General features: G+C 72.2%; 49 protein-coding genes and 1 tRNA gene (2 of these 50 running past the window's edge). 17 read left to right on the top strand and 33 right to left on the bottom strand.

The features are described 5' to 3' along the window. From ABD241_RS02330 to ABD241_RS02290, 9 genes are all read right to left on the bottom strand, one after another. On the bottom strand, window positions 1–484 hold the beginning of the coding sequence (locus ABD241_RS02330) for a glycosyltransferase family 2 protein (protein ID WP_344058041.1). 965 nt of this gene lie to the left of the window's left edge; only the first 484 of its 1,449 coding nucleotides appear in the window; it begins with the start codon at window positions 482–484; the stop codon falls past the left edge of the window. Beyond that, complete coding sequence (locus ABD241_RS02325; protein WP_344058039.1) at window positions 481–1,539, bottom strand: HEAT repeat domain-containing protein; 1,059 nt, start codon at window positions 1,537–1,539, stop codon at window positions 481–483. The genes ABD241_RS02330 and ABD241_RS02325 overlap by 4 nt, the downstream gene beginning before the upstream one ends. 13 nt (window positions 1,540–1,552) lie before the next feature. After that, window positions 1,553–1,954: a response regulator transcription factor gene (locus ABD241_RS02320; RefSeq protein WP_344058036.1), complete on the bottom strand. Its 402-nt coding sequence runs from the start codon at window positions 1,952–1,954 to the stop codon at window positions 1,553–1,555. A gap of 164 nt (window positions 1,955–2,118) precedes the next feature. Further along, on the bottom strand, window positions 2,119–4,356 hold the full coding sequence (gene rho / locus ABD241_RS02315) for a transcription termination factor Rho (RefSeq protein ID WP_344058034.1): 2,238 nt from the start codon (window positions 4,354–4,356) through the stop codon (window positions 2,119–2,121). A 317-nt stretch (window positions 4,357–4,673) separates the two neighbouring features. Next, window positions 4,674–5,663, bottom strand: a complete 990-nt coding sequence (locus tag ABD241_RS02310) for a homoserine kinase (protein WP_344058032.1) — start codon at window positions 5,661–5,663, stop codon at window positions 4,674–4,676. A 4-nt stretch (window positions 5,664–5,667) separates the two neighbouring features. Next, window positions 5,668–6,762 carry a threonine synthase gene (gene thrC / locus ABD241_RS02305; protein WP_344058030.1) on the bottom strand — a complete coding sequence of 365 codons (1,095 nt, stop codon included), beginning with the start codon at window positions 6,760–6,762 and terminating at the stop codon, window positions 5,668–5,670. Further along, entirely contained in the window at window positions 6,762–8,066 is a 1,305-nt protein-coding gene (locus ABD241_RS02300; RefSeq protein WP_344058028.1) for a homoserine dehydrogenase, read from the bottom strand. The genes thrC and ABD241_RS02300 overlap by 1 nt, the downstream gene beginning before the upstream one ends. 96 nt (window positions 8,067–8,162) lie before the next feature. After that, window positions 8,163–9,581 carry a diaminopimelate decarboxylase gene (gene lysA, locus ABD241_RS02295; RefSeq protein WP_344058026.1) on the bottom strand — a complete coding sequence of 473 codons (1,419 nt, stop codon included), beginning with the start codon at window positions 9,579–9,581 and terminating at the stop codon, window positions 8,163–8,165. Window positions 9,582–9,583: 2 nt separating this feature from the next. Next, the gene (locus ABD241_RS02290) at window positions 9,584–10,378 is read right to left on the bottom strand and encodes a DALR anticodon-binding domain-containing protein (RefSeq protein ID WP_344058024.1); all 795 of its coding nucleotides are present in this window, start codon (window positions 10,376–10,378) and stop codon (window positions 9,584–9,586) included. A gap of 143 nt (window positions 10,379–10,521) precedes the next feature. Here ABD241_RS02290 and ABD241_RS02285 point away from each other — a divergent pair. Beyond that, window positions 10,522–10,593 (top strand) — tRNA-Arg (locus ABD241_RS02285). A 109-nt stretch (window positions 10,594–10,702) separates the two neighbouring features. Continuing rightward, window positions 10,703–11,329, top strand: a complete 627-nt coding sequence (locus tag ABD241_RS02280) for an ASCH domain-containing protein (protein ID WP_344058022.1) — start codon at window positions 10,703–10,705, stop codon at window positions 11,327–11,329. Between the two features lie 7 nt (window positions 11,330–11,336). Here the strand turns inward: ABD241_RS02280 and ABD241_RS02275 are convergent, their stop codons facing one another. After that, window positions 11,337–12,374, bottom strand: coding sequence for a CNNM domain-containing protein (locus ABD241_RS02275; RefSeq protein WP_142221113.1), 1,038 nt, complete (start codon window positions 12,372–12,374; stop codon window positions 11,337–11,339). Then, window positions 12,371–13,762 carry a hemolysin family protein gene (locus ABD241_RS02270; RefSeq protein WP_344058019.1) on the bottom strand — a complete coding sequence of 464 codons (1,392 nt, stop codon included), beginning with the start codon at window positions 13,760–13,762 and terminating at the stop codon, window positions 12,371–12,373. The genes ABD241_RS02275 and ABD241_RS02270 overlap by 4 nt, the downstream gene beginning before the upstream one ends. Before the next feature lie 226 nt (window positions 13,763–13,988). Here ABD241_RS02270 and ABD241_RS02265 point away from each other — a divergent pair, with 226 nt between their 5' ends. From ABD241_RS02265 to ABD241_RS02245, 5 genes are all read left to right on the top strand, one after another. Continuing rightward, complete coding sequence (locus tag ABD241_RS02265) at window positions 13,989–15,047, top strand: ABC transporter ATP-binding protein (RefSeq protein ID WP_344058017.1); 1,059 nt, start codon at window positions 13,989–13,991, stop codon at window positions 15,045–15,047. Further along, window positions 15,044–15,847: an ABC transporter permease subunit gene (locus ABD241_RS02260; protein WP_344058015.1), complete on the top strand. Its 804-nt coding sequence runs from the start codon at window positions 15,044–15,046 to the stop codon at window positions 15,845–15,847. Before ABD241_RS02265 ends, ABD241_RS02260 begins: the two co-directional genes overlap by 4 nt. A gap of 215 nt (window positions 15,848–16,062) precedes the next feature. Further along, a complete protein-coding gene (locus ABD241_RS02255; RefSeq protein ID WP_344058013.1) occupies window positions 16,063–19,956 on the top strand; it encodes a multifunctional oxoglutarate decarboxylase/oxoglutarate dehydrogenase thiamine pyrophosphate-binding subunit/dihydrolipoyllysine-residue succinyltransferase subunit in 3,894 nt (1,297 codons plus the stop codon). A 188-nt stretch (window positions 19,957–20,144) separates the two neighbouring features. Beyond that, window positions 20,145–20,321, top strand: a complete 177-nt coding sequence (locus tag ABD241_RS02250) for a DUF6104 family protein (protein WP_142184561.1) — start codon at window positions 20,145–20,147, stop codon at window positions 20,319–20,321. Between the two features lie 4 nt (window positions 20,322–20,325). Continuing rightward, window positions 20,326–21,156, top strand: coding sequence for a GDSL-type esterase/lipase family protein (locus ABD241_RS02245; RefSeq protein WP_344058011.1), 831 nt, complete (start codon window positions 20,326–20,328; stop codon window positions 21,154–21,156). Here ABD241_RS02245 and ABD241_RS02240 read toward each other — a convergent pair. After that, a complete protein-coding gene (locus ABD241_RS02240; RefSeq protein WP_344058009.1) occupies window positions 21,149–21,622 on the bottom strand; it encodes a hypothetical protein in 474 nt (157 codons plus the stop codon). The genes ABD241_RS02245 and ABD241_RS02240 overlap by 8 nt on opposite strands. Window positions 21,623–21,967: 345 nt before the next feature. Between ABD241_RS02240 and ABD241_RS02235 the strand changes: the two genes are divergently transcribed. Continuing rightward, window positions 21,968–22,216, top strand: a complete 249-nt coding sequence (locus ABD241_RS02235) for a WhiB family transcriptional regulator (protein ID WP_030194844.1) — start codon at window positions 21,968–21,970, stop codon at window positions 22,214–22,216. Window positions 22,217–22,310: 94 nt separating this feature from the next. Here ABD241_RS02235 and ABD241_RS02230 read toward each other — a convergent pair whose 3' ends face one another. Both ABD241_RS02230 and ABD241_RS02225 read right to left on the bottom strand, forming a co-directional pair. After that, complete coding sequence (locus tag ABD241_RS02230) at window positions 22,311–23,798, bottom strand: sensor histidine kinase (protein WP_344058007.1); 1,488 nt, start codon at window positions 23,796–23,798, stop codon at window positions 22,311–22,313. Between the two features lie 147 nt (window positions 23,799–23,945). Continuing rightward, window positions 23,946–29,228 carry an NAD-glutamate dehydrogenase gene (locus tag ABD241_RS02225; protein ID WP_344058005.1) on the bottom strand — a complete coding sequence of 1,761 codons (5,283 nt, stop codon included), beginning with the start codon at window positions 29,226–29,228 and terminating at the stop codon, window positions 23,946–23,948. 152 nt (window positions 29,229–29,380) lie between these two features. Here ABD241_RS02225 and ABD241_RS02220 point away from each other — a divergent pair, with 152 nt between their 5' ends. The 3 genes from ABD241_RS02220 to ABD241_RS02210 all read left to right on the top strand — a co-directional run bounded on the left by ABD241_RS02220 (window position 29,381) and on the right by ABD241_RS02210 (window position 30,751). Next, window positions 29,381–29,659 (top strand): hypothetical protein, encoded by a 279-nt coding sequence (locus ABD241_RS02220; RefSeq protein WP_344058003.1) that lies wholly within the window; start codon window positions 29,381–29,383, stop codon window positions 29,657–29,659. Beyond that, the gene (locus ABD241_RS02215) at window positions 29,656–30,171 is read left to right on the top strand and encodes a hypothetical protein (RefSeq protein WP_344058001.1); all 516 of its coding nucleotides are present in this window, start codon (window positions 29,656–29,658) and stop codon (window positions 30,169–30,171) included. The genes ABD241_RS02220 and ABD241_RS02215 overlap by 4 nt, the downstream gene beginning before the upstream one ends. Before the next feature lie 82 nt (window positions 30,172–30,253). After that, window positions 30,254–30,751, top strand: a complete 498-nt coding sequence (locus tag ABD241_RS02210) for a DUF2505 domain-containing protein (protein ID WP_344057999.1) — start codon at window positions 30,254–30,256, stop codon at window positions 30,749–30,751. 77 nt (window positions 30,752–30,828) lie between these two features. Here ABD241_RS02210 and pruA read toward each other — a convergent pair whose 3' ends face one another. From pruA to ABD241_RS02180, 6 genes are all read right to left on the bottom strand, one after another. After that, the gene (gene pruA / locus ABD241_RS02205) at window positions 30,829–32,457 is read right to left on the bottom strand and encodes an L-glutamate gamma-semialdehyde dehydrogenase (protein ID WP_344057997.1); all 1,629 of its coding nucleotides are present in this window, start codon (window positions 32,455–32,457) and stop codon (window positions 30,829–30,831) included. A gap of 181 nt (window positions 32,458–32,638) precedes the next feature. After that, window positions 32,639–33,037 (bottom strand): DUF4870 domain-containing protein, encoded by a 399-nt coding sequence (locus ABD241_RS02200; protein WP_344057995.1) that lies wholly within the window; start codon window positions 33,035–33,037, stop codon window positions 32,639–32,641. A gap of 104 nt (window positions 33,038–33,141) precedes the next feature. After that, window positions 33,142–33,855: an SGNH/GDSL hydrolase family protein gene (locus ABD241_RS02195; protein ID WP_344057993.1), complete on the bottom strand. Its 714-nt coding sequence runs from the start codon at window positions 33,853–33,855 to the stop codon at window positions 33,142–33,144. 60 nt (window positions 33,856–33,915) lie between these two features. Continuing rightward, window positions 33,916–34,428 (bottom strand): NUDIX hydrolase, encoded by a 513-nt coding sequence (locus ABD241_RS02190; RefSeq protein ID WP_344057991.1) that lies wholly within the window; start codon window positions 34,426–34,428, stop codon window positions 33,916–33,918. Window positions 34,429–34,437: 9 nt separating this feature from the next. Further along, window positions 34,438–34,878 (bottom strand): DUF6912 family protein, encoded by a 441-nt coding sequence (locus ABD241_RS02185; protein ID WP_142184587.1) that lies wholly within the window; start codon window positions 34,876–34,878, stop codon window positions 34,438–34,440. Next, window positions 34,878–36,299, bottom strand: coding sequence for a wax ester/triacylglycerol synthase family O-acyltransferase (locus ABD241_RS02180; protein ID WP_142184589.1), 1,422 nt, complete (start codon window positions 36,297–36,299; stop codon window positions 34,878–34,880). Before ABD241_RS02180 ends, ABD241_RS02185 begins: the two co-directional genes overlap by 1 nt. A 40-nt stretch (window positions 36,300–36,339) precedes the next feature. On the opposite strand from ABD241_RS02180, the gene ABD241_RS02175 reads away from it, so the two are divergent. Then, window positions 36,340–36,747, top strand: coding sequence for a hypothetical protein (locus ABD241_RS02175; protein ID WP_344057987.1), 408 nt, complete (start codon window positions 36,340–36,342; stop codon window positions 36,745–36,747). A gap of 2 nt (window positions 36,748–36,749) precedes the next feature. Next, window positions 36,750–38,081 (top strand): hypothetical protein, encoded by a 1,332-nt coding sequence (locus tag ABD241_RS02170; protein WP_344057985.1) that lies wholly within the window; start codon window positions 36,750–36,752, stop codon window positions 38,079–38,081. Between the two features lie 35 nt (window positions 38,082–38,116). Here the strand turns inward: ABD241_RS02170 and ABD241_RS02165 are convergent, their stop codons facing one another. Both ABD241_RS02165 and ABD241_RS02160 read right to left on the bottom strand, forming a co-directional pair. Next, complete coding sequence (locus tag ABD241_RS02165) at window positions 38,117–39,613, bottom strand: nucleotide-binding protein (protein WP_344057982.1); 1,497 nt, start codon at window positions 39,611–39,613, stop codon at window positions 38,117–38,119. Next, entirely contained in the window at window positions 39,610–40,272 is a 663-nt protein-coding gene (locus tag ABD241_RS02160; protein ID WP_344057980.1) for a CpaB family protein, read from the bottom strand. The genes ABD241_RS02165 and ABD241_RS02160 overlap by 4 nt, the downstream gene beginning before the upstream one ends. A 266-nt stretch (window positions 40,273–40,538) precedes the next feature. Between ABD241_RS02160 and ABD241_RS02155 the strand changes: the two genes are divergently transcribed. After that, window positions 40,539–40,766 carry a helix-turn-helix domain-containing protein gene (locus ABD241_RS02155; protein WP_142184595.1) on the top strand — a complete coding sequence of 76 codons (228 nt, stop codon included), beginning with the start codon at window positions 40,539–40,541 and terminating at the stop codon, window positions 40,764–40,766. Between the two features lie 83 nt (window positions 40,767–40,849). Here ABD241_RS02155 and ABD241_RS02150 read toward each other — a convergent pair whose 3' ends face one another. After that, on the bottom strand, window positions 40,850–41,395 hold the full coding sequence (locus ABD241_RS02150) for a hypothetical protein (RefSeq protein WP_344057978.1): 546 nt from the start codon (window positions 41,393–41,395) through the stop codon (window positions 40,850–40,852). Window positions 41,396–41,621: 226 nt separating this feature from the next. On the opposite strand from ABD241_RS02150, the gene ABD241_RS02145 reads away from it, so the two are divergent. Together ABD241_RS02145 and ABD241_RS02140 are read left to right on the top strand one after the other, a co-directional pair. Continuing rightward, on the top strand, window positions 41,622–42,524 hold the full coding sequence (locus ABD241_RS02145) for a LysM peptidoglycan-binding domain-containing protein (protein WP_344057976.1): 903 nt from the start codon (window positions 41,622–41,624) through the stop codon (window positions 42,522–42,524). Window positions 42,525–42,568: 44 nt separating this feature from the next. Further along, the gene (locus ABD241_RS02140) at window positions 42,569–43,075 is read left to right on the top strand and encodes an Rv3235 family protein (RefSeq protein ID WP_344057974.1); all 507 of its coding nucleotides are present in this window, start codon (window positions 42,569–42,571) and stop codon (window positions 43,073–43,075) included. A 123-nt stretch (window positions 43,076–43,198) separates the two neighbouring features. Here ABD241_RS02140 and secA read toward each other — a convergent pair whose 3' ends face one another. The 9 genes from secA to ABD241_RS02095 form a co-directional block, all read right to left on the bottom strand. After that, window positions 43,199–46,024 carry a preprotein translocase subunit SecA gene (secA, locus tag ABD241_RS02135; protein ID WP_344057972.1) on the bottom strand — a complete coding sequence of 942 codons (2,826 nt, stop codon included), beginning with the start codon at window positions 46,022–46,024 and terminating at the stop codon, window positions 43,199–43,201. 372 nt (window positions 46,025–46,396) lie between these two features. Then, window positions 46,397–47,599: a winged helix-turn-helix domain-containing protein gene (locus ABD241_RS02130; protein ID WP_344057970.1), complete on the bottom strand. Its 1,203-nt coding sequence runs from the start codon at window positions 47,597–47,599 to the stop codon at window positions 46,397–46,399. 43 nt (window positions 47,600–47,642) lie between these two features. Next, complete coding sequence (locus tag ABD241_RS02125; RefSeq protein WP_344057968.1) at window positions 47,643–48,329, bottom strand: response regulator; 687 nt, start codon at window positions 48,327–48,329, stop codon at window positions 47,643–47,645. Window positions 48,330–48,521: 192 nt separating this feature from the next. Beyond that, window positions 48,522–49,169, bottom strand: a complete 648-nt coding sequence (gene hpf, locus ABD241_RS02120) for a ribosome hibernation-promoting factor, HPF/YfiA family (protein WP_344057966.1) — start codon at window positions 49,167–49,169, stop codon at window positions 48,522–48,524. A 278-nt stretch (window positions 49,170–49,447) separates the two neighbouring features. Beyond that, on the bottom strand, window positions 49,448–50,356 hold the full coding sequence (locus tag ABD241_RS02115) for a ComF family protein (RefSeq protein ID WP_344057964.1): 909 nt from the start codon (window positions 50,354–50,356) through the stop codon (window positions 49,448–49,450). Between the two features lie 140 nt (window positions 50,357–50,496). Then, window positions 50,497–52,290 (bottom strand): LpqB family beta-propeller domain-containing protein, encoded by a 1,794-nt coding sequence (locus tag ABD241_RS02110; protein WP_344057962.1) that lies wholly within the window; start codon window positions 52,288–52,290, stop codon window positions 50,497–50,499. Continuing rightward, window positions 52,287–54,107, bottom strand: coding sequence for an MtrAB system histidine kinase MtrB (gene mtrB, locus ABD241_RS02105; RefSeq protein WP_344057960.1), 1,821 nt, complete (start codon window positions 54,105–54,107; stop codon window positions 52,287–52,289). The genes ABD241_RS02110 and mtrB overlap by 4 nt, the downstream gene beginning before the upstream one ends. A 1-nt stretch (window position 54,108) precedes the next feature. Then, window positions 54,109–54,786 (bottom strand): MtrAB system response regulator MtrA, encoded by a 678-nt coding sequence (gene mtrA / locus ABD241_RS02100; protein ID WP_142184612.1) that lies wholly within the window; start codon window positions 54,784–54,786, stop codon window positions 54,109–54,111. Window positions 54,787–54,960: 174 nt separating this feature from the next. Continuing rightward, a complete protein-coding gene (locus ABD241_RS02095) occupies window positions 54,961–55,530 on the bottom strand; it encodes a hypothetical protein (protein WP_344057957.1) in 570 nt (189 codons plus the stop codon). 147 nt (window positions 55,531–55,677) lie between these two features. On the opposite strand from ABD241_RS02095, the gene ABD241_RS02090 reads away from it, so the two are divergent. After that, entirely contained in the window at window positions 55,678–57,210 is a 1,533-nt protein-coding gene (locus ABD241_RS02090) for a hypothetical protein (RefSeq protein WP_344057955.1), read from the top strand. A 134-nt stretch (window positions 57,211–57,344) separates the two neighbouring features. On the opposite strand, the gene ahcY is transcribed toward ABD241_RS02090, so the two are convergent. Further along, window positions 57,345–57,671: the end of an adenosylhomocysteinase gene (ahcY, locus tag ABD241_RS02085; protein WP_344057953.1), read on the bottom strand. 1,110 nt of this gene lie beyond the right edge of the window; only the last 327 of its 1,437 coding nucleotides appear in the window; its start codon lies beyond the right edge, outside the window; the stop codon is at window positions 57,345–57,347.

Here is a 57,671-nt window from a genome sequence, read left to right as displayed (position 1 = left end):
CGGTCTTGCCGGAGTTCTCCTTGCGCACGACGAGCAAGCGCGTGCGGCCGTCCCGGGGGACGAACACCCCGAGGACCCTGGCTCGTACCGGGATCTCCTGAGGGAGCTCGCGCGGCAGTGGCACCAGGTCGAAGGCCTCCTCGAGCCGCGCGAAGGTCCCGTCCGTGCTGCCGTCGTCGATGACGACGACCTCGTGCCGCGGGTAGCGCAGGGTGAGGAAGGACTTGACGGCCGTGACGATGCCCGCCTCCTCGTTGTACGCCGGCACGAGCAGGGAGACGCCCGGGGCGAGCCCGGCGCCCTGCCACGAGAGCGCGGTCGCCCGACGGCGTTCCTGTGCCCGGAACTCCAGGTAGGCGAGGACGACGAGGAGCAGCAGCGAGGTGTTGATGAGGACGAAGTAGACGAGGATCGGCACGCTCGCGACGTCCATGACCCAGACCACCGAGGCCCGCAGTCCGGAGACGAAGCCGTCCCAGCTCATGCGGAGGCCTTCTGCAGGCTCGCGAGCAGGCGGGCCGACCGCACGGCCGGCTCGTCCTCGTGACCTGAGAGCGCGCTGCGGCCGTCGGCGCCGAGGCCGAGCAGTGCGGTCGCGGCGAGCTCCGCGAGGCGGGGGTCTGGGTCGAGCAGCAGCCCCGCCAGCGTCGGCACCGCTGACTCCTCCCCCAGCTCGCCCAGTGCCGCGACGCAGGCGCGACGCAGCGCGAGCGGCTCGTCCTGCGCCGTGTGGCGGGACAGCACTCCCACGTCCTCCGCCCGTCCGAGGCGACCGATGGCCACCGCGCAGGTCTCGCGGACGGTGACGTCGGTGTCGTGGGCGAGAAGGTGGCGCAGCTCGGGCAGGCTGCGGGTGAAGCTGCGCTCACCGCTGAGGTGGGCAGCGACCATGCGGGTGCGGGGGTGGTCGTCACGCAGTCCCACGCGGAGCACCTCCGAGATGCCGACGCCCATCGACTGCAGGGCCTCCGCCGCGGTCGCGGCAGGAAGGCCGCGCTCCGGACGGCCGATGGCCGACAACACGGGACCCGCGGCGGAGGCATCCCCGATGAGGCCCAACGCGTAGGCGGCGCTGTTGCGCACCTCGACCGCCTCGTCCTCCAGCGCCCCCACGAGCAGGGGCACCGCACGGGAGGCGCGAGCCAGTCCCAGCAGCTGCGCCGCCTTGGCGCGACGCACCGGCGACCGTCTCCCCAGATCCAGTGCCGCCGCCTCGACCGAACCGTGCGCCTCGAGGACGTCGACGAGCTGGTCGGCGGGAACGCCGCGGATCTTGGTCAGCAGCGCGACGATGTTGCGGTCGAGCACGGCACGCGAGGCACCCGTGGCGCCGGTGAGCTGTCGCACGGCGGCGCCGTCGTCGTCCTCGCCGGACGCCACCTCGATGAGGGGTGACCGCAGCGGCGAGAGCAGCATCGCCTCACGCCGCTGACGGCGGTGACGGCGGGCTCGAACCGCCACCACGAGCAGGACGAGCAGGACGCACGAGCCCAGCACCGCAGTGGTCGCGCCGACGATCAGCGCTCCCCCGATGACCACGACCGGCGACCGCTCAGCGAGCCCGGGCGAGCATGCCGTTGACGCGGTGCAGCAGCTCTCGGGGGCTGAACGGCTTCACGACGTAGTCGTCTGCGCCCACCGCGAACCCGGTGTCGACGTCGGAGTCGCGCGACTTGGCGCTCAGCAGCAGCACCGGCACCGAGGCGTACTCGCTCTCGCGGATCTTGCGCAGCACGTCGATGCCCGACAGCCCCGGCATCATCACGTCGAGGACCGCCAGCTGCGGGGGGTTGGCGGCGAAGGCCTCCCAGGCCCCGATGCCGTCGGCGACGGCCTCCACGGCATACCCGGCCTGGGTCAGCTTGAACTCGACGAGGTCGCGGATGTCGGCGTCGTCATCGGCCACGAGGACACGGACCGGGCTGGCATCGGACTGGCCGGCAGGCGCAGACATGGCTCTCCATTGTCGAGATCGGTCGGAAGGGCCATTTTATGGCAATTGCCGCGAATAGCCCTCGGAAACGCCGGAAGGGGACGGCGCCTGATGGCGTCGTCCCCTTCTCGATGACCCGGCGAGGCACCCGGCGCTACGGCCAGGCGGATCGGCCGGGCGGCCGCTCAGGCGTCGTCGTCGAGCCGGGAGCCGCTGGTGTGCTGGACCTGCGTCAGGAACTCGTAGTTCGTACGCGTCTTCTTGAGCCGGTCGATGAGCAGCTCGATCGCCTGCTGCGGGTCGAGCGCCGCGAGCACGCGGCGCAGCTTCCACATGATCTTGAGCTCCTCGCTCGCCAGGAGGATCTCCTCCCGGCGGGTCCCCGAGCTGTTGATGTCGACCGCCGGGAAGATCCGGCGGTTGGCCAGCTCGCGGTTGAGGCGCAGCTCCATGTTGCCGGTGCCCTTGAACTCCTCGAAGATCACCTCGTCCATCTTGGAGCCCGTCTCGACGAGCGCGGTCGCGAGGATCGTGAGCGACCCACCGTTCTCGATGTTGCGCGCCGCGCCGAAGAACTTCTTCGGCGGGTAGAGCGCAGCCGAGTCCACGCCACCGGACAGGATCCGCCCGCTCGCCGGGGCGGCGAGGTTGTAGGCGCGTCCCAGCTTGGTGATGGAGTCGAGGAGCACCACGACGTCGTGGCCCAGCTCCACGAGCCGCTTGGCCCGCTCGATGGCCAGCTCGGCCACCGTCGTGTGGTCCTCGGCCGGCCGGTCGAAGGTCGAGGAGATGACCTCGCCCTTGACGGCGCGCTGCATGTCGGTGACCTCCTCCGGACGCTCGTCCACCAGGACGACCATGAGGTGGCACTCGGGGTTGTTCGTCGTGATCGCGTTGGCCAGGGTCTGCATGATCATCGTCTTGCCGGCCTTGGCGGGGGCCACGATGAGGCCACGCTGGCCCTTGCCGATCGGCGCGACGAGGTCGATGATCCGCGTCGTGAGGATGTGCGGCTCGGTCTCGAGCCGCAGGCGCTGCTGCGGGTAGAGCGGGGTGAGCTTGCCGAACTCGACGCGCTTGGCCGCCTCCTCGGGCGACTGGCCGTTGACGGTGTCGAGACGGACCAGGGCGTTGAACTTCTGGCGGCCGACGTTGCCCGACGGCTGCTCGCCCTCGCGGAGCGCCTTGACGGCACCGGTGACGGCGTCACCCTTGCGCAGGCCGTGCTTCTTGACCATGCCCAGCGGCACGTAGACGTCGCTCGACCCGGCGAGGTAACCGGAGGTGCGCACGAACGCGTAGTTGTCGAGCACGTCGAGGATGCCACCCACGGGCACCAGCACGTCGTCGTCACCGACCTGCAGGTCCGTGTCAGCCCAGTCCTGGCCGCCCTCACGGCCACGCCCGCGCTTGCGGTCCCGGCTGCGCTGGCGGTTGCGGCTGCGGCGGCTGCCTCCACGGTCGTCGTCGTCGTAGCCCGACTGCCCACGGTGGTGGTCACCGGTCTCGTCCTGATGCCGGTCGTACTGGCGGTCCTGACGCGACTGGCGGTCGTTCTGCTGGCGGTCGCCGCGGTCGTTCTGCTGGCGGTCACCCTGCTGGCGGTCACCCTGCTGCCGGTCACCCTGCTGCCGGTCGCCCTGCTGCCGGTCGCCCTGCTGCCGGTCGCCGCGGTCGTTCTGCTGGCGGTCACCCTGCTGCCGGTCGCCCTGCTGGCGGTCGCCGCGGTCGTTCTGCTGGCGGTCACCCTGCTGCCGGTCACCCTGCTGCCGGTCGCCGCGGTCGTTCTGCTGGCGGTCACCCTGCTGACGGTCACCACGGTCGTTCTGCTGGCGGTCACCCTGCTGGCGGTCAGCCCGGTCAGCCCGGTCTGCCTGCTGGCTGTCCGCACGGGGCTCGAGGGTCTCGCGCACTGCGCGCTCGGCGCGCTCTGCGCGGTCACCCCGGTTGCGGTCGCTGCGCTCGCGGCGCTCGCCCCGGGCGACGCGCTCGCGCGCCGGCGCCGCGGCCGATCCGTCGCCGCCGGACTGCGCCGAGGTGTCGGTGTCCGCAGTCGTCGGCGCGGCCCCCTCCACGGCGGGTTCCGCCACGGCTGCCGTCCCCGCAGGGCGGCTGACGCGACGCGAGGCACGCACCCGGACCGGTGCCTCGCCGGCGGCCGTGGTGTCGACGGAGCCGGACTCGGCCGGAGCCGAGCCGGCAGGTGCGGAGCCGGCAGGAGCCGACGCCGCGGGAGCCGAGGTGGCGGCCGACGTCGCGGGGGCCGAGGCGCCACCCGACTGACGGGCCTTGATCGCCTCGACGAGGTCGCTCTTGCGCATCTTCGTCGTTCCGGTGATGCCCATCGACGACGCGACGCCCTTGAGCTCGTCCAGCTTCATGGCGGACAGGCCAGACAGCGGACGGGTGGTTGTTTCTGACACGAAGGATCCTTCCCCCTCGTTTGCGGCCCGGGAGATTCCAGCGGGCCGGACCTGGACCAGGTGACCTGGCCGTCTGAGAGTCCACTTCGGCGCAGAACGCGCCCAGAGGCAGGTGACGTCGCCTCAGTGTGGGGGTGGCGCACCGGCCTGCGATGTCGCGGCGTGAGGTGCGTGGCCAGAATAACACCCGGTTGCGCCCGACGTGCCCAACAGCCCACGGGTGTTGCGGGAACCGTTGCGGCACGGTGCTGCGACCGGCCTGGCGCGACTCGCGTACGGCGGTGGGGCAGCGGCTGGGGCGGTGACGCGGCGGCTGCTCAGCGCACCCGGATGCAGGCGCCGTGCTCCGGGACGCCCGGGACCAGCCGCTCCCACCGGGGCGCGAGGCTGCCCGCCTGCACCTGCTCGACCGAGCCGTGCGTGGACAGGACGAGGACGCTGGGGCCGGCACCGGACACGACGGCCGCGTGACCCTGTGAGCGGAGCAGGTCCACCAGCTCCATGGTCTCCGGGTAGGAGGACCGCCGCGCCTCCTGGTGCAGCCAGTCCCTGGTGGCCGCATGCAGGTGCGACGGATCCGTCGCCAGCGCGTGCACGAGGAGCGCAGCGCGACCGGCGTCGGCGGCCGCGGCCGCGAGCGGGACCGTCGCGGGCAGCACCGCGCGAGCCGTGCGGGTGGCGAGCTGCGTGTCGGGGACGAACACGACGACCTCGACGTCCCGGTGCAGCGCGATGCGGGCCGAGACCGTCTGCTCGCCGCGGTCGAGCCCACTGCCGTCGGGCATCCAGCTCACGGTCAGGCCTCCCAGCACGCTGGCGGACGCGTTGTCGGGGTGGCCCTCGAGCCGGCTCGACACGTGCACCGCCAGCCCCAGGTCCACGGGCATGGGCTGCCCGGGAGCCGGCCATTCGGCATACGCCTCGTCCCTGTCGTCCAGCCCGAGGCCAGCCGAAAGCGCCTGCGCCGCAACGACACCCGCGACGATCGCCGAGGCAGAGGAACCGAGCCCTCGGCTGTGCGGCACTCCGTTGGTGGCCTGGATGCGCAGGCCGGCCGGCGGGGCGACCCCGAGGACACCCCAGGTGTGCTGCATCGTCGAGTGGACGAGGTGTCGGTCGTCGGTGGGGACGTCGCCCGCCCCCTCGCCCGTGACCTCGATGGACAGGCCGCCGCTGTCCGAGGTGGTGACCACGTAGCGGTCCCAGAGACCCAGGGCCAGCCCGATGGAGTCGAAGCCGGGGCCGAGGTTCGCGCTGCTCGCCGGCACGCGCACCTCGACGGAGCGCCCGGGGGGCACCTGCTTCACGCGGTCAGCCCTCGAGCCCGAGCGCCCGAGCCGCCGAGAAGGCGTCGACCGACACCCGGGTGGGCACGACCTCTCCCCCGTCGGCCGTGCGCAGCGCCCACTGCGGGTCCTTGAGGCCGTGGCCGGTCACGGTGCAGACGATGCGGGCGCCGGGCGGCACGAGGCCGGCCTCGTGGCTCGCGAGCAAGCCCGCGACCGACGCAGCCGAACCGGGCTCGACGAAGACGCCCTCCTGCGACGACAGGTAGCGGTGGGCCTCGAGGATCTGCTCGTCGGTGACGGCCTCGATGCGGCCGCCCGACTCGTCGCGGGCCGCGACGGCCTGCTCCCACGAGGCGGGGTTGCCGATGCGGATCGCCGTCGCGATGGTCTCGGGGTGGTCGACCGGGTGGCCCAGGACGATCGGCGCCGCCCCCGCCGCCTGGAAGCCCCACATCTGCGGCAGGTGGGTCGCCGGTCCGGCGAGGGCGTCGGTCACGGGGTCGGCGAGGTACTCGCGGTAGCCGCGCCAGTAGGCCGTGATGTTGCCGGCGTTGCCGACGGGCAGGCAGTGGATCTCCGGGGCGTCGCCGAGCGCGTCGACGACCTCGAAGCTCGCGGTCTTCTGCCCCTCGATCCGGGCCGGGTTGACGGAGTTGACGAGCTCGACGGGGTAGGCCTCGGCGAGCTTGCGCGCCAGCGTCAGGCAGTCGTCGAAGTTGCCGTCGACCTGCAGGAGCGTGGCGCCGTGGGCGATCGCCTGGCTGAGCTTGCCCATCGCGATCTTCCCGTCGGGCACGAGCACCCCGCACGTCATGCCGGCCTTCGTGGCGTATGCCGCCGCGGACGCGCTGGTGTTGCCCGTGCTCGCGCAGATGACCGCCTTCGCACCCTTGCGCGCGGCCACGCTGATCGCGGTCGTCATGCCGCGGTCCTTGAAGGAGCCGGTCGGGTTGAGGCCCTCGTACTTGAGGTGGACCTCGGCGCCGACCCGGGCGGAGAGCTTCTCGGCGTGGATGAGGGGCGTGCCGCCCTCGTGGAGGGTGACGACAGGTGCACCCTCGAGCATCGGGAGCCGGTCGGCGTACTCGCGGATCACTCCGCGCCACTGGTGGGCCATCACGAACCTTCCACGCGCATGACGGAGTTGACGCCCCGGACGACGTCGAGCGTGCGCAGGCGCTCGACGGTGGACGACAGGGCCGCGTCGCTCGCGGAGTGCGTGACGATGATGAGGTTGGCCCGGGCTGCCTTCCCGTCCCCGGCGGGGACGAGCTGCTGGCGCACCGTCTCGATGGACACGTCGTGGTCGGCGAACACGGCGGCGACCTGTGCCAGCACGCCGGAGCGGTCCTCGACGTCGAGGCTGATGTGGTACCTCGTCTGGGCGTCGCCCATCGTGAGGACCGGCAGGTCGGCGTAGCTGGACTCCCCCGGCCCCAGGCCGCCGCCGACACGGTGGCGGGCGACCGCGACGAGGTCACCGAGCACCGCCGAGGCGGTGGGGTCGCCACCGGCGCCCTTGCCGTAGAACATCAGCTCGCCCGCCGCGTCGGCCTCGACGAAGACGGCGTTGAAGGCCTCGCGGACCCCGGCAAGCGGGTGCGTGCGCGGGATCATCGCCGGGTGGACGCGGACGCTCACGCCCTTGTCGCTGCGTTCGCAGATGGCGAGCAGCTTGACGACACAGTCCATCTCGCGGGCTGCCGCGACGTCGGCCGCTGACACCTCGGTGATGCCCTCGCGGTAGACGTCGGCGCCGGAGACGCGCGTGTGGAACGCCAGGGACGCCAGGATCGCCGCCTTGGCCGCGGCGTCGAAGCCCTCGACGTCGGCGGTCGGGTCGGCCTCCGCGTAGCCGAGCGCCTGGGCCTGCTCGACGGCGTCGTCGAAGCCCGCGCCGGTCGTGTCCATCTTGTCGAGGACGTAGTTCGTGGTCCCGTTGACGATGCCGAGGACACGGCGCACCTCGTCGCCGGCGAGCGACTCGCGCAGCGGGCGCAGCAAGGGGATGGCGCCGGCGACGGCGGCCTCGAAGTAGAGGTCGACGCCGTGCTCGGCGGCCGCCGCATACAGGGCCGGCCCGTCCTCGGCGAGCAGCGCCTTGTTGGCGGTGACGACCGAGGCGCCGTGCTCCATGGCCCGCAGGATGAGGGAGCGTGCCGGCTCGATGCCGCCGATCACCTCGACCACGACGTCGGCCCGCGACACGAGCTCCTCGGCGTCGGTCGTGAAGAGCGCCGGGTCGACGCCGAGCGCACCGCGGTCGCGACCGCCGCGGCGCACCGCGATGCCGACGATCTCGAGCGGCGCCCCGACGCGGGCGGCCATGTCGTCGGCGTGCTCCGTCAGGAGTCGGGCGACCGCCCCACCCACGACGCCGGCACCGAGCAGGGCGACGCGCAACGGCCTGGCTTCACTCACGGGGCTCTCCACGCTGCGAATCCTGCCGTCTGTCCGCCTGGTGGACGCCGTTGTTTCGCGATCCGGACATCGACGGAGCAGGATCTGCGGCTGGCATCAGACGTCGAGGGCGAGCAGGTCGTCGATGGTCTCGCGCCTGACGATGACCCGCGCGACGCCGTCGCGGACCGCGACGACCGGGGGCCGCGGCGTGTGGTTGTACTGGCTCGACAGGGAGCGGCAGTAGGCGCCGGTGCCGGGCACGGCGAGCAGGTCACCTGCCCCGATGTCGGCCGGGAGGAACTCGTCCTTGACGACGATGTCACCGCTCTCGCAGTGCCGGCCTACGACCCGGGCCAGCACGGGCTCGGCCTCGGAGGCGCGACTCGCGAGCGTGCACGAGTAGTTGGCGTCGTAGAGGGCGGTGCGCACGTTGTCGCTCATGCCGCCGTCCACCGAGACGTAGACGCGCTGGGCCCCGCCGTCGAGGTCGACGGGCTTCACGGTGCCCACCTCGTAGAGCGTGAACGTCGTGGGCCCGGCGATGGCCCGGCCCGGCTCGATCGAGATGCGAGGCACGGCCACGCCGTCAGCACGGCACTCGCGCTCGATGATCTCGGCCATGCCGGCGGCGAGGTGCCGCGGCGGCAGCGGGTCGTGCTCGGTCGTGTAGGCGATGCCGAAGCCACCACCGAGGTCGAGCTCCGGCAGCTCGACCCCGAGCTCCCGGGCGATCCTGGTGTGCAGTCCCACGATGCGCCGGGCCGAGACCTCGAAGCCGGCGGTGTCGAAGATCTGCGACCCGATGTGGCTGTGCAGCCCGAGTAGGCGCAGCGTGTCGGGCTGGTCGAGGATGCGCCGCGCCGCCTCGAAGGCGTGGCCGCCTGAGAGCGAGAGCCCGAACTTCTGGTCCTCGTGGGCCGTCGCGATGAACTCGTGCGTGTGTGCCTCGACCCCCACCGTGACGCGGACGAGGACGGGCGCGACGACGCCGAGCTGGCCCGCGACGGCGGCGACCCGGTCGATCTCCTCGAGCGAGTCGACGACGATGCGGCCGACGCCGTGGTCGAGGGCGTCGCGGATCTCGGCCACGGTCTTGTTGTTGCCGTGGAAGCCGATCCGCTCCCCGGGCACGCCCGCCCGCTTGGCGACCGCGAGCTCGCCGCCGGTGCACACGTCCAGGTGCAGGCCCTCGTCGCGGACCCATCGCGCGACCTCGGTGCAGAGGAACGCCTTGCCGGCGTAGTACACGTCGGCGCCGCCCGAGAGGCTGTCGAACACCTCGGCATACGTCTGCTTGAAAGCCCTTGCGCGAGAACGGAAGTCGTCCTCGTCGATGACGTATGCCGGCGTGCCGAACTCTGCCGCCAGCTCGGTGACGCTCACCCCGCCGACGCTCAGCACCCCGTCGTCGCCACGGTCGACCGAGGACGCCCAGAGGGACGGGACGAGGGCGTTGACGTCGACGGGCGTCTGGAGCCACGCGGGGCCTCGATAGCCCTCGGCGTGCAACGCTCCGGCTTCGTGTGCGCGCATGGCTACATCCTCTCCGGGGCTGCCGCGCCCAGCCGCGACAGTCCATTGCGCAAGACGATCCTGGTGGCGTCGGCGAGCAGGAGCCGGGCACCGTGGACGGCGCGGGGTCGGGAGCCCACCAGCTCCGGCCGGACGGGGTGGTCCCACGTGTCGGCGAGCGCTCCCAGGTCGGTGACGGCGCGCTGCTGCTGCACGGGGTCGCCGGTGTGCGTCTCCAGCCGCTGCGGCAGGTCGGCCAGCGCGACGAGGAGCCGGCGCTCGCTCACGTGGGTGAGCTCCGCGAGGCGCGCGGAGGGACGGCGCTCGACACCGACCGCCTCGGCGTTGCGCACGATCCGGCACAACCGCGCGTGCGCCAGCTGGGCTGCGCGGACCGGGTCGCCCGCGGTCCGGGCCCCCGGCACCTCCGTGGTCTCCCGGTACCGCTTCCCCGCCGCGAGCGCGTAGTGGTCCTGCTCCTCCAGGACGATCGGCACGATGTCCGCACGTGCGAAGTCCTCGAGCGTGATGGCGATCAGGCCGCTGGGCGCGACCTCGACCGCGGCGACCGGCTTCTCCAGGGTCAGACCCTGCGCCAGGACCCGGGCCAGCTCCCGCGGCTCCAGCCCGAGCCGGGACGACCATCTCTGCGCCACGGGGGTGACCCAGTCGGCCACGACCCCGGCGTTGCGCGGGTCCGTCGGGCGGAAGAGCACACCCTCGGGAGGACCCTCGGTCGCCGCCTCGGGGAGGTCCCCGGCCGCCGCTGCCTGCGCCACGACCTGCTCCAGGAGGGCGCGCAGCTGCTCCGGGGTCATGGGGGCGAGTCTACGAGGCGGCCGTCTGCCCTTTTCGTGGGGATTCGTCGCCGCCCGGTGCCCGAGGACCTCGGCCGAGCCGGGTGATTGAGTGTTCCGCGCGCACTGCTGCTAATCTCACCGAGCGCACGAAAGTGCGTGCCGCCCCCGTAGCTCAGGGGATAGAGCACCGCCCTCCGGAGGCGGGAGCGCAGGTTCGAATCCTGCCGGGGGCACCGACGGACAACTGTGGGGCAGACCAGGCCTCGGGCTCTTCGGGGTCCACGAGCGGTGTCCCGCACTGCGATGTTCACCCTGACGAGACCCGTCTGCGACAGTGACGTCGTGCTCATCTCCAAGCCGGTCGCCGAGGGAATCCGCGCCGGGACCGTCACCCAGGCCTTCCGCCGCTGGGACGCCCCACGCGTCAAGGTCGGTGGCCTGCAGCTCACGTCGGCCGGCCTCGTCCGCTTCGACTCCGTCAGCCGGGTGCGTGACCCGGAACGGCTGACCGAGCGCGACGCACGCGCGGCCGGCGCCAAGGACCTGGCCGCGCTGCAGCGCTCGCTGGCACCGAGGACGACCAGGCCGTCGGCCCCCGGAGGTCGGGGCGGCCGTGGCGGCGACACGGTCTACCGGATCCGCCTGAGCTGGGCGGGCGAGGACCCGCGCCTTGCGCTGCGCGACAGCATCCCCGACGTCGAGGAGCTTGCCGGCATCGCCTCACGGCTGCGCCGGCTCGACGCCCGGCCGACAGGGCCGTGGACGCGGGAGATCCTCGAGTGGATCCGCGACAACCCCCGCGTGGTGTCCAAGGAGCTCGCGGCGCTGCGCGGCGTCGAGCTGCTGCCGATGAAGGCCGACATCCGCAAGCTCAAGGCCCTGGGCCTGACCATCAGCCACGACGTCGGCTACGAGCTGTCACCGCGCGGGACGGCATACCTGCGCTGGCTGGAGGGACGCCCAGGCTGAGGCCGGCTCAGCGCTGCGTCGTGTCGGTGACCTCGCCGACGAGCTCCTCGAGGACGTCCTCGAGGAAGACGACCCCGCTCACGACGGCGTCGCCGTCGACGACGCGCGCGAGGTGCGCCCCGGTCAGCTGCATGGTGGCGAGGACGTCCTCGATCTCGTCGTCGGCGCGGACGGTCGCGAGCTTGCGGACGCGCTTGGGCGGGATGGGCTGCTCGTGCCGCTCGTCGTCGGCGTAGAGGATGTCCTTGAGGTGGATGTAGCCGGCGATCTCGCCCGCGGCGTCGATCACGGGGTAGCGCGAGAAGCCGTGCTTGGCGACGAGCCGCTCGATGTCGGCCGGTGTGGCCCCGAGGGTGACCGTCCTGAGCGAGGCGACGTCGACGGCCACGTCCCGGGCGAGCTTGTCGGAGAACTCGAGCGTCTTGGCGACGAGCCCGTGCCGCTCCTCCTCGATGAGGCCCTCGCGACGTGACTCGCCGACGATGTGCGCGACCTCCTCGACGGTGAACGCGGAGGTGAGCTCGTCCTTGGGCTCGACCCGGAAGAGCCGGACCAGCGACTTGGCCACCGCCTCCATGGCGTGCACGATCGGGCGCAGCGCCCGCGCGAGGAAGAACAGCGGGGGCACGAGCAGGAGCGCGGCCCGGTCGGGCCCGGCGATGGCGAGGTTCTTCGGGATCATCTCGCCGACGACGACGTGCAGGTAGGACACGATGAGCAGCGCCAGCGCGAGCGCCACACCGCTGGCCCACGCGTCGGGCAGGTTCCAGGCGTGGAACACCGGCTCGAAGAGGTGGTGGAGCGCTGCCTCGGCGAGGGCACCGAGGCCGACGGAGCACACGGTGATGCCCAGCTGGGCGGTGGCGAGCATGGAGCCGAGCCGCTCGAGCGCGAGCAGGCACGACTGCGCCCGCCTGCTGCCGGCGTCGGCGAGCGGCTCGAGCGTGGAGCGGCGCACCGCCATGGCGGCGAACTCGGCGCCGACGAAGAACGCGTTGCCGAACAGCAGCAGCACGGAGACGAGGTAGACCCACGGGCCGCTCACGAGCGCTTCCCCTCCTCGGCTCCGGAGGGCGTACGCGTCGTGCCCCTCTCGTCGCCCCCGTCCACCGCTGAGTCCCACGGCGCAGGCAGCGAGTCGGGGTCGGGCACGAAGCGGAGCCGGTCGACCCTGCGTCCCTCCATCGCGACGACGTGGATGCGCCACCCCGGCACCTGGACCTCGTCTCCGACGACCGGAACCCGTCCGAGCCGGGTCATCACGAAGCCGCCCATGGTCTCGTAGGTGGGCCCGTCGGGGACGTCGGCGTCGAAGGCGTCGCGCACCTCGTCCGGGCGCCAGAGGCCCGGCACCGTCCACGAGCCGTCGACGAGCTCGCGGCCGCCCTGCCGGCTCCGGTCGTGCTCGTCGGAGACCTCGCCGACGATCTCCTCGACGACGTCCTCGAGGGTGACGATCCCGGACGTGCCGCCGTACTCGTCGACGACCACGGCCATCTGGAAGCCGCCCTCGCGCAGCTGCCGCAGGAGCGGGTCGAGCCGGATGGTCTCGGGCACCACGAGGCGGTCGGACATCAGCGCCGAGACGGGCACGTCCTTGCGGCGCTCGTGCGGCACCGCCATCGCCTTCTTGACGTGCACGACGCCGTCGATGTCGTCCCAGTCGTCCCCGAGGACCGGGAAGCGCGAGTGGCCGGTGCGGCGCGAGAGACGCAGGACGTCGTCGGCCGACTCGTCGCGGTGGATGCCGGTGGAGCGCACGCGCGGGGTCATGACGTCATCGGCCGTGCGCTCGCCGAAGCCGAGCGAGCGCGTCAGCATCCGCGCGGTCGTCACGTCGAGCGTGCCTGCCTCGGCGGAGCGCTGCACCAGGCTCGCGAGCTCCTGAGGGGTGCGCGCCCCGGACAGCTCCTCCTGCGGCTCGATGCCGAGGGACCGGAGGAAGCGGTTGGCCGACCCGTTGAGCAGGACGATGAGCGGCTTGGCCACGACCGCGAACACCCGGACGGGCAGGGCCACGACCTTGGCCGTCGGCAGCGGCGCCGAGATGCCGAGGAACTGCGGCAGCAGCTCGCCGAAGACCATCGAGAAGATCGTGGCGATCGTGAGGGCGAGCGCGCTCGAGACCGCCTCGACGGCCCCGGGGCCCAGGCCCAGGGCGGCCAGGGGTCCGGAGAGCAGCGCCCCGATGGAGGGCTGCGCGAGGTAGCCCACGACGAGGGTCGTGATGGTGATGCCGACCTGCGCCGCCGACAGCTGTGTCGAGAGCTGCTTGATCGACTGCAGCACGACCCGGGCGCGGGTGTCCCCGTCGTCGATGGCGCGCTGCACCGTCGGGCGGTCGATCGCCACGAGCGAGAACTCGGCCGCGACGAAGAGCGCGGTGCCCGCCGTCAGCAGCACGGCCCCGAGGACGAGGAGCCACTCCGTCACGCCCGGACCTCCGGTCCGAGGGAGCGGGAGCGGTGACCGCGGCGGGCCGGGCCCTGGTCGCGAAGGGAGGTCATGGTGAGCCAACTATATGGAGCGCGGGCGCGCCCGGCCCTGCCGGCTTCCACCCCGACCTGCACGTGGGCTGGGTATGCCGTGTGGTTGAGTTGGGCGCGTGACCGCGGGGGCTTCGCCGGGGTGGGACGACGGACCAGACGGAGGGATCACGGTGGCGGCAGGACGACCCGAGGTGACCGGGCGCATCGAGGTGCGCGGCCTGACGAAGCGGTTCGGCTCCCTGGTGGCCGTCGACCACCTCGACCTCGACGTCGAGCCCGGCCGGATCACCGGCTTCCTCGGACCCAACGGCAGCGGCAAGACCACGACCCTGCGCATGCTCCTGGGCCTGGTGCGGCCCACCTCCGGGTCGGCCACCATCGACGGGCACCGCTACGGCGACATCCCCAACCCGCTCACGGTCGTGGGCTCGGCCCTCGAGGCGACGAACTTCCACCCCGGACGCACCGGGCGCAACCACCTGCGCGTGCAGGCAGCCGTCGCCGGCGTCCCCGACAGGCGCGTCGACGAGCTCCTCGAGCTCGTCGGCATCCCGGCGGCGGCCCGCAAGCGGGCGGGCGGCTACTCGATGGGGATGCGCCAGCGGCTCGGCCTCGCCGGCGCCCTGCTCGGCGACCCGCGCGTCATCATCCTCGACGAGCCGGCCAACGGCCTCGACCCCGAGGGCATCCGGTGGCTGCGCGGCTTCCTGCGCCAGCTCGCCGACGAGGGGCGCACGCTGCTGATCTCGAGCCACATGCTCTCCGAGGTCGAGCAGACGGTCGACGACGTCGTGATCATCGCCAACGGCAAGCGCGTGGCGCAGGGAACGGTCGCCGACCTGCGCGGCGAGCCCACCGCGTACGTGCGCACGTCCGACCCGGACCGCCTCGCGGACGCCCTGAGGCGGCGCGGGCTCGCGGTGCAGCCGAGCGGTCGCGGCCTGCGGGTGACCACCGAGGACCTGGCCATCGTCGGCGACGTGGCGCACGCGAGCGACGTCGCCATCCACGAGCTGCGGTCGGAGCAGACCCACCTCGAGGAGCTCTTCTTCAACCTCACCGAGAGCGACGAGCACCGCAACCGCAACCTCGGCGACCTGCAGGCGCCGCCGCCCCTGGGGGTGCCCGCCGACCTACCGCCACCGAGCGGGCCGCCCATCGACCCGGCGCTGCTGGTCGAGCCCGCGCAGGCGGGGTCCGGCGACGACCACGAAGGAGGCGTCCGATGAGGGCCGCCGTGCACGCCGAGCTGCGCAAGCTCTTCACGACCCGCCTCTGGTGGGGCATGGCCATCGCCGTCTTCGTCAGCGGCGCGGCCTTCGCCGTGCTCTTCGCCTTCGTCTTCACCAGCGACGCGGTGCGTGGGCCGCAGGCGGCAGCCGCACCCCGCACCGACGCGGCGCTCGCCAAGGCGGTCTTCACCGGGGGCCTGCAGGTCGGCTACCTGCTCACCCTCGCGATCGGCGTGCTCACCATCGGCTCCGAGTACCGCCACCAGACGATCACGGCGACCTTCCTCGCGGTCCCGAGGCGTGGACGCGTCATGGCGGCCAAGGTCGTCTCGCTCCTCGGCATCGGCGTGCTCTACGGCCTGCTGTCCCTGGCCGGAGCGGTCGCCGCCGGCACCCTGGTGCTGACCTCCAAGGGGGTCGCGCCCTTCGCCGACCCCTCGATCTGGCGCACGCTCGCCCTGTCGCTGCTCGTGCTCGGGCTCTGGGCGCTCATCGGCCTCGGCGCCGGCATCCTCATCCCCAACCAGGTCGCCGCGCTGCTCATCTCGGTGGCGGTCGCCTGGATCGTCGAACCGGTCCTCGGCCTCGTCCTGGCGCTCACCGAGTGGGGCAAGGACGTCGCGCCCTACCTGCCGAGCCGGGCCACGAGCGCCATGCTCGAGTCCACGAGCGGCGGCTTCGACAACCAGCCGCTGCACCAGCTGAGCTGGTGGGCCGGCGCGCTCGTGCTGACCGCGTACGCCGCCGTGATGGCCGGGCTGGGCACGTGGCGCACGCTGCGCTCGGACATCACCTGAGGCATACCTCTTCATGCGTCCGCGTGGGCCCTCCGGTGCACACCGCAGAGCGCTCCGGGACCGCCCTGCACAGCCCTCGCGAAGCGTGACGAACGCCTCGCCGACACCTCCGCTCGACATCCGAGCCCCGAGCGGGTATCGAGACGTTCGGGTCTAGGCTTGACCCCTGTATAGGCAGCAGACGCACCCAAGCCAACGAAAGAGGCGCATTCGCCGTGTCCGATCAGTCCACGTCCGGTGACCCGATTGCAGCATTCGGGCCGAACGAATGGCTCGTCGACGAGCTCTACCAGCAGTTCCTGACCGACAAGACGTCGGTCGACAAGGCGTGGTGGGGCTTCTTCGAGGACTACCGGCCGGGTGAGTCCGACGCGAGCGCGGCCGCTCGCCGTAGCGCGACGGCCACGGCGACGGCGAGCAAGCCCCAGACGGCGGCGAGGAAGCCTGAGGCGACGCCGGCCCCGACGGACAAGGGCGCTGCCAACGGCTCCCCGAACGGCTCCGCCAACGGTGCCTCCGTGAAGGCTTCCGCGCCGGCGAAGGCGCCTGCCGCCAAGGCACCCGAAGCCAAGGCGCCCGAAGCCAAGGCACCTGCTGCGAAGGCGGAGCCGAAGGCCGCGCCGAAGCCCGAAGCGGGGGCCGAGGCACCGAAGCCACGCGACATCCCCGCCGTCAAGGGCACCGGCCCGGTGAGCGAGGACGCCGTCGTCCCGCTGCGTGGCGCCCCGTCGCGCGTGGTGAACAACATGGAGGCCTCGCTCACGGTCCCGACGGCGACGAGCGTGCGTGCCGTCCCCGCCAAGCTGCTCATCGACAACCGCGTCGTCATCAACAACCACCTCGCCCGCTCGCGCGGCGGCAAGGTCAGCTTCACCCACCTCATCGGCTACGCCATGGTCAAGGCCCTGGCGATCATGCCCGAGATGAACAACGGCTTCACCGAGGTGGGTGGCAAGCCGGCCCTCGTGCGCCCGGCGCACGTCAACTTCGGCCTCGCCATCGACCTGCAGAAGGACGACGGCAGCCGCACCCTCGTCGTGCCCTCGATCAAGTCGGCGGAGGAGATGGACTTCGTCCACTTCTGGACCGCCTACGAGGACGTCGTGCGCAAGGCCCGCGCCAACAAGCTGACCGTCGAGGACTTCCAGGGCACGACGATCTCGCTGACCAACCCTGGCGGCATCGGCACGGTCCACTCCGTGCCGCGGCTGATGAAGGGGCAGGGTGCCATCATCGGCGTCGGCGCCCTCGACTACCCCGCCGAGTGGCAGGGCGCGAGCAACGAGACGCTCAACAAGAACGCCGTGAGCAAGATCCTGACGCTCACCTCGACGTACGACCACCGCATCATCCAGGGCGCCCAGAGCGGTGACTTCCTGCGGATCATCCACCAGCTGCTCCTCGGCCAGAACCACTTCTACGACGAGATCTTCGAGTCGCTGCGCATCCCCTACGAGCCGGTCCGGTGGATCCAGGACATCGACTCCTCGCACGACGACGACATCAACAAGGTCGCCCGCGTGCAGGAGCTCATCCACGCGTACCGCGTGCGCGGCCACCTCATGGCCGACACCGACCCGCTCGAGTACAAGCAGCGCCGCCACCACGACCTCGACGTCACGACCCACGGCCTGACGCTGTGGGACCTCGACCGCACGTTCGCCACCGGCGGCTTCGGCGGCTACCCGTTCCTCAAGCTGCGCAAGATCCTCGGCATCCTGCGTGACTCGTACTGCCGCACCGTCGGCATCGAGTACATGCACATCCAGGACCCCGACCAGCGCAAGTGGATCCAGAACAAGGTCGAGCGGCCCTACCAGAAGGCCAACCGCGACGAGCAGATGCGGATCATGCGCCGCCTCAACGCCGCCGAGGCCTTCGAGACGTTCCTGCAGACCAAGTTCGTCGGCCAGAAGCGCTTCTCGCTCGAGGGCGGCGAGTCGGTCATCGCGCTGCTCGACCGCATCCTGTGCCGGGCTGCCGCCGAGAAGCTCGACGAGGTGTGCATCGGCATGCCGCACCGTGGCCGCCTCAACGTGCTGGCCAACATCGCCGGCAAGTCCTACGGCCAGATCTTCCGCGAGTTCGAGGGCACCCAGGACCCCAAGTCGGTCCAGGGCTCGGGCGACGTGAAGTACCACCTCGGCACCGAGGGCGAGTTCGTCACCGAGGACGGCAGCCGGACCAAGGTCTACCTCGCCGCGAACCCCTCGCACCTCGAGGCGGTCAACCCGGTGCTCGAGGGCATCGTCCGCGCGAAGCAGGACCGCCTCAACCTCGCCGGCGAGAGCTTCCCGGTGCTGCCCGTGCTGCTGCACGGTGACGCCGCGTTCGCCGGCCAAGGTGTCGTGGCCGAGACGCTCAACCTCTCGCAGCTGCGCGGCTACCGCACCGGCGGCACGATCCACGTCGTCATCAACAACCAGGTCGGCTTCACCACCTCCCCGAGCAGCTCGCGGTCCTCGGTCTACTCGACCGACGTCGCGCGCATGATCCAGGCGCCGATCTTCCACGTGAACGGCGACGACCCGGAGGCGTGCGTGCGCGTGGCCGAGCTGGCCTACGAGTTCCGCCAGGAGTTCAACAAGGACGTCGTCATCGACCTGGTGTGCTACCGCCGCCGTGGCCACAACGAGGGCGACGACCCGTCGATGACGCAGCCGCTGATGTACAACCTCATCGAGGCCAAGCGCTCGGTCCGCAAGCTCTACACCGAGTCGCTGATCGGCCGCGGCGACATCAGCGTCGAGGACGCCGAGGCCGCGCTGCGCGACTACCAGCAGCAGCTCGAGCGGGTGTTCGTCGAGACGCGGGAGGCGAAGAAGGCCCAGGCCGCCACGCCTGCCCAGCCCACCGACCGGGACTCCGACGCCCCCGACAACGCGGGCCTCGAGCGCCCGACCGCGCAGGTGCAGGACGACGAGACCCCGGTGCGTTCGGCAGTCGAGACGGGCGTCCCGGCCAGCGAGATCGTGCACATCGGCGAGACCTTCGCCAACCCGCCGGAGGGCTTCACGATCCACCCGAAGCTCAAGCAGCTCATGGACAAGCGCGCCGCGATGGTCCACGACGGCGGCATCGACTGGCCGATGGCCGAGCTGCTCGCCTTCGGCACCCTGCTCAAGGAGGGCACCCCGGTGCGCCTTGCCGGGCAGGACAGCCGCCGAGGCACGTTCGTCCAGCGCCACGCGGTGCTCATCGACAAGGACAACGCCGAGGAGTGGACGCCGCTGCTCTACCTCGGCGAGGGCCAGGCCCGGTTCTGGGTCTACGACTCCCTCCTGTCCGAGTACGCCGCGATGGGCTTCGAGTACGGCTACTCCGTCGAGCGGCCCGACGCCCTCGTCCTGTGGGAGGCGCAGTTCGGCGACTTCGCCAACGGCGCCCAGACCATCGTCGACGAGTTCATCTCCAGCTCCGAGCAGAAGTGGGGCCAGCGCAGCTCGGTCGTGCTGCTGCTCCCCCACGGCTACGAGGGGCAGGGGCCCGACCACAGCTCGGCGCGCATCGAGCGCTACCTGCAGCTGTGCGCCGAGAACAACATGACGGTCGCCTACCCCTCGACCGCGGCGAGCTACTTCCACCTGCTGCGTCGCCAGGCCTACGCCCGGCCGCGTACGCCGCTGGTCGTCTTCACGCCGAAGTCGATGCTGCGCAGCAAGGCGGCGGCGAGCCCGGTGGAGGCCTTCACCCAGGGCGGCTTCCAGCCGGTCCTGGCCGACCACGAGGGCGCCACCCAGGACGTCACGCGCGTGCTGTTCGCGAGCGGCAAGGTCGTGCACGAGCTCGACGCCGAGCGGGCCAAGCGCGGCGACACCTCGACGGCGATCATCCGGGTCGAGCAGCTCTACCCGATCCCCGAGAAGGAGATCGTCGACGCCGCCGCGCGCTACCCCGGGGCCGAGCTGGTCTGGGTCCAGGACGAGCCGCGCAACCAGGGCGCCTGGCCGCTCATGGCGCAGTGGCTGCACGAGGACCTCTGCGGCCTCGGTGAGACCCGGCCGTGGCGCGTCGTGGCCCGCAAGGCCTCGGCGTCGCCCGCGACCGGCTCCTCCAAGAAGCACGCGGTCGAGCAGGCCGAGCTCATGGAGCGCGCCTTCGGCCGCTGAGCGCCGCTGAGCCGCTCCGCTCGAGAGCGACCATCGAGAGCGACCATCGTGAGGGACCCCGCCACCGCGGCGGGGTCCCTCACGCATACCGGGCAAGACGGCATACGTCGGTCGTTGTCGTCAGCCCGACCGGGGCTGGCCCGGCTGGCCTCCGACGGGGCCGCACCGGCACGCGATAACCTCCCATCGTGTACTTCACCGACAGGGGCATCGAGGAGCTGGCGGCTCGGCGCGGCGAGGAGGAGGTCACCTTCGAGTGGCTCGCCGAGCAGCTGCGCACGTTCGTCGACCTCAACCCCGAATTCGAGGTGCCCGTCGAGCGACTCGCGACGTGGCTGGCCCGGCTGGACGACGACGAGGACTGAGCACGTGAGCGACCGCACCGACACCGGCGGGATCCCCGCCGACGCCCCTCGAGAGTCGATCGGGGTGGGCCCGGCCTACCCCTCGTCACACACCCAGTTCACCAGTGACGCCCCGGGGCGGTATGCCGCCGCGCCCGCCCCCGAGGCCGCCGCCCCTGACGCGTCTGCCGAGGGGTCGGGTGGCTCGACGACGGCGGACGAGCCGTACTACGCACCGAGCGCCGAGCAGACCGTGGCCGACGGGGTCCGCGACGTCGGCATGATCTTCGTCGGGGCCTCGCTGACCGCCGGCTACGGCGACCCCAAGGGCCTGGGCTGGGTCGGTCGCGTCGTGGCGCGCACGCAGCACCCGGACCTCGACCTGACCGCCTACAACCTGGGCGTCCGCGGCAACACCTCCGGCGACGTCGTCGCGCGCTGGGGCGCCGAGTGCCACCCGCGCTGGAAGGGCCGCACGGAGCGCCGCCTCGTGCTCAACGTGGGCATCAACGACGTCGTCACCGGCATGACGATGGCCCGGTCCCGGCTCAACCTCGCCAACGTGCTCGACGAGGCGACCAATGCGGGCATCGGGGTCTTCGTCGTGGGGCTGACGCCCACGCTCGACGACGACCTGAACCGCAGGATCGAGGCGCTCGCCGAGGCCCAGGCCGACGTCTGCTCGCGCCGTGGGATCACCTACGTCGACTGCTTCCGCCCCCTCGTGACGCACGACCAGTGGATGGCAGACCTCGCCGCAAGTCCCGACCGGGCTCACCCGGGACAGGCCGGCTACGGCCTCATCGCCTGGCTCGTGCTCCACAACGGCTGGAACGACTGGCTCTCGCTCAGCTGAGCCCGTCGCGCCCGCGGCCGCCGTCCCGGCTGTCGTCGGCGCGTGCTCCCGGTCCGGACGCGGACTCGCCGCCGCCGCTCGTGTCCCGTCGTGCCGGTGCGGCCAGGGCGGCCACGATGCTGGCCAGGGCCACGACTGCGACGGCCAGGCCGACCGGTGTCCGGTCGGACTGGTGGAGCGACCAGGCGACCGGCAGGAGCAGCACGTTCCACAGCAGCGTCGGGGTGCGCGCCCAGTCGGCGGCCCGGCTCCAGCCCCGCGCCAGGGCGAGCAGCCCGAGCCCGAAGACCAGGATGAGGAGGCCCGAGGTGGCCGCGCGGGTCAGGTCGTCTGTGGCCCCGGTCACCATCTCGTAGGCGTAGAAGAGGGCGAAACCGAGGACGACGAGTGCCTCCAGGAGGGTGAGCAGGCCTGCGGCGCGGTGCGATCCGCGAACCTCTCGGGTGGCGGGCGTCGGTTCGGTCACGCCGCCAGCCTAGCGAGCCGTGCCGGCAGCACGTCGTGGGCGGGACCCTGTGGCCCGCCGATGCGCCCTGGAGTCTGGAACTGAGGGCCGATCGCCGATAGAGTAGGCCCTTGGTGTGATCGGCGCCCACGCGTTGAACAGGGAGATGGGCACTGCGCGCACCGGGTCATGGACCACAACGCGTACGGAACATCTTCGTGCGCGTTTCCGTTGGTCAGGGGGGATCCCCGCACGACGACACCATGACAGGCTCCGACAACGACGCTGGCGCCCGATCACCATGCACCGCGACCGACACCCGGGCGTCGGTGCCGAACACGACATACATGAAGGAGCACGATCCACATGGATTGGCGCGACCGCGCTGCCTGCTTGGAGGCCGACCCGGAGCTGTTCTTCCCCATCGGGAACACCGGACCGGCCATCCTGCAGATCGAGGAGGCGAAGGCCGTGTGCCGGACCTGCCCCGTCATCGACACCTGCCTCAAGTGGGCCCTGGAGACCGGCCAGGACGCCGGCGTGTGGGGAGGCCTCTCCGAGGACGAGCGCCGAGCCCTCAAGCGCCGCAACGCGCGGGCCCGCCGCGCCGGCTGAGACCGGCCCTCCGGGGCCTGCACGACCTCGTCCGCGAGCCCGGTGACCGCACGGTCGCCGGGCTTTTGGCTGCCCGCGTATGCCGTCCCGCCCGTCAGGTGATGGGGCGCAGTCTCGCGGTGAAGCGGGCTCGCGTCCCGTGCGGCGCGACCCCCTCCCAGCTGATCCGGCCCTGCAGGTCCGCGACGAGCGACTGGACGATCTGCGTGCCGAGGCCCGAGCCCGGGCGGCGGGCCGGGTCGATGCCCTTGCCGTCGTCCTCGACGCAGACCGCCAGCACCGGCTGCCCGCGGTCGTCGGCGAGACGCTCGATGTCGATGCGGACCTCTCCCCCGGTGTCACCGAGCCCGTGCTCGATGGCGTTCTGGACGAGCTCGCTGAGGATCATCGCGAGCGAGGTGGCGTCCTCCGCGCGGAGGCGCCCGAACGAGCCGTTGGTGACCGTGCGGACCGGGGCACCGTTGGCAGAGACCTCGACCACGGCGCCCAGGCCGCGCTGGGCTATGGGGTCGAAGTCGACGGTCTCGTCGAAGCCCTGGCTGAGCTGGTCGTGCACCATCGCGATGGTCCCCACGCGGCGTTCGGCCTCGGCGAGCGCCGCCCGCGCCTCACCCTCGGGCAGGCGCCGGGCCTGCAGCCGCAGCAGCGCGGCGACGGACTGCAGGTTGTTCTTGACGCGGTGGTGGATCTCGCGGATCGTCGCGTCCTTGGTCAGCAGCTCGCGCTCGCGCCGGCGCAGCTCGCCGACGTCGCGCATGAGCACGATGGCGCCGAACCGCTGCCCGGCCTCCGTCAACGGGATGGCCCGCATGGACACCGTCGTGCCGCCGGCGACGACCTCGGTCCGCCAGGGCTGGCGACCGGTCACGACGAGGGGCAGCCCCTCGTCGACGGGGTGGGACTCGCGCACGTTGTCGGTGACGATCTGGGCGAGGCTCGCGCCGACCACCTCGCCGAGGTGCCCGAGGCGGTGCAGGGCGGACACGGCGTTCGGGCTGGCGTAGGTCACGATCCCGTCGACGTCGAGGCGGATGACGCCGTCGCCGACTCGGGGAGCTCCCCGCCGGAGCCCGGTCGGGGCGCCGCTGTGCGGGAACTCGCCCCCGGTCACCATCCGGCACAGCGCGTCGGCGGTGGCGAGGTAGGTCAGCTCGAGGCGGCTCGGCGTACGGGTGGTCCAGAGGTTGGTGTGACGGGTCATGACCCCGACGACATGGCCCCCACGGACGACCGGGATGTACTCCTCCCGCACCGACTGGTCGGGGCCCTGCTCGTGCGTCACCACCACGTGGCGGACGCGGAGGATGCGCTGCTCCTCGGCGGCCTCGTACAGCAGGTCGCGGGTGCGGCCCGCCTCGGCGACCCGCCCCACCTGGTCCTCGACGAAGACGAGCTGGCCGGTCGTCGGCCGCACGTGGGCCACGGCTTCCCACCGGTCGCTCGTCGACCGCACCCACAGCACGAGGTCGGCGAAGGAGAGGTCGGCCACGAGCTGCCAGTCCCCGACGAGCAGCTGCAGCCACTCGATGTCGTGGTCGGGCAGCGTCGTGCGCCCGCGCAGGAGCTCGCTCAGGGTTGCCACGCCCTCGAGCCTAGTGAGGGCGTGCTCGCCCTCGGGCGAGCGCCCCGTCCAACCCGCCGGGGAGCGGAGGCGACGGGGCGCTCGGTCGTGTGCTCTCGGACGCCAGCTCGACCGGTACGGAGCGCCCGACCGAGATCCGGGTGGAGGTCAGCCGCGCGACTCGGCGGCGATCCGGGCCGCCGACCGGCGCGCGGTCTGCTTGGCCGCCTGGGCCTCGCCCTCCGCGCCCTCGTGTCCGGTCGGCACCTCGTCCTCGGCGTCGATCGGTGCTTCGGCCGATTCCGAGGACGGCTGCACCGGCTTGCCGCCGGCCGCCGTCGTCGTCGCCTTGCCCGTCGCCTTGCCCGTGGCCCTGCCCGTGGCCTTGGCCGTGGCCTTGGCCGTGGCCCTGCCCGTGGCCTTGGCCGTCGTCCTGGTCGTCGGCGTCCGGCCCGCGCTCTTGCGCGGCCGCGTCGCGCCGGTGACGGCACCGTTGGGGCTGGCCTCGAGCTCCACGGCGACCGGCTGGCCCGAGGACGCCGGCTTCGTCACCGTGCGCAGGGTGCGCAGGGCCACCGACAGCGCCGCGATCCCGGCGTGGCTCATCCGCTCGATGCCACCGAGCGCGCTGCGGGCGCGGCCGAGGGCGTCGGAGTTGAGGTCGGACCACTCGGCGAGGCGGGCGGCGGCGCCGTGACGGCGGTTGCTCACCTCCAGCACCGAGCGCGTCAGGGTCTCGAGGACGGCGTAGAGGTCGTCGCGCAGCGCGCCGCGGGCCATGGCGTCCCAGCGGTCGTCGCGCGGCAGGGCCGTGACCCGCCCCAGCATGGCGTCGATCGAGAACGTGTCGGACGTCAGGAAGTAGACGCGCACGACGTCCTCGAGCTTCTCGCCCGTGTCCTCGGCGATCTCGATGCAGTCGAGCAGCGAGTAGAGGTCGAGCAGCGAGGCCGCGACGGTCGCCAGCTCCTCGGGCACTCCCTTGCCCTGCAGCTGCTGGATGCGTCGCTCCAGGCGGGTGCGCTCGCTGCCCTGCAGCAGCTCGGGGACCCGGTCGGCGAAGGCCCGGATGCCGGGCCGGAACCGCGCCACCTCGGCGGCGATGTCGAGGGACGCCGGGCGCGACGAGAGGAACCAGCGCACCGACCGGTCGACGAGCCGGCGGAACTCGAGGTAGAGCGCCGTCTGGGCCCCGGTGCTCACGAGGTTGTCGGTGGCCTCGACGCGTCGCACGAACCCGGCGAGGTCGAAGACCTCGCGGCAGACGACGTACGCGCGGGCGACCTGCTCCGGCGTGGCGCCGGTCTCCTCGCCGGCCCGGTAGGCGAACGTGATGCCGCCGCGGTTGACCATCGAGTTGGCGACGGCGTTGGTGACGATCTCGCGGCGCAACGGGTGGGCCGCGATCTGCTCGGCGTACTTGCCGCGCAGCGGCTTGGGGAAGTACTCGGCGAGGGTCGTCTCGAACCACGGGTCGTCGGGCAGCGACGTCGCGATGAGCTGGCTCTTGAGGTAGAGCTTCGCGTAGGCGACCAGCACGGAGAACTCCGGCGAGGAGAGCCCGAGGCCGGACTTCTGACGGCGCGCGATCTCCGAGTCGCTCGGCAGGAACTCGAGCGCCCGGTCCAGGTCGCCGTGGGCCTCGAGGAACTGGATGAGCCGCTCGTGGACCCCGAGCATCTCGTGCTGCTGCGCGCGGGCGTTGCCGAGCAGGACGTTCTGCTCGTAGTTGTCGCGCAGCACCTGCTCGGCGACCTCGTCGGTCATCGACGCGAGCAGCTTGTTGCGGCGCTTCGTCGTCAGCTCGCCCGAGCGGGTCAGCTCGGTGAGCAGGATCTTGATGTTGACCTCGTGGTCGGAGGTGTCGACGCCGGCGCTGTTGTCGATCGCGTCGGTGTTGATGCGCACGCCGGCCAGCGCCGCCTCGATGCGACCGAGCTGGCTGGCGCCGAGGTTGCCGCCCTCGCCGACCACCTTGCAGCGCAGGTCGCTGCCGTTGACGCGGATGGCGTCGTTGGCGCGGTCCCCGATCTCGGAGTTGGTCTCGGCGGTCGCCTTGACGTAGGTGCCGATGCCGCCGTTCCACAGCAGGTCCACCGGTGCGAGCAGGATCGCCTTCATCAGCTCGGCCGGGGTCATGCTCTTGGTGCCGTGGCGCAGCCCCAGGGCGGCCACCATCTGGGGGCTCACCGGCACCGACTTGGCCGAGCGCGGGAAGATGCCGCCGCCCTTGCTGATCAGCGTCTCGTCGTAGTCGGCCCACGACGAGCCGGGCAGGTCGAACATCCTCCGGCGCTCCGCGTACGACGTCGCGGCGTCGGGGTCGGGGTCGACGAAGATGTGCCGGTGGTCGAAGGCGGCGACCAGGCGGATGTGCTCCGACAGGAGCATGCCGTTGCCGAAGACGTCGCCGCTCATGTCACCGACGCCCACGACGGTGAACTCCTGGGACTGGGTGTCGACACCGAGCTCGCGGAAGTGGCGCTTGACCGACTCCCAGGCGCCGCGGGCGGTGATGCCCATGCCCTTGTGGTCGTAGCCGGCCGACCCGCCGGAGGCGAAGGCGTCGTCGAGCCAGAAGCCGTAGTCGGCCGAGAGCCCGTTGGCGATGTCGGAGAACTTGGCGGTGCCCTTGTCGGCCGCGACGACGAGGTAGGTGTCGTCCTCGTCGTGACGCACCACGCGGTGCGGGGGCACGGCCTCCCCCGACACGAGGTTGTCGGTGAGGTCGAGCAGCCCGGAGATGAAGAGCTTGTAGGACGCGATGCCCTCGTCCATCCAGGCCGCACGGTCGACGGCCGGGTCGGGCAGCTGCTTGGCGTAGAAGCCGCCCTTGCTGCCCGTGGGGACGATGACGGCGTTCTTGACCATCTGCGCCTTGACGAGGCCCAGGATCTCCGTGCGGAAGTCCTCGCGCCGGTCGGACCAGCGCAGGCCGCCGCGGGCGACCTTGCCGAACCGCAGGTGCACGCCCTCGACGCGGGGGCTGTAGACCCAGATCTCGTACATCGGCCGCGGCGCGGGCAGGTCGGGGACCATCTTCGGGTTGAGCTTGAGCGAGACGTACGGCTTGTCGTGGCCGTTGGCGTCGGGCTGGTAGAAGTTGGTGCGCAGGCTCGCCTCGATGACGCCCAGCAGGGCTCGGACGATGCGGTCGTGGTCGAGGCTGGCCACGTCGTCGAGCGCCTCGGTGAGGCGGGTGACGATGCGCTTCTCACGCGCCGCACGCTTGTCGCGGCCCGCCTCGGTCTCGGGGAAGGCGTCGGGGTCGAAGCGGGCCTCGAAGAGCTCGACCAGGCTGCGGGCGATGCCGGTGTTGGCCACCAGCGCCGACTCGACGTAGTCCTGCGAGAAGGTCGACCCCGTCTGGCGGAGGTACTTGGCCACGGTGCGCAGGATCACGACCTGGCGCCAGGTGAGGCCGGCGGCGAGCACGAGCGCGTTGAAGCCGTCGGACTCGGCGCGGCCGTCCCACACGGCCCGGAACGCGTCCTCGAAACGCCTGCGCACGTCGTCTGCGGTGGCGGCGTCACCCGAGCCCCAGGCCCTCGCGTCGGCGCACAGGCCGAAGTCGAAGATGTGCAGCGTGCGGCCCACCGGCCCGCGCACCTCGTAGGGGCGCTCGTCGGTGACCTCGACGCCGAGGTGCGTGAAGAGCGGGAGCACCTGGGTCAGCGAGAGGTCGGCCCGCCGGTAGAGCTTGAAGCGGCGCTCCCGCGGGTTGTCGGAGGCAGGGTCGTCGTAGAGGTGCAGGCCGGTGGTGCGGTCGCCCTCGCCGAGCGCGTCGATGCGGTCGAGGTCGTCGACGGCCGTCGCGACGTCGAAGTCCTCCTTGTACGCCTCGGGAAGAGCCTTGGCGTAGGCGGCCATGGTCCTCGCGGCGCCCTCGAGGCCGCGTGCCTCGCTGAGCGCCTCGGCGAGGTCCTCGTCCCAGGTGCGGGTCGCGTCGATGACGCGCCTCTCGAGCGCCACCTCGTCGACGTCGGGGATGTCGGTGCCGGACGGCATACGGACGACGAAGTGCAGCCGGGCGAGCGTGGACTCGCTGACGCGCGTCGTGTTGTCGATGTTCTCGCCGCCGAACGCCTCGAGCAGGATCGCCTCGATGCGCAGGCGGACCGTCGTGTTGTAGCGGTCGCGCGGGAGGTAGACGAGGCAGGAGACAAACCGGCCGAACTCGTCCCGGCGCAGGAAGAGCTTGGTCTTGCGGCGCTCCTGCAGGTGCAGCACGCTCGTCGCGATCTCGGCGAGCTGGGCGGCCGAGGTCTGGAAGAGCTCGTCGCGGGGGTAGGTCTCGAGGATCTGGAGGATGTCCTTGCCGGAGTGGCTGTCGGCCGAGAGGCCGGTCAGGCGCAGCACCTCCTGGGCCCGCACGTCGAGCAGCGGGATGTCGTGGATCGTGTCGTTGTACGCGGCCGAGGCGTAGAGCCCGAGGAAGCGCTGCTCGCCGACGCACTCGCCGCGGGCGTCGAACCTCTTGATCGAGATGTAGTCGAGGTAGACGTCGCGGTGCACGGTGGCGCGCGAGTTGGCCTTGGTGATGATGAGGATGCTCGAGTCCCGGGCGGCGCGGCTCGCGGCCGGCGTGAGCACGAGGCCCTTGCCCGCCGACGGCCGGTCGTAGCGCAGCAGGCCGAGGCCGGTGCCGGGCACCTGGCGCGAGACGTCCTTGCCGTTCTCGCGCTTCAGGGAGTACTCGCGGTAGCCGAGGAAGGTGAAGTTGTTGTGGGCCAGCCACTCGAGGAACCGGGCCGCCTCGCGGGCGTGGTACGGGTCGGTGCCGGGAGGCGTCGCCGAGCGCAGCTCGCTCGCGATCGTCAGGGCGTGCGCGCGCATCTTGGGCCAGTCCTCGACGGAGTCGCGGACGTTCTCGAGGACGTGGCGCAGCCGCGCCTCGACCTCGGGCAGGGCGTCGCCGGGCAGGCGGTCGATCTCGAGGTGCATCCACGACTCGCGCACGAGGCCGACGGTGCTCGACTGGACGGTCGTGGAGCCGTCGGTGACGACGGACTTCAGCTCACCGGTGACGGTTCGCGACACCACCATCTGCGGGTGGACGATCAGGTGCACGCCGCGGTCGAAGCCGCCGAGCGCGCCCACGACCGAGTCGACGAGGAACGGCATGTCGTCCACGACGATCTGCACGACGGTGTGCGTCGTCGACCAGCCGGGGTCGTCGGCCGTCGGGTTGAAGACGCGCACGTTGAAGGTGCCGAGCTGGCGCTGCTGCGCGAACGCCCGGTGCTCCGTGGCGATGGTCGCGAGCTCGCGCGCCGGGCGCGCCAGCAGGTCCTCCGTGGCGACGAGCCGGTAGTACGCGCGGAGGTACTCCTCGACGTCGGCGGTGGTGGTCCCCCCGGATCGACCCCGCCCCCGTCGTGGGGCAGGTGCCACTGCGTCGGCAGCGGCCTTGATGACGTCGATCCGAGACTGTTCGAGTGACGCTGACATGCGGTTGTCGGATTCCTCACCGTGCGGCCCGTGCGGCGGCACCTCGTCGTGCCGCGCATCTCACCATGTGAGCCTATCCCCGTCGGCTCCGGGCTCGACCACCCGGTGGAGAACTCGCCGGTACGGCTCCCCGCACTCCCTAGAGTGGTGCCATGGACGACGGGATCCGGGGGCCGGGCGCCGCGGATCCCGCGACGCTGCGGGCGCTCGCGGCGGGCCGCTCGACCGCCCGGAGCCTCTCCGCGGAGCTGCTGACCCACCTGCCCGACCTCGGCGACCTGCCGACCCAGCGCGCCCTCGACACGTGGGTCGAGCAGGCCGCGGACACGCTCGCGGCGCTGTCCGAGGCGCTCGAGGAGCGCCTGCTCGACCTCGGCGCCGTCCCGGGCCCGACCGACCAGGTCGGGCGTACGGGGGTGCAGCGACCATGACCGTCGCACCTCCGGGCGACCCCGGCTCGACCTCCGCCCTGGGCGGCGCCCTGCGCACCCAGGCGGGCCGCCTCGCCGACCTGGTCGTCGACCTCGAGGCGGCCGCCCGACGCGGGGCCCGGACGCCCCGGCCGGGTCATGACGACCCCGCCGTCGACCCGACACGACACGAGCGCGACCTCCTCACGCGCGCCGCCACCGAGCTCGACCGCGTCGGCGGCCTGCTGCAGTCGTGGACCACCACGGCCGTCGAGGCCGCCGCCCGGATGCGCGCGCTCGAGCCGGCCCTGGCCCGCTTCGACCTCGTCGTCGACGGCCGGCTCGTCGTCGAGCGCGCGGGACCGAGCCGGGTGGAGCCGGCCGAGCGGCTCGCCGAGCGCGAGCGCCTCCAGGAGCTGCTCAACCGGGTGACCGCCGTCCGGTCGCGGGAGCTCGCGCGGCTGCGCCGCGAGCTGGAGCAGTCCGGCACGACGCTCGCTGCCCTGTCCGCCCGCGCCCGGTCGGGCACCTGACGGCCGGGTCGAGCGGGACCCTGGCACACGGCATACCTCCTCGGCAGGAAGCGGGAGGAACGCGTGCAATAGCGTGTCCGCCATGAAGATCTCCGAGACGATGACGTATGCCGCGCCCCCGACGACCGTCTACGCCATGATCACCGACCCGGCCTTCCAGGAGCGCAAGTGCATCGAGGCCGGCGCCAAGAAGCACGAGGTGGCGGTCACCCCGGCAGGCGAGGGGGCGCGCGTCGTCACGAGGCGTGACCTGCCCGCCGACGGCCTGCCCGACTTCGCGAAGTCGATCGTCGGCCCGACCCTCTCGGTGACCGAGACGTACGAGTGGGGGGCAGCTGCCGCCGACGGCGCGCGCTCCGGCACGCTCACCGTCGAGGTGGCCGGCGCTCCGGTGGCCATGCGCTCCAAGATCCAGCTGGCGCCGACGTCCGGGGGCACCCAGATCAGCGTCGAGGGCGATCTCAAGGCCTCGATCCCCCTCTTCGGGAGCAAGGTGGAGAAGGCAGCCGCCCCCGCCGTCGTCGACGCCATCCGCGCCGAGCGGCGCACCGGCACCGAGTGGATCGCCGAGCACGCCTGACCCGAGCCGCACACGACGAACGGGCCCGACTCCACTGGGAGTCGGGCCCGTTCGCTCTTCTGCGCTGTGCCGGCAGGTCAGCCCATGTGCGGGTAGGTGTGGTCGGTCGGCGGGACGAAGGTCTCCTTGATCGAGCGGACGCTCGTCCAGCGCAGCAGGTTCTGCGCGGCGCCGGCCTTGTCGTTGGTGCCCGAGGCCCGGCCGCCGCCGAACGGCTGCTGCCCGACGACCGCACCGGTCGGCTTGTCGTTGACGTAGAAGTTGCCGGCCGCGAAGCGCAGGCGCTTGGTGGCGTCGGCGATGGCGCGGCGGTCCTGGGCGATGATCGAGCCGGTCAGGCCGTAGGGTGCGAAGCGCTCCATCTGGTCGAGCACCGTGTCGTAGTCGCCGTCCTCGAAGACGTGCACCGACAGGATCGGGCCGAAGTACTCGGTGCGGAAGGACTCGTCGCCCGCGTCCTTGACCTCGAGGACCGTCGGGCGCACGAAGTACCCGACGGAGTCGTCGTAGGTGCCGCCGGCCAGGACCTCGATGCCGCCGGTGGCGTGGGCGCGGTCGATCGCGTCCTTGTGCTTGGCGAAGGCGCGCTCGTCGATGACGGCGCCCATGAAGTTGGACAGGTCGGTGACGTCGCCCTGCGTCAGGCCGTTGGTGATGTCGACGAGGTCGTCCTTGATCTGTCGCCACACCGAGGCCGGGACGTAGGCACGCGAGGCGGCCGAGCACTTCTGGCCCTGGAACTCGAAGGCGCCGCGGATCATGGCGGTGCGCAGCACGGCCGGGTCGGCGCTCGGGTGCGCGAGGATGAAGTCCTTGCCGCCGGTCTCGCCGACGAGGCGCGGGTAGGTGCGGTAGCGGTCGAGGTTGGCGCCGACCTGCTGCCACAGGTGCTTGAACGTCGGGGTCGAGCCGGTGAAGTGGATGCCGGCGAGGTCCTCGTCGGCCAGGGCCGCCTTGCTCACCTCGATGCCGTCGCCGGTCACGAGGTTGATGACGCCGGGCGGCATGCCGGCCTCCTCGAGCAGCTCCATCGTCAGCTGGGCGGCGAGCTGCTGGGTGGGGCTCGGCTTCCAGACGACGGTGTTGCCCATGAGCGCGGGGGCCGTCGGCAGGTTGCCGGCGATGGCGGTGAAGTTGAAGGGGGTGATCGCGTAGACGAAGCCCTCGAGCGAGCGGTAGTCGGAGCGGTTCCAGACGCCCTTGGCGTTGAGTGGCGGCTGCTGCTCGAGGATCTGGCGGGCGAAGTGCACGTTGATGCGCCAGAAGTCGATCAGCTCGCACGCCGCGTCGATCTCGGCCTGGTAGGCCGTCTTGCTCTGTCCCAGCATCGTCGCCGCGTTGAGCCGGGCGCGCCAGGGACCGGAGAGCAGCTCGGCCGCCTTGAGCAGGATCGCGGCGCGGTCGTCGAACGAGAGCTCGCGCCACATCGGGGCGGCTGCCTTGGCCGCGTCGACCGCGGCCTGCCCCTCCGCCGCCGTCGCGTTGCGCAGCGTGCCGAGCACCTTGGCGTGCGCGTGCGGCTGGCGCACGGCGATCTCGGGGCCGGACCCGGTGACGCGCTTGCCGTCGATCGTGTGCGGCAGCTCGCGCCGGCTCGAGCCGAGCTCGACGAGGGCGGCCTCGAGCGCGGCTCGCTCGGGCGAGCCCGGTGCGTAGTCGAGCACCGGCTCGTTGGCCGGTGCGGGCACGTGGGTCACGGCGTCCATCAAGTTCTCCTGCGGTTCGGCACGGTGGGTCGGCCCGGTCGGCTCGGTCGGCGCCCGACGGGCGATGGGGTGGTCCGCCTCGTGGGCGGACCACCCCATCGTTCCATGCCTCCACACCTGCCCGCGGCTGCCCGCGGCCGCCCGGTGCTGCCGGCCGGCGGCGGCCGCTGGGGCCCCCGCGTCAGTGCAGGACCGGGATGCTCCAGGGGTAGCGGAAGGACTCACCGCGGTTGGCTGCCATGGCGGCCCGGATGTGGAACCACAGGCCGGCCACCACGGCGACGATCCACACGATGATGGCGAGCGGGATGAGCAGCACCGTGAAGAACATGACCCAGCCGACGATGATCGCGGCCCACACGGCGAGGTTGAAGTTGAAGGAGCCGGCCGCCGCCTGTCGCACGAAGGCGCTGCGGTCCTTGTAGATCGCCCAGATGACGAGTGGGCCGACGAAGCTGAGCCAGCCGGCCGAGATGACCGCGGCGATGATGGCGGCGAGGTGGCCGAGGATCGCCCAGGTGCGCTCCTCGCCGGACGGGGTGAGCGACTGGCCGTACGGGTTCGGGATGGGGTGCGTCATGACTCCATCGTCACCCCTGAAGACGCGATCGTGCTGCTGGGGAGTGCCCTGACCTGTCCCTGAGTCGACCCTGAGCCGGGTGCACCGTCGTGGCCCCGTGCGTGTCAGGCGTTGGCGCCGACCCCGTCGTCGACGACGAGCGAGCACACGGCGCTGTCCGGGTCGAGGACGCCGAGCGCAGCCAGCAGTGTGAGCGTCATCTGGTGGTGCCCGCGGGCGCCCGGGTGGAAGGCGTCGTCGAGCCAGCCGGACGGCGCGACCTCGGCGCCGGCCTCGGCCGCGGCGGCCTGCCAGGCGGCCGCGTGGTCGACGAGCAGCACCCCCAGGTCGTCGGCGACCTCGCGCACCGCCTGCGCATAGAGCGCCAGCAGTCGCGGGTTGCGCTGTCCCTCGTCCAGGACGGGCGGCGGGGTCTGGAGCACCACCGTGGCCCCCACGTCGCGCGAGCGCTGGACCACCTGGTCGAGGCGGTAGCGGAAGCCGCGCACGCCGTCCTCGCCCGCGACCATGTCGTTGGTGCCGAATAGCACGAACACGACGTCAGGAGCGAACCGCCCTGCACGCCAGTGGAACTCAGGCAGGAGGTCTTCGGTGGTCGCGCCGGAGACCCCCGAGTTCACGACGGCGTCGCCACGCCGACCGAGCTCACCGCGTACGCGCTCGGTGAAGTGCTCGACGTAGCCGCGGTGGCCGTGCGTGTGCTTCACCCCCTGCGTGATGCTGTCGCCGAGGAAGACCCAGGTGACGGGCGGCCCCGACAGGATCTCGCGGAGGCGGTCGGCGTCGCGGCGCGCGTACTCGTCGGCGGTGAAGTCCATTCCCGCAAGGTAACAAGGGATCCGGCGACGTCGGCCCGATCCGACCACCACGTAAGACGCTCAGCCGTGTGCCCACGAGCGGATCGTGGACGACCAGACGGCGACGCTGTCGGGAACGAGGCTCTCGGGCTCCTCATCGAGCCGACGGACCAGCTCCTCCACGGTCACCCACACGCCCCACGACACCTCCTCCGGCTGCCACCGGATGGGGCCGCCCCACGTCGTGACGAACCGCACCGCCAGGTAGTCGGTGTGCTCGTCGGCGTAGTGAGCCGTCCCGAACGGCTCGAGCGGGACACCGGCCACGCCGAGCTCCTCCTCGACCTCCCGGACGGCGCCGACCGCAGGGTCCTCCCCCGCGAGCACCACACCGCCGGCGGCGAAGTCGAGCAGGCCGGGGTAGACGTCCTTGGTCGTCGTGCGCCGGTGCAGGTAGATGCGCCCCGTCGGGTCGCGGACCATCACCGACGAGGCCGCGTGGCGCAGGTTGCGCGCCCGCACCACCGAGCGGGGCGCCGATCCGACCACCTGGCCGCTCTCGCCGTAGAGGGCGACCACCTCGTCGTCGGCCACGCCCTCGCCTCAGCCGAAGAAGGAGCGCACGTCGTCGAGCTCGGTGACGTCGTACCAGAGCAGCTCGTCGGCCTCCTCCTCGAGCCCGGCGGTCACCTCGTCGTCGATGTGGAACGAGGCCACCCGGGCGAGCGGCAACGGCGCGGTGAGCACCACCTTGGAGACGGGAGCCCCGTCCCGCGGCGCGACCCAGGACGCGTCGGCGTCCGCCGAGGCGACGACCCGACGGTCCGCCGGGGCCGAGCGCAGCTCGGCGGCCGCCGTGACGGCGTCGCTGAAGGCGGCGTACTCGAGGTCCTCGACGTCGAGACCCGGGGCGAGCCGCTCGAGACGGGAGGTGACGGCATACGCGGTGCGCGGCGCTCCCGGGCCGGCGGCGAGCGCGCCGGTGCCGGCGAGCTCCTCCAGCCCGGCGCGCCCCAGCGGCACGTAGACGCGCACGACCGGCATCAGGACTCCCTTCCGCTGGTCAGCTCGGCCAGCGACTCGACGATGGACTGGCCGAGCACGTCGACGTCGGGCATGGCGTCGCGGTCGGCGTTGAGACCGAAGTAGACGCCGCCGTTGTACGAGGTGATGCCGATCGACAGGGCCTGCCCCTTGGCGAGGGGGGTGACGGGGTAGGTCGAGAGCATCTCGGCCTCACCGGCGTAGAGCGGCGTCTGCGGCCCCGGCACGTTGGTGATCATGACGTTGTAGAGGCGGCGCGACATCGCCGAGCCGAGGCGGGCACCCAGCGCGTGCAAGGTGGGCGGCGCGAAACCCGCGAGGTTCGCCAGCGACGTCGCGCCGACGGCCTGGCCACCCTCCATCTGCTGGCGCATCGCGAAGGCGATCTGGTGAAGCCGCATCGAGGCGCCCGGCTCGCCGACCGGCAGGTTCACGACGCACGCCATCACCTGGTTGGCGTACATCCCCGCCGGGTCGTCGCCGTAGATGCTGACCGGCACCATGGCCCGAACCGTGGTGTGCGAGCTCACCGCCTCCCCACGCCCCAGCAGCCAGGACCGCAGGCCGCCGGCGATCGTCGCGAGGACCACGTCGTTGATCGTGACGTCCTCGGCGTAGGCCCCACGGGCCAGCCGCTTGCGCACGAGGCGGTAGTCGTCGAGGTCGGTCGCGACCATGACCCACCGGCGGGCCGAGCCGATCTCGGCGTTGAGCGGCGAGTCGGGCGCAGGGCGCGCCGCCGTGCGGGCCACCGTCGAGAGCACCTGACCCGCGGACTCGACGGCCCGCAGGCCGACGTTGAGGGCGTCGTTGAGGCCGCCCCGCACCAGGTCGACGACCTGCGTCGGACGACGCACCGCGTCCACGACGGCTCCGGCGACCAGCTCGACCGTCGAGGGTGGGCGGCTCGGCTGCCAGGGCAGCACCGCCTCGTCGAGGTCGCCGCCCTTGACGGAGTCGACGATGACGTGCGCGATGTCGAGGGCGTTCACCCCGTCGATGAGGGCGTGGTGGGTCTTGGTGACGATCGCGAACCGGCCGTCGTGCAGCCCCTCGACGAGGTAGACCTCCCACAGCGGGCGGGTCCGGTCGAGCTTGCGCGGCTGGACCCGCGCGACGAAGTCCTGCAGCTGCCGGTCGCTGCCCGGACGCGGCAGCCCGGCCCGCCGCACGTGGTAGCCCATGTCGAAGGCCTCGTCGTCGACCCACACCGGGTTGGCGATGCGTCCCGGCACGTCGCGCACCTTCTGCCGGAAGCGCGGGATCGCGCCGATGCGGCTCTCGATGATCCGGACGAGCTGGTCGTAGTCGAAGCCCTCGCGCGGTGGCTGGAAGACCATGACCGACCCGACGTGCATCGACGTGGTGGACTCCTCCAGGTAGAGGAACGACGCGTCGAGCGAGGTCAGGCGGTCGGACATGGTGACACTCTGCCAGACGGTCCTGCCTAGGATCGGGGCCATGCGAGCGTTTCGTGCCGTCCCGTATGCCGTGTGCGTCCTTGCGCTGGCCGGCGCGGCCGCGTGCTCCTCGGGCAGCCTCCAGCCGGCGGGCGGCGGCGGGGGCGGCGCCGGAGGTGTCTCGGCCACCGGCAGCGCCGCGGGCAGCGTCAAGCGGCTCGCGGTGACCGTCTCGGGCACGACGGTGACGCCGGCACCGGCCCAGGTCGACCTGCCCGTCGGCTCGACCCTCGAGCTGTCGGTGACGAGCGACCACGACGACGAGCTGCACGCCCACGGCTTCGACGTCGAGGCCCAGCTCAAGGCCGGCACGGCAACCACCCTGCGGCTGACCGGCAAGGAGCCGGGGGTCTACGAGGTCGAGACGCACGACCCGGCCCTGACCCTGCTCACCGTCGCCGTCCGCTGACCATGGCCCTGCTGCCCGCTGTCACCCCCGCCCACGGCGTGGGCAGCCGCAGCGACCTGCCGCTGCCCTTCACGGCGCTCGTCATCGCCGCCGTGGCCGTGCTGGTCATCTCCTTCGTCGCCATCGGCACGCTGTGGCGGGAGCCGCGGCTGCGTGACACCGACGGGGTGCTCCTGCCCCGACCGCTGGCGGCGCTGCTCGACTCCCGGTGGCTGCGCACCATCGCCCGCGTGCTGGCGGGCGTGCTGACGGTGTGGACCCTGGCGGCCCTCTTCCTCGGCCCCGACTCCGCGCGCAACCCCGTCCCCCACGTCGTCTACGTGTGGCTGTGGGTCGGTCTCGCGTTCGCCTCGATGCTGCTCGGCCCGGTCTGGCGGGTCATCAACCCGGTCCGTGCCCTGCACGCCGGCCTGCTCCGGCTGGCCCGGGTCTCCCCCGACCTGGCGGCCCTGCCGTACCGGTGGGGACTGTGGCCGGCCGCGCTCGGCCTCGGGACCTTCACGTGGGTCGAGCTGGTCGCCGAGGGCAACACCTCCCTGCCCTTCCTCCAGCTGCTGGTCGGCGGGTTCCTCGCCGTGTCGCTGCTCGGGGCCGCCGTGTTCGGCCGGGCCTGGTTCGACAAGGCCGACCCCTTCGAGGTGTGGTCTCGTCTGCTCGGCCTGCTCTCACCGCTCGGACGGCGCCACGACGGTCGCTGGGTCCTGCGCACTCCCCTGCACGGCGTCAACGGCCTGCGGGGCCAGCGAGGGCTCGTGCCCACCGTGGCCGTGATGCTCGGCGGGACGGCATACGACGGCTTCTCGGCCAACCTGGGATGGGCCACCTTCGTGCAGAGCTCCGCCCTGCCGTCGTCGGTCCTGAAGACCCTCACGCTGCTCGGCTTCTTCACCCTGGTGGCGGTCACGATCTGGCTCGCGTCGGCGGTCTCGGTGCGGCTGGCCCGCGAGCCGTTCTCGAGCTCCTTCTCGTTCGTCAGCGACATCGCGCCCTCGCTCATCCCGATCGCCGGCGGCTACCTCGTGGCGCACTACTGGTCGCTGTGGGTCTACCAGGGGCAGTACGCGTGGAAGCTGCTCACCGACCCGCTGGGCACGGGCGCGGACCTGCTCGGCACGGCTGCCCTCACCCCGAACGACGCCCTGATCCAGCCGACGCTCGTCGCGACGATCCAGGCGGTGAGCATCGTCGTGGGCCACGTGCTCGGGGTCTTCGCGGCGCACGAACGTGCCATCACGGTGCTCGACCGGCGCGCGGCCGTCATCGGCCAGATCCCGCTCATGCTCGTCATGGTCTTCTACACCCTCGGCGGCCTGACGATCCTCTTCAGCAGCTGAACGCCTCCGCCCGCCCTTCGGGCGGCCCGGCCGTGTCAGGCGTCGACCGGGGCGGAGGAGCGGCGCCGTCGTGACCAGCGCCGGGGCTGGTCGCGCCGCTGGCGGCGCTCCCCCGGTGCCGTCCACGGGAGCAGCCCGTCGGCGAGGTCGGCAACCGCCCGCCGCACCGGCGAGTCCGGCGCGTGCTCGACGACCGACTGTCCCGCGAGGAGCGCACCGTCGAGGGTCTCGGGGTCATCGGGCACGAACCGCACGGACCCGAGCCCGGCGAAGCGCTGGAGCGACTCGGCGATGCGGACCTCGGGCCGCGACCCCACGGCGCTGGAGCGGACGCGGTTGACGACGGCGACCGGGCTGCCGGAGGGCACGGTGCCGAGCTCCTGCAGACCGCGCACGAAGCGCTGGAGCGCAACAGGGTCGGCGCCGCCGACCGCGACCACGAGGTCGGAGGCGGCCAGGGAGGTCAAGGTCGCCTCGTTGCGGCGGGGAGCGACGGTGTCGTAGCTGAGCTCCTCGTCGTCCTCCAGGCAGAAGCCGCAGTCGACGACGACGACCCGCACCAGCGACCGGCTCAGCTCGAGCACCCGCTCGAGCGCAGCGGCCCGCACCTCGGGCCACCGCTCGGCCTTGGGCAGCCCGGTGAGCACCCGCAGGCCGGGCACCACCTGGGGCGCGATCCGGGAGAGAGCAGGCAGGTCGAGCATCCCCTGGTCGGCCAGACGACAGGCGGCGGCGATGCCGGGCGCCTCGTCGAGCAGCCCGAGGGACTGGGCCACGCACCCGCCGTAGGTGTCGGCGTCGACGAGCAGGGTCTGGACTCCCCTGGTGGCCAGCTCCGCCGCGAGCGTGGTGGCGACCGTCGTGCGCCCAGGGGCCCCCGTCGGGCCCCACACGGCGACGACCGGTGCGCGGGCCGGACCGCCGTCGCGTGGCTCTCGGCCGACCGGCGCGCCGTCCGGGTCCTGGCCGCTCTCGAGAGGGCGGGCACCGGCTCCCTCGCCGACCCGCGTGGGGCCGGCGACCGGCGCTCCGGCGGGACGCCAACCGGGTGCGTCGACAACGCCGTCGGTGCCGTCGGTGCCGTCGGTGCCGGGCGCGCCATCCATCGAGGGGACCGCACCTGAGGAGGAGAGGTCCTCGTCGCCGGCCGTGGCGGACAGTGCCGCCTCGAGGCCGTCGACGGTCGCGACACCTTCGTCCAGGGCCTGCTGCCACCGGTCAGGACCTGCGTCCACGGGCAGGGTCACGCTGATCGCCAGCTGCCGCAGCCGGCGCTCGGCGCCCTCGTCGTCGGGCGGGTGGACCCCGACGACGTGGACCCGGTTGGCCCGGAGCCGGTCGACCACGGCCAGGTCCAGGCCCCTCAGGTCCGCGGAGACCACCGCGGTGTCGCCGAGGCCCGCGTCGGCGACCGACAGCAGCTCCGCGACGTCGGCACAGCGGCGGCTGACCGTGACGCCGCGCAGGCCCTCGAGGGTCGTGGCGACGACTGACTCCCACTGGTGGCCGAGCGCGGTCAGGACCTCGCTCACGCTCCACCACCGGTCACGGCACCGACCGAGGGCACCAGGGTCACCTTGGCCTCGGCGTCCACCGCCTCGACCAGGGGCTGCACGTTGGCTGCGGGCACGTAGATCTGCACGGACGTCATGGAGCCGGAGCCCAACCCGCCGGAGCTCGTCAGGACCGCGGCCACGGCGGCCGACTCGAGCACCTTCTTCGTGGCGGGGCGCGAGCCGTCGTTCGACGTCGGTGCCTTCGGGGTCACGAAGACGTCCACGCGGCTGCCCCGGGACAGTCCGTTGGTCGACATCGCGTCGGCGCGCACCGTCACCCGTTGGACGTCTACGGCGTCCGGGCCGCCGACCGCCGAGGCGGGGACGAGCTCACCGGCGCGGACGTCGCGCACCATGAACGAGCCCGTGGGAGCTGGCGCATCGGCGGTGAGGTAGGAGCCCATGCCGTCGGCGAGCCGCACGTCTGCCCGGACGAAGGAGGACTCGTCCACCCGGTCGCCGGCGACGAGGTTCCCCGCGGCCACCCAGACCGGCGTCCTGTCGTCGGCGCTGGCCACCGCCTTGGCGCCGAGCGTCGCCGCGAGAAGGACGAGGAGCACGCCGACCACGAGACGGCTGTCGCGCCAGGACGGTCGTTGCAGGCGTTTGGCGCTGGGAGTGGCCAGCTCGGTCATGTGGATCCCCTGTGGTCATGCCGGTGGTGGGCCGGTGATGGGCTCCGTCTGCCTCGCTCGGGCGGACGTCGCGCCAACATCTTGCATCAGGGACGAGCGACCTGCGCGCCCAGGCACACAGGTGGGGACAACGCGTCAAGGCCAGGCGACGACCTCCGTAGGATGTGCACGCTCACCGACGCAGGCCCCGGCGCTCGCTCCAGGGCCGGTCCGGGTACGAGTGTGTTCGGGTGCGCCGCAGAGTCGGCGGCAGACAAGGAGTTGACGTGGCCCAGCGGTTCCTGCAGCTCGCCGAGGTGTCGGAGATCCTCAACATCTCCTCCGCCCAGGCGTACGCGCTCGTGCGCTCGGGCGAGCTGCCCGCCATCAAGATCGGCGGCAGGGGCCAGTGGCGGGTCGAGGCGACCGAGCTCGAGAACTACATCCAGCGGATGTACGCCGAGACCAAGTCGTTCGTCCAGGCGCACCCGTTCGGCGGAGCCGGCGAGGAGTAGCACCTCCTTCGCCACGCGGCCCGCGCACCTGCTGCTCGGCCCTGGTCGTCGCCAGCGGTCCCTGCCGGTCCGCCGGCGCCCCTTCACAGCCGGCGCACGGACCCGAGGGACCAGAAGGGCACGAGCAGGCGCCCGGTGACGTTCGCCGCGCGTCGGGACTCGTCGGCCGAGTGCTCGGCGAGCTCGAGGTGGTCCGCACCCACCACGTCGATCGTGCCGGTCGCCGGTCGACCGTCGAGGTCGGCGACCTCCACCACGGCCCGGTCGCGGCTGAGGGCCCGGAGGGCAGCGCCCAGAGCGAACCGCTTGGCAACGACCGAGGGCGTACGCGCACCCGGACCCAGACCCGTGACCGACCGAACCGCCGAGAGCGCCACGAGCACCGGGCGCTGCGGGGCCGTCTCGAGCAGGACCCAGTCGGGCCCCACGTCCACGATCGCCCCGGTGAGGAGCCGACCGGGCAGGCGGATGCCGACGCTCGTGGCCCCGACGTTGGCGAGCAAACGGGTGTGGAGGTCGAGCAGGGCGCGCTCCCGTCGGGTGCGGTCGGCGACCTCGGAGCCCAGCTCGCGTGCGTCCTCGAGTGCGAGCTGCGCCTCGAGGTCCTCGAACAGTCTGTCCCAGCGCATGCGCACACCCTTGCGGCAATGGGCTCGGGAGGCCAACCCGAGCCGATTGGCCAAGTGTTGAACGCCATCACTCTTGACCAAACACACGCAAACTGCATTGAATGAACGTATGCACAGGGGAACACAACGGACAATCCACTCGACAGCGCTCAGAAGCGAGCGCACGACCGGGCTCCACGGCGTCGGGCGTGCACTGGCCGGGAGCCTGCTCGGCCTTGCGGTCGGCGTGAGCGCACTGCTGGTGCTTCTGGCGCCGGCGCGGCAGGCCTCTGCGTTGGTGCCGGGCGCGGCACGAGCCGACGACGTCCTCCTGGTGCTCATGGCCTGGGTCGGAGTCGGCCTGGCGGGCTGGCTGGCCGCCGGCTCGCTGCTCGGTGTCCTGGCGCTGCTGCCCGGCACCACCGGACGTGTGGCGGCCGAGATTGCCGAGCGGGTCACCCCGTTGGCCGTGCGCAGGCTGCTGACCTTCACACTCGGCGCGGCCGTCGGGTCGTGCGCCCTACCAGCTGCGCCGGTGGCGAGCGCGGCCACAGCACCGGCCGGCCGGACCAGCGTGGTGCCCGAACCCCGGTCCGCGAACGACGAGCTGGTCCCCGGCTACGCGCCCACGGTCGCGTCGGCCGGCCCGGACGCAGCCAGCCCCGCGGGCGGTGCCCGCACGCGGGTCGACGACGGGCCCGGCTTCCTGCCGACGCTCGCGCCCCTGGAAGGCAGGCGCGTCGATCCGCCCGCCCCCGCCGGCTCCGCCTCCGGCGCGAGCGCTCCCGCAGCGACGCGCGGCCCCGGCTACCTCCCCAGCGCGCCCCCACGGGTGCACGACGCGGACGGTCCACGCCTGCTGGTCCCGGCACCGCGGCTCGCCTCCTCCACGCACGAGCTGGTGACCGTGCGCCGCGGTGACTCCCTCTGGTCCATCGCCTCGCGCCACCTCGGGTCCGGCGCGTCCGACGTGCAGGTCGCCCGCGAGTGGCCTCGGTGGTATGCCGCCAACCGCGACCTCATCGGCGACGACCCGGATCTGCTCGTCCCGGGCCAACAGCTCAGGCCGCCGACCAGCTCAGGCACGAGCTCGCGCGACTTCGAGACGCGCGAGGTGGCCAGCGCGCTCACGCCGGGATCCGCACGATGAGCGCCGCCGCCCGCACCCCCGCCCCCGCGCAAGGGAGCCCGTCCGTGGCAGGTGACGGCGACACCTTCACCGTCAGGCGCATCCCGCAGACGGCCCCGCGCATCATCAGCGCGGACGAGGCCTGGCACGGCGAGCAGCCGTACGCCCAGGACGCGCTGGCGCTCGACTTCTTCGGGGCACGCGACGACGAGGACTTCGGCCGCCAGCCCACCCGCACCAGCCTGCTGCCAGACCCCACGGCGTTCGTCGGCCGCCTCGCGCAGGCCGTCGTCGAGATCGTCTCCGGCCAGCGGCCCGCACCGCAGCTCATCCGGCACACCGCGCCCACCGTCTACTCCGTCATCGCCCGGCAGGCGATGGTCGCCGGAAGGCGCCGACTGCCCGGGCCCCGTCGGCCCGCCGTCGTCCGCCGGGTTCGGGTCTGCGAGCCTGCCGACGGCATCGTGGAGGCCTGCGCCGTCGTCGTCGCGCACGGACGAGTGCGCGCCCTGGCCCTGCGCCTCGAGGGCCTCGACGGCCGTTGGCTCGTCACCGCCCTGACCATCGGCTGAGCACGACGGCGTACCAGAAGCTCGCTGCTGCGCACGGGTCAGGGACGGCATACGGCCCCGACCTGCCGACGTCCCGGGCACCAGCCGGTGCCCGGGACGTCGGTTCGTGAAGAGCCTTCGGCGTCAGCGGCGCTTGCGCTTGACCTTCTTGCCGCGGCGGTCGGCCTTGCGCTCGACCGTCTGCTGTCCGCCCGTCTCGACGGCACGCCCGTCCTCGCCGGGGGCGGTGTAGCGCAGGGCACCCGACCGCTGGCCGTCGGTGTCGAGGTCGACTCCCGAGACGCGGACGCCCGAGGCCACCGGCTGCCGAGCCGGGACCCCCTCGTCCCCTCGTGTCTCGGCTGCCGCCCCCGTCGTGTCGTCGGCCACCTGACCGGCGGCGAGACCGCCGACCATGTCACCGACCGACATGGGGGCGACGCCGACCGGTGCACCGACCGGCTCGGGCACCTGGACCTCGACGGAGAACAGGTGGCTGACCGACTCCTCCTTGATCGCCTCCATCATCGCCTCGAAGAGCTGGAAGCCCTCCCGCTGGTACTCGATGAGTGGGTCGCGCTGGGCCATGGCCCGCAGACCGATGCCCTCCTGGAGGTAGTCCATCTCGTAGAGGTGCTCACGCCACTTGCGGTCGAGGACCGACAGCACCACACGGCGCTCGACCTCGCGCATCGTCTCGGCGCCGAGCGACTCCTCGCGCAGGTCGTACGCGTGGTGTGCGTCGGACATCAGCTGCTCGCGCAGCAGCTCGGCCGTGATGGCCTGCCGCCCGCCGGCCATGTCCTCGACCTCCTCGATGGTGAGCGAGACCGGGTAGACCTGGCGCATCGCCTCCCACAGCTTCTCGAGGTCCCAGTCGGCGGCGAACCCGTCGGCGGTGGCGGCGTCGACGTAGGAGCCGACGACGTCGTTGACGAACATGCGCAGCTGCTCGTGCAGGTCCTCACCCATGAGCACGGCACGGCGCTCGTCGTAGATGACCTGGCGCTGGCGGTTCATGACGTCGTCGTACTTGAGGACGTTCTTGCGGATCTCGTAGTTCTGCGCCTCGACCGAGCCCTGCGCCTTCTGGATCGAGTTCGTGACCATCTTGGACTCGATCGGCACGTTGTCCTCCATGCCGGCGGTCTGCATGAAGCGGTCGACGAGGCCTGCGTTGAACAGGCGCATGAGGTCGTCGTTGAGCGAGAGGTAGAAGCGGGACTCGCCCGGGTCGCCCTGTCGACCGGAACGACCACGCAGCTGGTTGTCGATGCGCCGCGACTCGTGCCGCTCCGTGCCGAGGACATAGAGGCCACCGAGCGCGGTGACCTCGTCGTGCTCGGCCGCGACCTCGCGCTCGGCCTTGGCGAGGGCCTCGTCCCAGGCGGCTTCGTACTCCTCCGGGGTCTCGTGGGGGTCGAGCCCGCGCTTCTTGAGCTCGGCCACGGCCCGGAACTCGGAGTTGCCACCGAGCATGATGTCGGTGCCTCGACCGGCCATGTTGGTCGCGACGGTCACGGCGCCCTTGCGCCCGGCCTCGGCCACGATCGCGGCCTCACGCTCGTGCTGCTTGGCGTTGAGCACCTCGTGCTTGATGCCGCGCTTCTTCAGCTGCTGGGACAGGTACTCGCTCTTCTCGACCGAGACGGTGCCGACGAGCACCGGCTGACCGAGGGCGTGCCGCTCGGCGATGTCGTCGACGACCGCGTCGTACTTGGCGATCTCGGTGCGGTAGACGAGGTCCGGCTGGTCCTTGCGGATCATGGGGCGGTTTGTCGGGATCGGGATGACACCGAGCTTGTATATCGAGTTGAGCTCGGCCGCCTCGGTCTGGGCGGTACCCGTCATGCCCGAGAGCTTGTCGTACATGCGGAAGTAGTTCTGCAGGGTGATCGTGGCGAGCGTCTGGTTCTCGTTCTTGATCTCGACGCCCTCCTTCGCCTCGATCGCCTGGTGCATGCCCTCGTTGTAGCGGCGGCCCGGGAGCATGCGGCCGGTGTGCTCGTCGACGATGAGGATCTCGCCGTTCATGACGACGTAGTCCTTGTCCTTCTTGAACAGCTCCTTGGCCTTGATGGCGTTGTTGAGGTAGCCGATCAGCGGGGTGTTGACGGTGTCGTAGAGGTTGTCGATGCCGAGCAGGTCCTCGACGCGCGCGATGCCGGACTCGAGGACTCCGACGGTGCGCTTCTTCTCATCGACCTCGTAGTCGCCGCGGCCGTCCTCGCCGCGGTTCAGACGACCGACGATGCGCGCGAACTCGACGTACCACTTCGTCGCGAGGTCGGCGGGACCGGAGATGATGAGCGGCGTGCGCGCCTCGTCGATGAGGATCGAGTCGACCTCGTCGACGATGCAGAAGTTGTGGCCGCGCTGCACGAGCTCCGAGGGGTCCCAGGCCATGTTGTCGCGCAGGTAGTCGAACCCGAACTCGTTGTTGGTGCCGTAGGTGATGTCCTTGGCGTACTCGGCCCGGCGCTGCTCCGGGTTCATCGAGGCCAGGATGCAGCCGGTCTCCATGCCGAGCGCGCGGTGGACGCGGCCCATCAGCTCGGACTGGTACTCGGCGAGGAAGTCGTTGACGGTGATGACGTGGACGCCCTTGCCGGAGAGGGCGTTGAGGTAGCTCGGCAGGGTCGCGACGAGGGTCTTGCCCTCACCGGTCTTCATCTCGGCGACGTTGCCCATGTGCAGGGCCGCACCGCCCATGAGCTGGACGTCGAAGTGCCGCTTGCCTAGGGTGCGCTTGCTCGCCTCGCGCACGGCGGCGAAGGCCTCGGGCAGCAGCATGTCGAGGGTCTCCCCGTTGTCGAGGCGCTCCCGGAAGCCCTTCGTCTCGTCGCGCAGCTCCTCGTCGGTGAGCTTCTCGAAGTCGGCCTCGAGGGCGTTGACCTGCTTGGCGATGCCCTGGAGCTTCTTCAGGGTCCGGCCTTCGCCGGCGCGAAGCAGCTTCTCGATGACGGCCATCTGGTGATCTCACTCCCGACTGAACGTGTGGACGCGCCCGGTGGGCGGGCTCCATCGCCCGTGAGAGGTCACGGGACCTGCCTAGGCTAGCCGCCTTCCGGACACAACGACCAACGCATCGGCGCGCGGCCCGGTTCCAGCATGACCCGAGGACGTATGCCGTGTCGCCTGCTCCTCTGCAACCGGGCGACAGGAGGTCGCTCAGACCGCGTCCTGCCGCGTGGGTCCCGCTGCGCCCTCGGATCCTGCTCCGTTCTCGGGAGCAGGATCCGATACGCGAGCTCCCGAACAAACCCGCCCGTCCCTCGGGAACTGCTCCCCTTTCCGGAGCAGCTTCCGGAGGTCGGCTCGCTCTCTGCTCCCTGCGAGCCGTCAGTGCGGGGGCAGCTCGACCCGGCCGAGACCGAGCCAGCCGGCCATCGACTCGAGGTTGCGCAGCAGCGCCGGCCGGGCATCGGCCGGTGCACCCGGCTCCCAGGTGACCCGGTGGCACCGCAGGACGCCGGCAGCGCGGTCGGCCTTGAGGTCGCAGCGCGCCACGAGCGCGTCGCCGAAGAGGAACGGCAGCACGTAGTAGCCGTGCACCCGCTTGTGGGCCGGGGTGTAGATCTCGATCCGGTAGTGGAAGTCCCAGAGGGCGTGGATCCGCTCACGTGTCCAGACCAGCGAGTCGAACGGGCTCAGGAGGGCCTCGGCGTGCACCCGGCGCGGCAGGCGCGCGTCGGCGTGCATCCAGGCCGGCTTCCAGCCGGGGACCGTCACCGGGATGAGCTCGCCCTCCGCGGCGAGCCGGGCGATCGCCGGGCGCGCGTCCTCGCGTCGGATCCGGAAGTAGTCGGCGAGGCACAGCTCGGTGGCGACGCCGTGGGCGCGCGCGGCGATGCGGACCAGCTCGACGTAGCGGTCCGCGTCGGCCTCGGGGCCGGGGCGCTCGGTCCACGCCGCCCGCTGCGCGGGGGGCGCGGTGGTCGTCAGGGCGGCATACCTGCGCTCGAACTGGCTGGTGCGGCCGGCCGAGCTGATCTGCCCGGCCCAGAAGAGGTACTCGAGCGCCTGCTTGACCTCGGACCAGTTCCAGCCCCAGTGGTCGGTGCGCCGGGGCTGGTCGTGGGCCAGCGCCACCTCGACCTCACGGGCGGTCATCGGGCCCCGGGCCTGCACCTCGGCCCGCACCAGGTCGACGTAGTCCGGGCGTTCCTGCAGGATCCGACGCATGCCACCCCACGCCTTCTCGGCCGCGGCGCGCATCCGGAAGTCGAGCAGCGGCCACGTCGACGGCGGCACCAGGCTCGCCTCGTGCGCCCAGTACTCGACGACGCGTCGGGGCGCCCGGTCGCGGGCCCGGTCGAGCAGCGCCGTGTCGTAGGGCCCCAGGCGTGAGAAGAAGGGGAGGTACTGGCTGCGGGTCAGCACGTTGACGCTGTCGATCTGGACGACGCCGACCCGGTCGACGACCCGCTGCACGTGCCGCATGGTCGCCGTGAAGGGCGCCGGCCTGGGGTCCAGGAAGCCCTGGGCCGCGATGGCGACGCGCCGCGCCTGGCCGCGGGTCAGGGAACGGCTCGTGACCGTCACGTGCCGTCCGCTCCCCCGCCACCGGCGGGAGCCACTGGTCCCCTCACTGGTCGGGATCGATCAGACGCTGGCGCACGGCATACATCGCCGCCTCCATGCGCGAGTGCATCTGGAGCTTGTCGAGGATGTTGCGGATGTGGTTGCGCACGGTGTTCTCGGAGATGTACAGCTCGCTCGCGATCTCGCGGTTGAGCCGGCCCTTGGCCACGAGCTGGAGGATCTCGAGCTCGCGATCGGTGAGGCGGGGCAGCTCGAGGCCCGGGGTCGGTGCCGGGACCGTGGCCCGCTGGCTGATCTGTGCGAACTCGTTGAGCAGCTTGGCGGCCATGAGCGGCGACAGGAGCGACTGGCCGTGGAAGACGCTGCGGATGCCCGCGGCGACCTCCTCGGGCGGCACGTCCTTGAGGAGGTAGCCGTTGGCACCGGCGCGCACGGCCTCGAAGAGGTTGGCCTCGTCGTCGGAGCTGGTGAGCATGAGGATGCGTGCGGACGGCACGCGCTGCTTGATGACGCGACAGGCGTCGATGCCGCCGCGCTTGGGCATGCCGACATCCATGACGATGACGTCGGGGAGGGTCTCCTCGGCCTGGTCGACGGCTTCGACGCCGTCGGCGGCCTCGCCCACGACCTCGATGCCGTCCTCGACCGCGAGGATGGTCTGCAGGCCGCGGCGGTAGAGGGCGTGGTCGTCGACGACGAGGACCCGGATGACGTCGGGTGGCAGGTTCACGCCCCCATCTTGTCCCACGGCACCGACCGAACAGTGACACGCGCGTCCCGAGTCGCGATCAGGGGCACGGGACGGGTCAGGCACCGAGGGCCTCGACCTGGCCGGAACGGCGTCGGGGCGCCCCCCGAAGGGAGCGCCCCGATGTCGGATGCGGTCTGCGCGTCGTGGCCGAAGCCCGGGCGCAGGGCTGGTTCAGCCGGTGGCTGCGACGGGCGCCTCCGCCTCGGTCTCGAGGTGGAGGACGCCGTAGCTCCAACCGCGGCGTCGGTAGACGACGCTCGGCCGGTCGGTGTCGGCGTCGTGGAAGAGGAAGAAGTCGTGGCCGACCAGCTCCATCTGGTTCACGGCCTCCTCGAGCGACATGGGGGCCGCGCTGTGGACCTTCTCGCGGACCTCGATGGGTGAGTTGCCGAGCGCTCCGAAACGGTCGAGGTCGTCGATCTGGCCGTTGCCCTCGAGCGGCTGCGGCTCCTCCACCGAACCGCCGGGGGAGGCGTCGACACGTGCGGTCGCCCGTGCGACGGATTCCGGGAGTCGTCGTCCGCGGCTGACGCGCCGCTTGTCGTGCACCCGCCTAAGGCGCTCCATGAGCTTGTCCACGGCCGCGTCGAGGGCGGCGAACTTGTCGTCGAGACAAGCCTCGGCCCGGATGACGGGGCCCTTTGCGTGGCACGTGATCTCGACCCGCTCGGACCCGCGGACCACGCGTTCGTGCGTGACGACGACGTCGATGCGGTGCACCTTCGGGGCAAGGGCCGGCACCTTGGCCAGCCGCTCGTCGAGCTGCTCACGGAATCGGTCGGGGATCTGGACGTGGCGTCCAGTGACGACGATCTCCACAGTTCCTCCTTGATCGCGCACGTCTTCTTCGTGCGGGGGCAGTGAGAGTGGTTCAGGGCTCTGGTCACCTTGGACAGGCCCACCGGGAAAGCGGCACCACCCCTTCCTGTCGATCGCGTCCCGAGGCGGTCGGCGACCGCGGCCCCGGGGCGGGGGTTCATACCTCGACCCTAGTGGGGTGGCTCGGTCTCTGGAAGGCGTGGCCCACCGGCGTGTACGACATCCCGGTGTGCGGCCCGACGACGGACCGTGACGGCTCACCCACCGGCACGTCTCGCTCAACCTCGAGTGCGCTGCGTTGCCGCCATCGCGGCGCCGACCACCCCCAGGGCACCGGCGCTCCGCAGCGCTCGTGCCGCCTCCGCGAGGGTGGCGCCGGTGGTGACGACGTCGTCGACGAGAACGCATCGGCGACCACGGACCACCTCGCCCCACCGAGGGTCGACCTCCAGAGCGCGGGCGAGGTTGCCCCGGCGCTCGGCGGTGCCCAGCCCGGACTGGTCCTCCACGCGCCGCACGTGGCGCAGCGCCGGGGCCACGCGAAGCACGGGACCGCCGCGACCGCCAGGACGCCTGGGACCGCCGAGTGCCGTCACCGCCGCCTCGCACAACCCCACCATCGGGGTGTCGCCGCGCTGGCGCACGGCACGTCGCGACGAGGGGGCCGGAACGACCAGCGCGACGCCCTCAGGCCAGCCAGCCCCCCACAGGGCGCCGTCCAGGGCCTCGCGCAGCAGCGGGAGCAGCACCGGTACGAGGTCGCGCCGCCCGGCGTCCTTCCAGGCGGAGACGGCGGCCCGGAGGGGGTCGGCGTAGATGCCCCACGCGTACACCGGCGGCATGCCCTCGGGGGCCGGGTGCGGGACGACCCACGGTCCTCCTCCGCCGGGCGCGGTCCTCTCCCCTCTGCCGGGCGTGCGGGCGAGGTCGGCCGTCGGAGCGGCCACGGAGCCGGCCCCGGGCAGCACGAAGGCCAGCCGGCGCAGCGCCCGCGCGCAGCGTGGGCACCAGTCGACGCCGGCACGAAGGCAGCCGCCGCACTCACGGGGCAGGACGAGGTCCGCCAGGTCGGACGCGCGCAGGCGCGACAGCAGCCCAGTGCATCCGGCACGTCGACTCCCGTTCGCCCTGGTGCTGCCGTCGTCGTCGCGGCTGCCGTTGCCGTTCCGGATGGCGTGACGGACCATGGCGCCCAGCCCACCGGAGGGACGCGTACGCGGCGAGGGGAGCCGGCAACCTGTGGACGAGCCGTGCCTCGTGCGCTGGGGTGTGGAGGGCTCCGCAGAGTCAGCGCGGCATTACGAGGACGAGCGGAACCGCACCGGCGTCAGTCGCCGGGAACCAGCACGTCGCTGCCGCGCTCGATGATGGGCCAGTTGGAGCCGGCTCGGGCGAGGACGCGGTGGTCGCCGGTGATGATCAGCAGGCCGCGGGGCCCGCCGACCGTGGTGATGGCCACCGCGCCCGGCACGGCACCGAGCCGGCCCAGCTCGGGACGGGTCCCGTCGACGCCGGCGCCGACGGTCGCGAGCCAGGGCCGCATGGCGTCGTCCGCACCCACCTGCCCGAGGAGGGCGAAGCTGAAGGCGTCGAGCCAGGTGACCGCCTGGATGCGCGTCAGCGACTGCGCCTGCCGGAGCGGCTTGGAGAGCGACTGCGGCTCGCCGTTCGTGGCCCGCACGATCCCGCAGAGGTCGAGCTGGTCGTCCTGGCCGTCCGCGTCGGTCGTCAGGACCAGGACCCGGGTGCCGTCGGGCGCGATCGACAGGGCCTTGACGCGCCGGTCACCGAGCCACGGCGTGCTCACCGCCTTCGGCACCGAGGAGGGATCGCCCGAGACCGAGTCGAGTGCGAGCACCCGACCCCGCCCGGCGTCGTCCCTGCCGCCCACCCACAGGTAGCCGTCGGCGTCGTAGACCGGTCGGGTCAGCGACGAGGCGAAGAACGGGAACCGTCGCGGCTGCTCGGTGCTGCGCCACACGGACAGCAGGCTCCGGTCGGTCGACACGCCCGCCACCTGCTTGCCGTCGGCCGAGAGCGCGAGGTCGACCCAGGAGTCGGGGATCTGCGCCACGTCTCCGCCCTTGGGCTTGAGGTCTGGCCGCTTGGCCGCCTCCGTGTCCGGCACGTAGCGCGGGTCGATGCGGCGCAGGGTGTCACCGTTGCGCAGGAGCGCGGTGTCGAAGAAGCCCTTCTGCACGACGTCGTAGCCGAGGTCCGCGGCGGACACCACCGACGTGACGCCGCCGGGCAGCTCGAGCTGGGTGTTGTCCACGGCGAGCGAGACCGAGCCCACCGAGGAGACCTGGCTCAGGGTCTTGGTCAGCTGCGCCCACATGGCGGCGCGCTCGGCGGGGTCGGCGGACAGCGCCTCGCCACTGAGGTTGACCTGCGCCTTCCCCCCGGACACCGGCACGGCGTTGACGGCCAGACGCGTCCCGGCGGGGACGCCGGTCGTCACGGCGCCGGCGAGGTAGTCCGGCACGGCGCTCAGCTGGGCCCGGGCGAGGGTGGTCGCGAGACGCGTGCCGATGGGGAACCACCGCGAGTCGGGCACGAGGTCGCGGCCGCTGCGGCTCACGTAGTAGACGAAGCGGTTGGTGTAGACACGGTTGAACTGGTCGACGTCGAGCCAGAGCCCGAAGCCGTCGGCAGGGAGCTCCAGCCGCCACTCGCCCCCGACCTTCGTCAGGCCGAAGGTGACCTTCTCCCGCGTGCCCGGAGGCGCCTCGAGATAACGCCCGTCCGGCGTCAGCCGCGCGACAACCGCTGCGCTGACCTCGACGGTGTCGTCGCTGATGCGGCGCAGGCTCACGTCACCGTCGTAGATGACGACGTCCTCGCTCGACCAGCGCCAGAGGTCGAGCGACTGGGGTGCCAGGAACGCTCGGCCCGTCGAGTGCGTCTCGTCGGTGTCCTCGCCTGCCCGCAGGAAGCCGCGCACGATCGCCTCCTGGCTGGCGCCGTCCAGGGGCCCGACCGCGACGACGCGCACCGGCTCGTTCAGGACCTCGCCGAGCGCTCGCCCGTCGAGCACGGGGCCGGTGCCGGGCAGGCCCCCGCACCCCGCCAGGAGGGTGCAGGCCGCGATGAGCAGGCCGGCGAGGACCCGCCTCCTCACGGCGCACGCTCGATGACGATGCGGCGCAGGCGGACGGTGTCGTCGTCCGCCGCCCCCGGGGCAGCCGCGTCGCCGGGGCCGGCAGCGCCCGGCCCGCCCCCGGCGCCCGTGCCCCCTCCTGCGGGACCGCTCTCGCCCGAGCCGCCGGACCCGTGGTCGCCGCCCGCCCCCGCACCGGCTGCCCGGGCTCGCGCGGCCTCGGCGAGCAGCGGGCTGAGCGGCAGCGGTGAGCTCGTGATGGTGGCGTCGGCCTTGCGCGGAAGCGTCAGACGGAAGCAGGAGCCCTCGCCGAGCGCACCCCACGCCTCGAGCCGTCCGCCGTGCAGGCGCGCGTCCTCCAGGGCGATGGCGAGGCCGAGGCCCGTGCCGCCGGTCGTGCGGGCCCGCGCGGGGTCGGCCCGCCAGAACCGGGTGAAGACGAGCGCGGCCTCGCCGGGGCGCAGGCCGACGCCGTGGTCGCGCACGGTGACGGCGACGGCCGTGTCGTTGGACCCGATGGTCACCTCGATCGGCTTGCCCTCACCGTGCTCGATGGCGTTGGAGACCAGGTTGCGCAGGATGCGCTCGATCCGGCGCGAGTCCATGTCGGCGATGACCGGGCCCGGCAGTGCGTTGACGACCAGCTGGGTGCCCTTGCGCGCGGCCAGCGTGCGGTGGGCGTCCACCGCACGTTCGACACAGCTGTGCAGGTCGCTCGCCTCGACCTCCAGCTCCGCCGCGCCGGCGTCGAACCGCGAGATCTCGAGCAGGTCGCTGAGCAGCGACTCGAAGCGGTCGAGCTCGCCGCGCAGCAGCTCCGCGGACCGCGCGACGGTCGGCTCGAAGTCACCACGCGAGTCGTGGATGAGGTCGCCCGCCATGCGGATCGTCGTCAGCGGCGTGCGCAACTCGTGCGAGACGTCGGAGACGAACCGCTGCTGCACGCGGGAGAGGTTCTCGAGCTGCCCGATCTGCTGCTGGATCGAGGCTGCCATGCCGTTGAACGAGTTCGCGAGCCGGGCCAGGTCGTCCTCTCCCTTGGAGCGCATGCGCTCGTTGAGGTTGCCCTCCGCGAAGCGCTCCGCGACGGCGGCGGCCCGGCGGACCGGGTCGGCCACCAGCCGTGTGACGACGAAGGCGATCGCGCCGATCAGCACGGTCAGGGCGGCTCCGCCGAAGAGGAAGGTCTGCCCGATGAAGTTGATGATCTCCCGCTCGCGGTCCATCGGGTAGATGAAGTAGAGGCCGTAGTCCCCCGCCACCGGCAGCACGACCTTCTGGCCCACGATGACGGCGGAGACGCTGCTGTTGCCCTCGTCGATCGTCGCGACCTGCAGGTGCTGACGCTTGGGCTCGGCCGCGACCTCGCGACGCAGCTCGTCGGGGATGAAGCGCACCCCGACGCTGCCGCTCTCGATCGGGCCGACGATCACCGGAGACGTGTTGTCGTCGAAGCGGGTGAGCACGACGTAGCGGGTCTCGTTGCCGGCGTCGCGCCGGTACGAGTTGATGAGGGTCGTGGCGAACTGGGTCAGCTTGGCCTGCGTGTCCGTCTGGTCCGTGGAGTCGAACTGGCCCTGGGCATCGGTGGCGTCGCGCAGGCTGTCCTCGGCCGCGATCCGCTGCCGGCTGTCGACGAGGCCCTGGGCGATCGAGCCGTAGAGGTAGGTGCCGACCGCCGCGAGCACCAGGACCCCCAGCAGCATCGTCACCACGACGACGCGGAAGCCGAGGGAGGCCCGCCACAGGTGCAGCACCCGCTGCCAGATGCCACGCAGCACTGAGCCGACCCGCGAGGCCAGGCCCCCGGGTCTGCTGGTGGCCGCGCGCGGGCTCATCTCAGGACGGACCTGCCTTGTAGCCGACACCGCGGACCGTCACGACGATCTCAGGCCGCTCGGGGTCGTGCTCGATCTTGGACCGCAGCCGCTGGACGTGGACGTTGACGAGGCGGGTGTCGCCGGCGTGGCGGTAGCCCCACACCTGCTCGAGCAGGACCTCGCGGGTGAAGACCTGCCAGGGCTTGCGGGCGAGGGCGACCAGCAGGTCGAACTCGAGCGGGGTCAGCGACAGGGCCTGGCCGTCGCGTTTGACCGAGTGGCCCGCGACGTCGATGTCGAGGTCGCCGATCGAGAGCTTCTCGGGCGCCGGCTCGTCGCCGCGGCGCAGCCGAGCGCGCACGCGCGCGATGAGCTCCTGCGGCTTGAACGGCTTGACGACATAGTCGTCGGCGCCGGACTCGAGCCCGACGACGACGTCGACGGTGTCGGTGCGGGCGGTCAGCATGACGATCGGCACGCCGCTCTCCGCGCGGATGCGGCGGCACACCTCCATGCCGTCGAGCCCCGGCAGCATGACGTCGAGGAGCACCAGGTCGGCTCGCGAGTCTCGGAACGCGGCCAGCGCCTCGGAGCCGTCGGCCACGTGCGTGACGTCGAGCCCCTCGTTGCGCAGCACGATCCCGAGCATCTCGGCGAGTGCGAGGTCGTCGTCGACGACCAGTACCCGACCCTTCACGACACACTCCTCCCCGGAGCCGCGCTGGCGCGCCCCGTACGTCCTGACCAAATCATCACACACCCCTGACCGGGCGCTGGCGTGCCGCAACGGCAGCCGAGCCGTATGCCGTGCTGCTCGCGGCGCGTGGGCCTGCGGGACGGCATACGGCGGGGGAAGGTCAGCGGTGCCGGCTCAGCCCTGGGTGACGTACCACTTGCCGCCGACCCGGACGGCCTTGAAGCTGCGGACGACGTCGGCTGCGAGCGCCGGCTCGGTCGTGACGCTCTCGAAGGTGGCGGTGTCGCCCTTGACGGTGGCCCCGGTGATCCGCAGGCCCTTGAACGCCGCGCCGAGCTCCTTGAGCTGGTCGAGCATGGGCGTGATCTTCTTGCCGCAGGCGGGTGCCGCGCCGGGGATGCTCGTGATCGGCTTGCCGCCGGTCGCCATGAGCCGGCAGACCGTGTTGCCGTCACCCGAGACCATCGCGGCCAGCCAGGAGGTCATCGCGGCCTCCGGCGTCGACTGGTCCGCCGGCCCCGCAGCAGTCGGGGGCACGCCGCTCGCGGTGGTGCTCGCGGTGCCGCTCGATCCGGCCGCGGTCGAGGAACCCGAGCCGCTCCCGGCGCTCGTCCCGGGTGAGCTCGAGCTGGCGGCCGCGGGACCTGTCGACGACTGCTGCGTCCCGGAGCCGTCCGACTTCGAGCAGGAGGCGAGCGAGACGGTCAGCGCCAGCGCCACGGCACCGGTCAAGAGCTTCTTCATGGAGGTCCCTGCCAGAAGAGGTGTTCGGATCGGGGTCCGGCAATCCTCGCACGCGGCCCGGGCCCGCTCCCGACGGCCCGTGCGAGCCGGCCCCGCCAATCCGCCCAAAACGCCCCGTCCCGGCTCCTCAGCGGCGATGATCTGCGGGTGACGAGCGACAGCAGGGGCGCCGCCTCAACGGCTGAGCGGCACGAGCACCACCGCGGCGACGTCTCGCAGGCCGATGGCCCGGGCGCCGGCGTCACCGGAGACGCCGCCTCGAGCGGGACCACTGCCGCAGCGGTGCCGACGCGTCGGGGCGCCCTACCGCTGCGGGTGCGCCAGGCCCTGCCCGGGGTCGTCGTCCTCCTCGCCGTCGTGCTGACCGCTCGCCCGGTCGGCGACCCCGACACGTTCTGGCACCTCGCGGCCGGCGACTACCTGCGCCGGAGCTGGACCTTCAACGGCCCGGACCCGTGGAGCACCATGTCGACGCAGCCGTGGCGGCTGCACGAGTGGCTGCCCGAGCTGCTCATGAGCGTCGTGCAGGAGGTGCTCGGGCTGCCCGCAGTGGCGTGGCTGCTGCCGCTGGGCGTGGCCGCCATCGGGCTGACCCTCTGGCGCGCCACCCGCCCCCGGGCCTCGCTGCTGGCCTCGGCCGCCGTCACGTCGGTCACCTTCGTGGCGATGAGCCAGAGCCTGTCGCTGCGCCCACACCTGCTGTCGTTCGCCTTCGCCGTCGCCTTCACCGCGGCGTGGCTGCGATCCGCGCAGGACGGCCGGCCCCGCTGGTGGCTCGTCCCCGTGACGTGGCTGTGGGCCTGCTCGCACGGCATGTGGTTCTTCGGCGTCGCCATCGGCGTCGTGGCGGTGCTCGGCATCGCCCTGGACCGTGTCGTCGGGCTGCGCCGGTGGCTGCGCCTCGCGGCGGTGCCGGTCGCGTCGGTCGCCGCCGCCGCCCTCACGCCCACCGGACCCTCCCTGCTCCTCTCGCCGTTCGCCGTCAACGAGACGACCCAGTTCATCGAGGAGTGGATGCCCCCGTCGGTGCGCCAGCCGGGCTTCCTGGCCTTCCTCGTCCTGGCTGCGACCGTCGTGCTCGTCTGGGCACGCTCGCGCCGGCCCGTGCGCTGGACCGAGGTGCTGCTCGTGGGCCTCGCGATCGGACTGGCCCTGCTCTACGCACGGACCGTCGCCCTGGGCGCGGCCGTCATCGCTCCCGTCGCGGCAGCCACCGTCCAGACGCTGCTCCCGCCGGACCGCGAGCCGGTGACCCGGCGCGAGACGCGCCTGACGGTCGGGCTCACGGCCCTGGGCCTGCTCCTCGCCGCCGTCGTCCTGCCGGCGCGGGCCGCCGTGCCGACCTGGGGCGCGGGCGACCTCGACGCACGCCTGTCGGCCCTCCCGGCCGGGACCGTCGTCTGCAACGACTACGGCGTCGGCGGCTGGCTCATCTGGAGCCACCCGAACCTGCGTCCGACCATCGACGGCCGCGTCGAGGTCTACGCCACCGGCCACGTCAAGGAGCACATCGACTTCGAGCACGCGGCCCCCGGCTGGCAGTCCTACCTCGCCAAGACCCGCTGCGACTACGCGCTGCTGGGCAAGGACCAGCCGGTCGTCGAGGCGCTCACCGCCCAGGCGCACTGGAACATGCTCCAGCGCGGTTCGCAGTACGTCCTGCTCCGCGCGCCGCGCTGAGCCTGCCCGCCCGACTGCCTCTTCCAGTCCTGGACCCGCCCCGAACGGACGTATGCCGCCCACCCGGTGGGGTGGACGGCATACGTACGCGGTGACGACCGGACCCTCGGGACCGGTCGGGCCCTACCGGCCTGTCAGTAGCGGTAGTGGTCCGGCTTGTACGGGCCGGCGACGTCGACGCCGAGGTACTCGGCCTGGCCCTTGGTCAGCTCGGTGAGCTTGACGCCCAGTGCGTCCAGGTGCAGGCGCGCGACCTTCTCGTCGAGGTGCTTGGGCAGCGTGTAGACCTTGTTGTCGTACTCGGCCGTCTTCGTGAACAGCTCGATCTGGGCGATCGTCTGGTTGCTGAAGCTGTTGCTCATGACGAAGCTCGGGTGGCCGGTGGCGTTGCCGAGGTTCATGAGGCGACCCTCGGACAGCACGATGATCGAGCTGCCGCTCTCGAAGGTCCACTCGTGGAC

Source organism: Terrabacter lapilli (genome assembly GCF_039531305.1).
GTDB lineage: Bacteria > Actinomycetota > Actinomycetes > Actinomycetales > Dermatophilaceae > Terrabacter > Terrabacter lapilli.
This window is presented reverse-complemented; position numbering and strand designations above follow the sequence as displayed.

Excerpts from the sequence above, each read along its gene's own strand:
- secA (WP_344057972.1), bottom strand. The coding sequence starts at position 46,024 with ATGGCCGTCATCGAGAAGCTGCTTCGCGCCGGCGAAGGCCGGACCCTG.
- ABD241_RS02185 (WP_142184587.1), bottom strand. The coding sequence starts at position 34,878 with ATGCCGGTCGTGCGCGTCTACGTGCCGCTGGGGCGCGCCGGGCTGGAG.
- ABD241_RS02180 (WP_142184589.1), bottom strand. The coding sequence starts at position 36,299 with ATGTCCGACCGCCTGACCTCGCTCGACGCGTCGTTCCTCTACCTGGAG.
- ABD241_RS02170 (WP_344057985.1), top strand. The coding sequence starts at position 36,750 with ATGGCCCTGCTGCCCGCTGTCACCCCCGCCCACGGCGTGGGCAGCCGC.
- ABD241_RS02215 (WP_344058001.1), top strand. The coding sequence starts at position 29,656 with ATGACCGTCGCACCTCCGGGCGACCCCGGCTCGACCTCCGCCCTGGGC.
- mtrB (WP_344057960.1), bottom strand. The coding sequence starts at position 54,107 with ATGAGCCCGCGCGCGGCCACCAGCAGACCCGGGGGCCTGGCCTCGCGG.
- ABD241_RS02195 (WP_344057993.1), bottom strand. The coding sequence starts at position 33,855 with ATGGACTTCACCGCCGACGAGTACGCGCGCCGCGACGCCGACCGCCTC.
- ABD241_RS02260 (WP_344058015.1), top strand. The coding sequence starts at position 15,044 with ATGAGGGCCGCCGTGCACGCCGAGCTGCGCAAGCTCTTCACGACCCGC.
- ABD241_RS02095 (WP_344057957.1), bottom strand. The coding sequence starts at position 55,530 with ATGAAGAAGCTCTTGACCGGTGCCGTGGCGCTGGCGCTGACCGTCTCG.
- ABD241_RS02200 (WP_344057995.1), bottom strand. The coding sequence starts at position 33,037 with ATGACGCACCCCATCCCGAACCCGTACGGCCAGTCGCTCACCCCGTCC.
- ABD241_RS02160 (WP_344057980.1), bottom strand. The coding sequence starts at position 40,272 with ATGACCGAGCTGGCCACTCCCAGCGCCAAACGCCTGCAACGACCGTCC.
- ABD241_RS02115 (WP_344057964.1), bottom strand. The coding sequence starts at position 50,356 with ATGGTCCGTCACGCCATCCGGAACGGCAACGGCAGCCGCGACGACGAC.
- ABD241_RS02210 (WP_344057999.1), top strand. The coding sequence starts at position 30,254 with ATGAAGATCTCCGAGACGATGACGTATGCCGCGCCCCCGACGACCGTC.
- ABD241_RS02290 (WP_344058024.1), bottom strand. The coding sequence starts at position 10,378 with ATGACCCCGGAGCAGCTGCGCGCCCTCCTGGAGCAGGTCGTGGCGCAG.
- lysA (WP_344058026.1), bottom strand. The coding sequence starts at position 9,581 with ATGCGCGCACACGAAGCCGGAGCGTTGCACGCCGAGGGCTATCGAGGC.
- ABD241_RS02220 (WP_344058003.1), top strand. The coding sequence starts at position 29,381 with ATGGACGACGGGATCCGGGGGCCGGGCGCCGCGGATCCCGCGACGCTG.
- ABD241_RS02235 (WP_030194844.1), top strand. The coding sequence starts at position 21,968 with ATGGATTGGCGCGACCGCGCTGCCTGCTTGGAGGCCGACCCGGAGCTG.
- ABD241_RS02175 (WP_344057987.1), top strand. The coding sequence starts at position 36,340 with ATGCGAGCGTTTCGTGCCGTCCCGTATGCCGTGTGCGTCCTTGCGCTG.
- ABD241_RS02225 (WP_344058005.1), bottom strand. The coding sequence starts at position 29,228 with ATGTCAGCGTCACTCGAACAGTCTCGGATCGACGTCATCAAGGCCGCT.
- ABD241_RS02320 (WP_344058036.1), bottom strand. The coding sequence starts at position 1,954 with ATGTCTGCGCCTGCCGGCCAGTCCGATGCCAGCCCGGTCCGTGTCCTC.
- thrC (WP_344058030.1), bottom strand. The coding sequence starts at position 6,762 with ATGGCCCACCAGTGGCGCGGAGTGATCCGCGAGTACGCCGACCGGCTC.
- pruA (WP_344057997.1), bottom strand. The coding sequence starts at position 32,457 with ATGGACGCCGTGACCCACGTGCCCGCACCGGCCAACGAGCCGGTGCTC.
- ABD241_RS02150 (WP_344057978.1), bottom strand. The coding sequence starts at position 41,395 with ATGCGCTGGGACAGACTGTTCGAGGACCTCGAGGCGCAGCTCGCACTC.